The organism is Nocardia sp. NPDC019323 (assembly GCF_044389845.1).
GTDB lineage: Bacteria > Actinomycetota > Actinomycetes > Mycobacteriales > Mycobacteriaceae > Nocardia > Nocardia implantans.
On the sequence record NZ_JBIRYN010000008.1, the window covers coordinates 230,687 to 288,357 of the forward strand.

At 68.7% G+C, this 57,671-nt stretch carries 52 protein-coding genes and 3 tRNA genes (2 of these 55 running past the window's edge); 25 read left to right on the plus strand and 30 right to left on the minus strand.

All coding sequences use genetic code 11. From position 1 onward, the window contains the following. The 3 genes from ACH49X_RS26680 to ACH49X_RS26690 form a co-directional block, all read right to left on the minus strand. Positions 1–27, minus strand: a tRNA-Asp gene (locus tag ACH49X_RS26680); it reaches 47 nt to the left of the window's first position. Positions 28–56: 29 nt separating this feature from the next. Next, positions 57–129: transfer RNA gene (locus ACH49X_RS26685), tRNA-Glu, on the minus strand. Positions 130–223: 94 nt separating this feature from the next. Further along, positions 224–889, minus strand: coding sequence for a TetR family transcriptional regulator (locus ACH49X_RS26690; RefSeq protein ID WP_195078206.1), 666 nt, complete (start codon positions 887–889; stop codon positions 224–226). A gap of 844 nt (positions 890–1,733) precedes the next feature. Here ACH49X_RS26690 and ACH49X_RS26695 point away from each other — a divergent pair. The 7 genes from ACH49X_RS26695 (at position 1,734) to ACH49X_RS26725 (ending at position 10,393) form a co-directional block, all read left to right on the plus strand. After that, a tRNA-Lys gene (locus ACH49X_RS26695) sits at positions 1,734–1,806 on the plus strand. Positions 1,807–2,894: 1,088 nt separating this feature from the next. Then, positions 2,895–3,863, plus strand: coding sequence for an acyl-ACP desaturase (locus ACH49X_RS26700; protein ID WP_357113011.1), 969 nt, complete (start codon positions 2,895–2,897; stop codon positions 3,861–3,863). A 129-nt stretch (positions 3,864–3,992) separates the two neighbouring features. Then, positions 3,993–5,120, plus strand: coding sequence for a tRNA dihydrouridine synthase DusB (dusB, locus tag ACH49X_RS26705; RefSeq protein ID WP_323124163.1), 1,128 nt, complete (start codon positions 3,993–3,995; stop codon positions 5,118–5,120). 694 nt (positions 5,121–5,814) lie between these two features. Continuing rightward, entirely contained in the window at positions 5,815–7,587 is a 1,773-nt protein-coding gene (locus ACH49X_RS26710) for an LCP family protein (RefSeq protein WP_357206572.1), read from the plus strand. A gap of 189 nt (positions 7,588–7,776) precedes the next feature. Beyond that, positions 7,777–8,439, plus strand: a complete 663-nt coding sequence (phoU, locus tag ACH49X_RS26715) for a phosphate signaling complex protein PhoU (protein ID WP_067795247.1) — start codon at positions 7,777–7,779, stop codon at positions 8,437–8,439. A gap of 119 nt (positions 8,440–8,558) precedes the next feature. Beyond that, entirely contained in the window at positions 8,559–8,852 is a 294-nt protein-coding gene (locus tag ACH49X_RS26720) for a hypothetical protein (RefSeq protein WP_357206574.1), read from the plus strand. Positions 8,853–8,878: 26 nt separating this feature from the next. Further along, positions 8,879–10,393: a hypothetical protein gene (locus tag ACH49X_RS26725; protein ID WP_357206576.1), complete on the plus strand. Its 1,515-nt coding sequence runs from the start codon at positions 8,879–8,881 to the stop codon at positions 10,391–10,393. 169 nt (positions 10,394–10,562) lie between these two features. On the opposite strand, the gene pstB is transcribed toward ACH49X_RS26725, so the two are convergent. The 6 genes from pstB to ACH49X_RS26755 all read right to left on the minus strand — a co-directional run bounded on the left by pstB (position 10,563) and on the right by ACH49X_RS26755 (position 16,493). Beyond that, positions 10,563–11,339, minus strand: coding sequence for a phosphate ABC transporter ATP-binding protein PstB (pstB, locus tag ACH49X_RS26730; protein ID WP_195078185.1), 777 nt, complete (start codon positions 11,337–11,339; stop codon positions 10,563–10,565). Between the two features lie 21 nt (positions 11,340–11,360). Beyond that, positions 11,361–12,263, minus strand: a complete 903-nt coding sequence (gene pstA / locus ACH49X_RS26735; RefSeq protein ID WP_067795241.1) for a phosphate ABC transporter permease PstA — start codon at positions 12,261–12,263, stop codon at positions 11,361–11,363. Next, positions 12,263–13,234, minus strand: coding sequence for a phosphate ABC transporter permease subunit PstC (gene pstC, locus ACH49X_RS26740; protein WP_195078184.1), 972 nt, complete (start codon positions 13,232–13,234; stop codon positions 12,263–12,265). The genes pstA and pstC overlap by 1 nt, the downstream gene beginning before the upstream one ends. Before the next feature lie 90 nt (positions 13,235–13,324). Next, entirely contained in the window at positions 13,325–14,437 is a 1,113-nt protein-coding gene (gene pstS / locus ACH49X_RS26745) for a phosphate ABC transporter substrate-binding protein PstS (protein ID WP_195078183.1), read from the minus strand. A gap of 241 nt (positions 14,438–14,678) precedes the next feature. Further along, positions 14,679–15,599: a mycothiol synthase gene (mshD, locus tag ACH49X_RS26750; protein WP_195078182.1), complete on the minus strand. Its 921-nt coding sequence runs from the start codon at positions 15,597–15,599 to the stop codon at positions 14,679–14,681. Positions 15,600–15,728: 129 nt separating this feature from the next. Continuing rightward, the gene (locus ACH49X_RS26755; protein ID WP_195078181.1) at positions 15,729–16,493 is read right to left on the minus strand and encodes a winged-helix domain-containing protein; all 765 of its coding nucleotides are present in this window, start codon (positions 16,491–16,493) and stop codon (positions 15,729–15,731) included. Positions 16,494–16,787: 294 nt separating this feature from the next. Here ACH49X_RS26755 and ACH49X_RS26760 point away from each other — a divergent pair, with 294 nt between their 5' ends. The 8 genes from ACH49X_RS26760 (at position 16,788) to ACH49X_RS26795 (ending at position 21,575) form a co-directional block, all read left to right on the plus strand. Continuing rightward, positions 16,788–17,588, plus strand: a complete 801-nt coding sequence (locus ACH49X_RS26760; RefSeq protein ID WP_195078180.1) for an LmeA family phospholipid-binding protein — start codon at positions 16,788–16,790, stop codon at positions 17,586–17,588. Beyond that, positions 17,585–18,028, plus strand: coding sequence for a thioredoxin family protein (locus tag ACH49X_RS26765; RefSeq protein ID WP_195078179.1), 444 nt, complete (start codon positions 17,585–17,587; stop codon positions 18,026–18,028). Before ACH49X_RS26760 ends, ACH49X_RS26765 begins: the two co-directional genes overlap by 4 nt. Before the next feature lie 287 nt (positions 18,029–18,315). Beyond that, the gene (locus ACH49X_RS26770) at positions 18,316–18,810 is read left to right on the plus strand and encodes a DUF4395 domain-containing protein (protein WP_195078178.1); all 495 of its coding nucleotides are present in this window, start codon (positions 18,316–18,318) and stop codon (positions 18,808–18,810) included. A gap of 29 nt (positions 18,811–18,839) precedes the next feature. After that, positions 18,840–19,673, plus strand: coding sequence for a sulfurtransferase (locus ACH49X_RS26775; protein WP_195078177.1), 834 nt, complete (start codon positions 18,840–18,842; stop codon positions 19,671–19,673). Positions 19,674–19,678: 5 nt separating this feature from the next. Further along, positions 19,679–19,984, plus strand: coding sequence for a DUF1416 domain-containing protein (locus tag ACH49X_RS26780; protein WP_043686601.1), 306 nt, complete (start codon positions 19,679–19,681; stop codon positions 19,982–19,984). Positions 19,985–20,171: 187 nt separating this feature from the next. Beyond that, complete coding sequence (locus tag ACH49X_RS26785) at positions 20,172–20,879, plus strand: FABP family protein (RefSeq protein WP_195078176.1); 708 nt, start codon at positions 20,172–20,174, stop codon at positions 20,877–20,879. 187 nt (positions 20,880–21,066) lie between these two features. Continuing rightward, a complete protein-coding gene (locus tag ACH49X_RS26790; protein ID WP_323124126.1) occupies positions 21,067–21,201 on the plus strand; it encodes a hypothetical protein in 135 nt (44 codons plus the stop codon). A gap of 80 nt (positions 21,202–21,281) precedes the next feature. After that, the gene (locus ACH49X_RS26795; RefSeq protein WP_195078175.1) at positions 21,282–21,575 is read left to right on the plus strand and encodes a DUF1330 domain-containing protein; all 294 of its coding nucleotides are present in this window, start codon (positions 21,282–21,284) and stop codon (positions 21,573–21,575) included. 375 nt (positions 21,576–21,950) lie between these two features. On the opposite strand, the gene ACH49X_RS26800 is transcribed toward ACH49X_RS26795, so the two are convergent. The 5 genes from ACH49X_RS26800 to ACH49X_RS26820 all read right to left on the minus strand — a co-directional run bounded on the left by ACH49X_RS26800 (position 21,951) and on the right by ACH49X_RS26820 (position 30,240). Further along, positions 21,951–24,032, minus strand: a complete 2,082-nt coding sequence (locus tag ACH49X_RS26800; RefSeq protein ID WP_357206578.1) for an ATP-binding cassette domain-containing protein — start codon at positions 24,030–24,032, stop codon at positions 21,951–21,953. Further along, on the minus strand, positions 24,022–26,277 hold the full coding sequence (locus tag ACH49X_RS26805; RefSeq protein WP_357206580.1) for an ATP-binding cassette domain-containing protein: 2,256 nt from the start codon (positions 26,275–26,277) through the stop codon (positions 24,022–24,024). Before ACH49X_RS26805 ends, ACH49X_RS26800 begins: the two co-directional genes overlap by 11 nt. Positions 26,278–26,281: 4 nt before the next feature. Then, a complete protein-coding gene (cydB, locus tag ACH49X_RS26810; RefSeq protein WP_195078173.1) occupies positions 26,282–27,313 on the minus strand; it encodes a cytochrome d ubiquinol oxidase subunit II in 1,032 nt (343 codons plus the stop codon). 9 nt (positions 27,314–27,322) lie between these two features. Beyond that, positions 27,323–28,816 (minus strand): cytochrome ubiquinol oxidase subunit I, encoded by a 1,494-nt coding sequence (locus tag ACH49X_RS26815; protein ID WP_357110126.1) that lies wholly within the window; start codon positions 28,814–28,816, stop codon positions 27,323–27,325. Positions 28,817–29,376: 560 nt separating this feature from the next. Next, complete coding sequence (locus ACH49X_RS26820) at positions 29,377–30,240, minus strand: aminodeoxychorismate lyase (RefSeq protein ID WP_324722429.1); 864 nt, start codon at positions 30,238–30,240, stop codon at positions 29,377–29,379. On the opposite strand from ACH49X_RS26820, the gene ACH49X_RS26825 reads away from it, so the two are divergent. The 5 genes from ACH49X_RS26825 (at position 30,145) to ACH49X_RS26845 (ending at position 33,742) form a co-directional block, all read left to right on the plus strand. Further along, positions 30,145–30,378, plus strand: a complete 234-nt coding sequence (locus ACH49X_RS26825) for a hypothetical protein (protein ID WP_323124170.1) — start codon at positions 30,145–30,147, stop codon at positions 30,376–30,378. The two genes, ACH49X_RS26820 and ACH49X_RS26825, sit on opposite strands and share 96 nt — an antisense overlap. A gap of 101 nt (positions 30,379–30,479) precedes the next feature. Continuing rightward, positions 30,480–31,592 (plus strand): folate-binding protein, encoded by a 1,113-nt coding sequence (locus tag ACH49X_RS26830; RefSeq protein WP_357206582.1) that lies wholly within the window; start codon positions 30,480–30,482, stop codon positions 31,590–31,592. Positions 31,593–31,693: 101 nt separating this feature from the next. Next, a complete protein-coding gene (locus tag ACH49X_RS26835; protein ID WP_195078169.1) occupies positions 31,694–32,410 on the plus strand; it encodes an MOSC domain-containing protein in 717 nt (238 codons plus the stop codon). Next, positions 32,407–33,360, plus strand: coding sequence for an asparaginase (locus ACH49X_RS26840; RefSeq protein WP_195078168.1), 954 nt, complete (start codon positions 32,407–32,409; stop codon positions 33,358–33,360). Before ACH49X_RS26835 ends, ACH49X_RS26840 begins: the two co-directional genes overlap by 4 nt. Before the next feature lie 175 nt (positions 33,361–33,535). Beyond that, a complete protein-coding gene (locus ACH49X_RS26845; protein WP_067795154.1) occupies positions 33,536–33,742 on the plus strand; it encodes a DUF3073 domain-containing protein in 207 nt (68 codons plus the stop codon). Positions 33,743–33,890: 148 nt separating this feature from the next. Here ACH49X_RS26845 and purM read toward each other — a convergent pair whose 3' ends face one another. The 7 genes from purM to purF form a co-directional block, all read right to left on the minus strand. Next, entirely contained in the window at positions 33,891–34,967 is a 1,077-nt protein-coding gene (gene purM, locus ACH49X_RS26850) for a phosphoribosylformylglycinamidine cyclo-ligase (RefSeq protein ID WP_195044398.1), read from the minus strand. 130 nt (positions 34,968–35,097) lie between these two features. Beyond that, a complete protein-coding gene (locus ACH49X_RS26855) occupies positions 35,098–36,786 on the minus strand; it encodes an ABC transporter ATP-binding protein (RefSeq protein ID WP_357206584.1) in 1,689 nt (562 codons plus the stop codon). After that, positions 36,779–37,777 carry an ABC transporter permease gene (locus ACH49X_RS26860; RefSeq protein WP_195078166.1) on the minus strand — a complete coding sequence of 333 codons (999 nt, stop codon included), beginning with the start codon at positions 37,775–37,777 and terminating at the stop codon, positions 36,779–36,781. Before ACH49X_RS26860 ends, ACH49X_RS26855 begins: the two co-directional genes overlap by 8 nt. Then, complete coding sequence (locus ACH49X_RS26865; protein ID WP_195078416.1) at positions 37,777–38,832, minus strand: ABC transporter permease; 1,056 nt, start codon at positions 38,830–38,832, stop codon at positions 37,777–37,779. The genes ACH49X_RS26860 and ACH49X_RS26865 overlap by 1 nt, the downstream gene beginning before the upstream one ends. Positions 38,833–38,900: 68 nt before the next feature. Continuing rightward, a complete protein-coding gene (locus tag ACH49X_RS26870) occupies positions 38,901–40,466 on the minus strand; it encodes an ABC transporter substrate-binding protein (protein ID WP_397071208.1) in 1,566 nt (521 codons plus the stop codon). Positions 40,467–40,772: 306 nt separating this feature from the next. Continuing rightward, positions 40,773–41,159 (minus strand): hypothetical protein, encoded by a 387-nt coding sequence (locus tag ACH49X_RS26875; RefSeq protein ID WP_357110135.1) that lies wholly within the window; start codon positions 41,157–41,159, stop codon positions 40,773–40,775. A 64-nt stretch (positions 41,160–41,223) separates the two neighbouring features. Beyond that, the gene (purF, locus tag ACH49X_RS26880) at positions 41,224–42,813 is read right to left on the minus strand and encodes an amidophosphoribosyltransferase (RefSeq protein ID WP_357206586.1); all 1,590 of its coding nucleotides are present in this window, start codon (positions 42,811–42,813) and stop codon (positions 41,224–41,226) included. A 215-nt stretch (positions 42,814–43,028) separates the two neighbouring features. Between purF and ACH49X_RS26885 the strand changes: the two genes are divergently transcribed. Continuing rightward, on the plus strand, positions 43,029–44,297 hold the full coding sequence (locus ACH49X_RS26885; RefSeq protein WP_195078415.1) for a YhgE/Pip domain-containing protein: 1,269 nt from the start codon (positions 43,029–43,031) through the stop codon (positions 44,295–44,297). A gap of 312 nt (positions 44,298–44,609) precedes the next feature. Here ACH49X_RS26885 and ACH49X_RS26890 read toward each other — a convergent pair whose 3' ends face one another. The 3 genes from ACH49X_RS26890 to ACH49X_RS26900 all read right to left on the minus strand — a co-directional run bounded on the left by ACH49X_RS26890 (position 44,610) and on the right by ACH49X_RS26900 (position 47,521). After that, on the minus strand, positions 44,610–44,999 hold the full coding sequence (locus tag ACH49X_RS26890) for a sterol carrier family protein (RefSeq protein WP_195078162.1): 390 nt from the start codon (positions 44,997–44,999) through the stop codon (positions 44,610–44,612). A 78-nt stretch (positions 45,000–45,077) separates the two neighbouring features. After that, positions 45,078–45,611 (minus strand): CPBP family intramembrane glutamic endopeptidase, encoded by a 534-nt coding sequence (locus tag ACH49X_RS26895; RefSeq protein WP_357206588.1) that lies wholly within the window; start codon positions 45,609–45,611, stop codon positions 45,078–45,080. 176 nt (positions 45,612–45,787) lie between these two features. Continuing rightward, on the minus strand, positions 45,788–47,521 hold the full coding sequence (locus ACH49X_RS26900) for an alpha/beta hydrolase (protein ID WP_357110144.1): 1,734 nt from the start codon (positions 47,519–47,521) through the stop codon (positions 45,788–45,790). Between the two features lie 185 nt (positions 47,522–47,706). Here ACH49X_RS26900 and ACH49X_RS26905 point away from each other — a divergent pair, with 185 nt between their 5' ends. Then, positions 47,707–47,997, plus strand: a complete 291-nt coding sequence (locus tag ACH49X_RS26905; RefSeq protein ID WP_195078159.1) for a YiaA/YiaB family inner membrane protein — start codon at positions 47,707–47,709, stop codon at positions 47,995–47,997. Between the two features lie 61 nt (positions 47,998–48,058). Here the strand turns inward: ACH49X_RS26905 and purL are convergent, their stop codons facing one another. Next, positions 48,059–50,353 carry a phosphoribosylformylglycinamidine synthase subunit PurL gene (gene purL, locus ACH49X_RS26910; RefSeq protein WP_195078158.1) on the minus strand — a complete coding sequence of 765 codons (2,295 nt, stop codon included), beginning with the start codon at positions 50,351–50,353 and terminating at the stop codon, positions 48,059–48,061. A gap of 170 nt (positions 50,354–50,523) precedes the next feature. Between purL and ACH49X_RS26915 the strand changes: the two genes are divergently transcribed. Beyond that, positions 50,524–51,837, plus strand: coding sequence for a glycosyltransferase 87 family protein (locus ACH49X_RS26915; protein ID WP_357206590.1), 1,314 nt, complete (start codon positions 50,524–50,526; stop codon positions 51,835–51,837). Here ACH49X_RS26915 and ACH49X_RS26920 read toward each other — a convergent pair. After that, on the minus strand, positions 51,786–53,084 hold the full coding sequence (locus ACH49X_RS26920; protein ID WP_357110151.1) for a M18 family aminopeptidase: 1,299 nt from the start codon (positions 53,082–53,084) through the stop codon (positions 51,786–51,788). The genes ACH49X_RS26915 and ACH49X_RS26920 overlap by 52 nt on opposite strands. Before the next feature lie 227 nt (positions 53,085–53,311). After that, positions 53,312–53,836 carry a MarR family transcriptional regulator gene (locus ACH49X_RS26925; RefSeq protein WP_323124121.1) on the minus strand — a complete coding sequence of 175 codons (525 nt, stop codon included), beginning with the start codon at positions 53,834–53,836 and terminating at the stop codon, positions 53,312–53,314. On the opposite strand from ACH49X_RS26925, the gene ACH49X_RS26930 reads away from it, so the two are divergent. Next, on the plus strand, positions 53,835–54,869 hold the full coding sequence (locus ACH49X_RS26930) for a substrate-binding domain-containing protein (RefSeq protein WP_357206592.1): 1,035 nt from the start codon (positions 53,835–53,837) through the stop codon (positions 54,867–54,869). The two genes, ACH49X_RS26925 and ACH49X_RS26930, sit on opposite strands and share 2 nt — an antisense overlap. A 16-nt stretch (positions 54,870–54,885) precedes the next feature. On the opposite strand, the gene purQ is transcribed toward ACH49X_RS26930, so the two are convergent. After that, complete coding sequence (gene purQ, locus ACH49X_RS26935; protein ID WP_067795109.1) at positions 54,886–55,563, minus strand: phosphoribosylformylglycinamidine synthase subunit PurQ; 678 nt, start codon at positions 55,561–55,563, stop codon at positions 54,886–54,888. Further along, on the minus strand, positions 55,560–55,796 hold the full coding sequence (purS, locus tag ACH49X_RS26940; protein ID WP_195078153.1) for a phosphoribosylformylglycinamidine synthase subunit PurS: 237 nt from the start codon (positions 55,794–55,796) through the stop codon (positions 55,560–55,562). Before purS ends, purQ begins: the two co-directional genes overlap by 4 nt. A 130-nt stretch (positions 55,797–55,926) precedes the next feature. Between purS and ACH49X_RS26945 the strand changes: the two genes are divergently transcribed. Further along, positions 55,927–56,571 carry an MBL fold metallo-hydrolase gene (locus ACH49X_RS26945; RefSeq protein ID WP_195078152.1) on the plus strand — a complete coding sequence of 215 codons (645 nt, stop codon included), beginning with the start codon at positions 55,927–55,929 and terminating at the stop codon, positions 56,569–56,571. Between the two features lie 2 nt (positions 56,572–56,573). On the opposite strand, the gene ACH49X_RS26950 is transcribed toward ACH49X_RS26945, so the two are convergent. Then, positions 56,574–57,671, minus strand: the 3' portion of a protein-coding gene (locus ACH49X_RS26950; RefSeq protein ID WP_357110162.1) for a dipeptidase. The gene runs 258 nt beyond the window's last position; 1,098 of the gene's 1,356 nt are visible here — the last part of the coding sequence; the start codon falls outside the window, past its right edge; it ends in the stop codon at positions 56,574–56,576.

A 57,671-nucleotide genomic window follows, 5' to 3' on the forward strand; every position in this document is an offset into this window, starting at 1 on the left:
CGCGCTAACCAACTGCGCCACAGGGCCATGCTCTGCTACCAACGATCCGTGGATCGTACCCCCTACGGGATTCGAACCCGCGCTACCGCCTTGAAAGGGCGGCGTCCTAGGCCGCTAGACGAAGGGGGCTCGTCCCGGATTTCTCCGGACCGGCTTTCAACGGCTGTCCGTTGGGAGCTGGGATAGCTTATGACAGACCGGACTCGAATCCCAAACCGGCTGGTCAGAGGCTCAAACCGAGCTCATCCAGGCGCGCTTGGGCACGCCAGCCGTCGCTGCGGAACTTCTCCAGCCATTCCGGGGTGGCCATCGCCTCGATCACGACCTCGAGCGCCTCCTCGAACCGCGACCGCAGATCGACCTGCCCGCCGATCAGGTCCACCATGTACCGCTGGCCGGCCAGCGCGGCGGCGAGCGTGCGGGTGAACCGGTCGGGATCGGCGTCCGCGCGCAGCTGCCCTTGGTCGATGGCACGGACAGTGAGCACCCTGGTGGTGCGGCCCAGGATCCGGTTGCCGCCCGCTTGCACGTCACGGTAGAAGTCCGGTTCGATGATCAGGCGGTACTCGGCCTGCACGATGATGTCGTGCTCGAGTCGCAGCGCGATCTCGTCGACCACCCCGTGCAGGATGTCCAGCGGGCTGAGATCGGTTCGCGCCAGCCAGCGCTCGGCGGACGCGCGATAGCGCTCCACCGCGGTCTCCAGCACCGCGCGTGCCAGATCTTCCTTCGAATCGAAGTGGAAGTACATGGCGCCCTTGGTGGCGCGCGATCCTTCCAATATGCGGTTGAGCGATGCAGCGGCATAGCCGCTCTTCCCGAACTCAACGGCGGCGGACCTGATAATCGCCGCCCGTGTCCGGCGCGCCCGCTCTTGCTGCCGTGCCATGCTCGAAACGCCTCCGAAGCCTTACTCGCCGCCAATCAGCCACCCCCGAAGGAACGGACCCTCGGCGCGAATTCATGAGTTTTATCAATACGTTGAACCCGGTTTTCGACCGATTACAAACTCTCGGTACGAAAACTCCTCAAAAACCTGGAACACACCAGCTGGTATAGTTTCCCTGCCCGGGTGCGCCGCAGGGGGTGCGCATCCGGGCATTTCTTCGTCTCGAACGTGCCTCCTCCTGCGGCATCGAGTTCCGTCGCGCCGTGGCCGGCCGGACCGACCGCGGCACCTTCGGACACAGCAACGACAATCCGAATTCCGCTGCGCCGACCGAGCCGGCGATTCTTTCGGAATTCATCAAGGCGTCACCGTACCCGGAATCCCGATGCGACACGCGGCAAACCGAAGAGTCGAGTAGCCATCCGATTCCGTTTTCTGTTACGGCAAATTTTCGGCAACCCGGCCCGGCCTTCCGAGGGGTGCGTGAATTCGCCAGCGGCCCAAGTTTGTTCACGCGCGCCGACCGGCGGCCCGGACGGCCGACCGCCGCCCACGTTTCGCCCGCCAACCCACTCCACGCGCCCGCACCGGCCAGAGCCGTTCACCCCCTGCAAATCCAAAGACATTGCCAGCCAACATGATTCAATGATATCCAGATCCAGCTAAGATGAACAAAGCTGGGTGCCAAGTGTTTACCGCCCGCACCGCCCGCCGCGTTACCCCCATCCCGGCACCACTCCACCCACCGGGCCGCCCCGCCGACCCCGCCCATCCATCCCGCCCACCGACACGAACTCCCCCGATTGGGGTATCGGCCCCCATCCGCACTACACTGTTCCTCCGCGCCCCTATAGCTCAGTTGGTAGAGCTACGGACTTTTAATCCGCAGGTCGTAGGTTCGAGCCCTACTGGGGGCACCGAGGCCGGGCGTCCGGGTTTACTCCGGGCGCCCGGCCTGTTCAGCGGAGTTCTCCGCCATCATGCCTTGGCTGTACCGATCAGACGCCTACGCCGGACGCGCACTCTCCGGCGTAGCGGCCGCAATGCGCGGAGCGGCGCCCGGTTCGACGATTACTTCCGCGCGATCACGCCCAGCGCAGACGGGGTCATCGCCGATCTCGGCGACGTGAGTAGAAGGACACAACGCGTGGGGCCGCGGTGAAGCGGTAGTGGCCACGACTGGACGGGCGAGGGCATCCGTGCCTTTCTTCGGCGTCACCACGATCCCGCCAGCCTGATGAACACATCCGCGCCCGCCACAGAGGCCGGATCACAGCGGGTGGCGCGCACTCCCCGCCGAGCTCGGGCGGCTCACGCCCAACATGCCTTCCACAGGGCGTATTACTCATCGACAGCCGCACAGAACAGATATGAGCGGCCATGGGTCATCCCCGGTGTGTCCCCCACAACGCCGTCGAGGTCTCTCTCGCCCCCCACTCACACGCCGGAAAGGAGCCGCCGAACTTCTGCCGGTGTCCGATCTGGACGACAAGTCATGTGCGGGGCACTCTCGGCATGGCTTCACTGCCTCGCGACAGCGCCGCGGGCGCGTCGTCGCGACCGACGTCGAAGGCGCCTGCCCCACCCCGGAGGCCCCCCGCATCGACTGAATCCTGATTCGGTTCGCCGATTGCGTTCCGGTAGCCCTTCCTCGGCGCCAATTCACAGGAACATCGCAGCTGGACTCGCCGCGATTCGCCGACACGCGCAGAACCAGGGCGTTTCGCGTCCATATCCGCCCGCTGGCCGGGATTGTGCGGTCGACCACGGACCGCTAACGCTCGGAGCACCGCGTCGATAGACCCATTGCCGCGGGAACAGCCCATACACTCGTGTGGATCACTGAACGGCGAAGACGTCGTATGAGGTGGATCACCAGGGCATCGATCGTCTAACGGATGCGTTTCGCATCACACCTACGGTGCCGTAAGGTATGGCCGCATCGGCATCGGTCTACCTTGGGATTGACCTGCACGACCGGAAGCACACACTGAAGGGTTCATACATGGCAAGGGATCTGACTCAACTCGAACTGCTGACGGAGTTGGAGCCGGTTGCCGAAGAAAACGTCAACCGGCACCTCTCCATGGCTAAGGAATGGCATCCGCACGACTACGTCCCGTGGGACGAAGGCCGCAATTTCGCGGCACTCGGTGGCGTGGATTGGGATCCGGAGCAGTCCCGGCTCAGCGAGGTCGCGAAGGCGGCCATGATCACGAACCTGCTCACCGAGGACAATCTGCCCTCCTATCACCGCGAGATCGCCGAGAACTTCTCGCAGGACGGCGCATGGGGCACCTGGGTGGGTCGCTGGACCGCCGAGGAGAACCGCCACGGCATCGTCATGCGGGATTACCTGGTCGTGACCCGCGGCGTCGATCCGGTCGCCCTCGAAGAAGCCCGGATGGTCCACATGACCAACGGCTTCGCATCGCCCGCGGAAGCCGACGCGGGCTTCCTGCATTCCGTCGCGTACGTCACCTTCCAGGAACTCGCCACCCGGGTCAGTCACCGCAACACCGGCAAGGTCTGCGACGACCCGATCGCCGACCGCATGCTGCAGCGCGTCGCCGCCGACGAGAACCTCCACATGATCTTCTACCGCAACATGTGCGGCGCCGCCCTCGACCTGGCCCCCGACCAGGCCATCGAGGCGATCACCCTGATCCTGGAGAACTTCCAGATGCCGGGTGCGGGCATGCCGAACTTCCGCCGCAACGGCGTGTTGATGGCCAAGCACGGCATCTACGATCTGCGTCAGCACCTGGAGGAAGTGGTCCAGCCGGTGCTGAAGAAGTGGAACATCTTCGATCGCACCGACTTCACCGCCCGCGGTGAGGCGGTCCGTGAGCGCCTCGGGCTGTTCCTGGAGAAGCTGAGCAAGGACGTCGTCAAGTTCGAGGAACAGCGCGACCGGATGCTCGCCCGCGAGGCCGCCAAGCGCGACCGCGCGATGGCAGGCAGCTCCGCGTAGGACTTCAGAACCACAACAGGCGCCGCCCTCCTGGAAGACCGAGGGCGGCGCCGCCGTGCGCACACCCGCTCCGGCCGACTCACGTGCGCAAATGAGACACTGGTCGGCGTGACGATGACTACCGAGGCGATGGCCAAGCTGCGGATCGGGCCGTATCCGGTCGATCCGCCGGTCGTGCTCGCGCCGATGGCGGGCATCACCAATCTGGCGTTCCGCAAGTTGTGCCGGGAATTCGGCAGCCCGACCTCCATCTACGTGTGCGAGATGATCACCGCACGGGCGGTGGTCGAGCGTAACGAAAAGACGCTGCACATGATGTCCTTCGACGCCGACGAGCATCCCCGCTCGATGCAGCTCTACGGCGTGGACCCGGCCACGCTCGGCGAAGCGGTGCGGATTATCGTCGGCGAGGGCTGGGCCGACCACATCGACCTGAACCTCGGCTGCCCCGTGCCCAAGGTCACCCGCCTCGGCGGCGGCGCCGCCCTGCCGTACAAGCGGACGCTGTTCCGGAGCATCGTGCGCGCCATGGTGAGCGCGGCGGAGCCGGCGGGGGTCCCGGTGACGGTGAAGTTCCGCATCGGCATCGATGACGACCATCTCACCTACCTGGACGCGGGCCGCATCGCGGAAGCCGAAGGCGCGCGAGCGGTCGCGTTGCACGCCCGTACGGCCGCGCAGCGCTACTCCGGCGAAGCCGACTGGACCGCGATCGCGCGGCTCAAGGAAGCGGTCACCTCGATCCCGGTGCTCGGCAACGGCGACATCTTCTCCGCCGCCGACGCCGTGCGCATGATGGACGAGACCGGATGCGACGGCGTGGTCGTCGGCCGTGGCTGCCTCGGCAGGCCGTGGCTGTTCGCCGAGCTGCAGGCCGCATTGCGCGGTGAACCGTTGCCAGCGCCGCCCGACCTGGGCCGGGTGGGCACGGTGCTGTACCGGCACGGCGCGCTGCTGTCCGAGCATCTCGGCGAGGAGAAGGCCATGCGCGATCTGCGCAAGCACATGGCCTGGTATCTGATGGGCTTCCCGGTCGGCTCCGATCTGCGTCGCGCGTTCGCCACGGTGGGCAGCCTCGCGGAGTTGGAAGATCTCGTCGGCCGGCTCGACCCGGCCGTTCCCTTCCCGAAGGACGCGGAGGGCCCGCGCGGCAGGCAGGGTTCGCCGGGCAAGGTCGCGCTGCCGCACGGCTGGCTCGACGATCCGGACGATCCCGCGGTCCCGAGCGCGGCGGATGTGATGCACAGCGGAGGGTAACCGGCAACCGCACAGCGAATCCCAAGCGCAACACCACTGTGACCTCTTCGATTTCGCACTGGGGTGGCTCGCCGTGGCGGAATCGTTATCATTGCGGAATCGGTGCCGCCGGTCGCGTGTGACCTGAGCGGGAAAGCAGGACGAAAAGCGAGGTTCGTTGGTGGGTGACGATCGGCACGGGCGTTCGCCACGGCCCGGAGGTCGCGCCCCGTGGGAGCGGTATCCCGCGGCGGACTCCCCCGACCGGGACGCCGCGCATTCGTCTCGCCGTTCCCGCCATACCGACGCCGTTCCCGACCAGAGTTCCGCGCCCCTGACGGTGCAGGACCTCGTCCAGCGGGTCGACAACGAACGCACCGGCCGTCGCGGCCGTCGCGCGGAGCCGACTCCGCCGGACTCGGCCGCCGCGCCGAGCCGAGGCCGCCGCACGGAACCCGACCCGGCCGCCGCCAACGGCCGTGGGCGGCGCGCCGAACCCACGCCACCGGTTCCCGGACCCCCGGCGAACCGAGGCCGACGCCCTGAGCCACTACCGCCGCAGGCCGGCCCTCCATCGGCACGAATCAACCGCGCCGAGGCTCGGCAGGAAGCTCCGCGCAGGCCCGCCGACCCGGCCGCCGCCAATGGCCGCGGCGCCGCGGCCGGCCCCCGGCGCGCGCCGGACTCGCCGCCGCGCCAGACGGGTAGCTCCCCGGTGGTCCAGGACATCACCGGCGCCACACCGGCCGCCCGCGCGGCGAGCCGACGCCCCGCCGAGCGCCAGGCGCCCGACGCGCCGGATGCGCCGGTGGCGCGTCCGGAGCCGGAGCAGGCCGAAGAGGTCACCGACGTAATCCCTCCCGTCGATGAACCGACGCGCGCGCTACGCAAGGGCGTTGGCTGGCCTACCAAGGACGGCAAGAGCACCAAGCCGAAGCCTGTCGGCACCGCCCAGACCCGCCTGCAGGCCTCCCGGGAGCGCCGCAACAAGCGGCTACGGGCCACGGGACGAACCGGACTCGCTTTGAGCGCCGCGCTCGCGCTGCTGGTCACCGGCGGCGGCTGGAGCTACTTGCGCTCGACCACGGACAGTTTCACCCAGGTCTCCTCCCTCGACGAGAACTCAGAGGACATCGTCGACTCCAATGCCCAGCTCGGCGACGAGAACTACCTGCTGGTCGGCACCGACACCCGCGCAGGGGCCAACGGCCAGCTCGGCGCCGGCACGTTGGACGACGCCGAAGGCGCCCGCGCGGACACCACCATGCTGGTCCACATCCCGAAGGACCGGAGCCGCGTCGTCGTGGTCTCCTTCCCGCGCGACCTGGACGTGACCAGGCCACAGTGCAACGGGTGGGACAACGAGAAAGGCAAATACACCGACGAGAAGTACCCGTCCGCCATAGGCGACAAGCTCAACGCCGTCTACAACCTCGGCGGCCCGATGTGCCTCGTCTCCACGATTCAGCGCCTCACCGGCGCGTCGATCAACCACTTCATCGGCATCGACTTCGCCGGTTTCGAGTCCATGGTCAACACCATCGACGGCGTCGAGGTGTGCGCGTCCAAGCCGCTCGTCGACGACGTGCTCGGCACCATCCTCGAGCACCCGGGCAAGCAGCGCATCGACGGCCAGACCGCGTTGAACTACGTGCGTGCCAGGCACGTCTACGGCGAGGAGCGCAGCGACTACGACCGCATCAACCGGCAGCAGCGCTTCCTCGCTTCGCTGCTGCGCAGCACCCTGTCCAGCAGGGTGCTGTTCAATCCGGGCAAGCTGAACAGCTTCATCAGTGCGCTTCAAGATCACACCTGGGTCACCAAGGTCGAAACAACCGACCTGCTGATGCTCGGACGTTCGCTGCAGAAGATCGATGCCGGCGCGGTCACCTTCATCACCGTCCCGACCGCTGGCACCAACTCCTACGGCAACGAGATTCCCCGGGAATCCGACATCAAGGCGATCTTCAAGGCGATCCGCGACGATCAGCCTCTGCCAGGCGAGAAGCCGACCGTTCAGGCGAACGCACCCGCTCCGGCACCGGCCGCTCCGGCACCGGCCAAGTACAAGGCGGTGGATCCTTCGGCTGTCTCGCTGCTGGTGTCCAACGGGTCCAAGATCGAAGGCCTGGCGCGTACGGCCGCCACCAAGCTCGGGAACCAGGGCTTCACGATCTACAACACCGGCAATTACGCCAACGGCACCTCCCCGACGACGAAGATCCGCTACGCCGCGGGGCTGGAAGCCGAGGCCGCCACCGTGGCCTCCGCGATTCCCGGCGCGACCATCGAGGCCGCCGACGATCTCGGCGGCATCGTGGAGGTCGTCATCGGAGCGGACGCGGCGACCGGCGTCACCGTCAAGGCGCCGACGCCGGTGGGTGACGACATCACCAACGTCGCGACGAGCACCGCGACGGATTCGACGCCCGCCGTGCTGCCGTCGGACTTGGAACACGTCAACGCCGCCGAGGACATCTGCAAATAGCCTCCCGCGCCCACAGCACGTGGAGCTGCGACGCAGATCACAAACCGTCGTGATGTCGTCGTTTCGACGACGGCGGTTGCGGATCGCGATCATTGACGCATCAACGGCAACCTCCGCGCTAATGATGCACACCGGTCATTCACTCCCTGTTCGTGACTTGGTCAGCGGGGCGAACTAGTCTCAGGTTCCATGCGTGTCATCTACAACGAGCAAATGGCCGAGCTCGCGCACCTGCTGGGCGAGATGGCGGGCCTGGCGGGCTCGGCCATGGAGCGGGCTACCCAGGCTCTGCTCCAGGCGGACCTCGCGTTGGCGGAGCAGGTGATCAGCGAGTCCGACCGGATCGCCGAACTGATCCAGGACGCCGAGGAGAAGGCCTTCGCTCTGCTCGCGCTGCAGGCGCCGGTCGCCGGCGATTTGCGGCAAGTGGTGAGCACGATCCAGATCGTCGCCGACGTGAACCGGATGGGGGCGCTCGCGCTGCACGTGGCCAAGGTCGCGCGCAGGCGTCATCCGAACCACGCCCTGCCCGAGTCCGTCAACGGCTATTTCGCCGAGATGGGCCGCATCGCGGTGAACATGGGAGCCGGTGCGCGTGAGGTGCTGGAAACCCGTGATCCGGAGCGCGCGGCGCAGTTGAACGAGGATGACGAGGCGATGGACGATCTGCACCGCCACCTCTTCACACTGCTCATGGACCGGGACTGGAAATACGGCGTCGCGGCCGCCGTCGATGTCACGCTGCTCGGCCGCTACTACGAACGCTTCGCCGATCACGCGGTCGAGATCGGCCGCCGCGTGATCTTCTTGGTCACCGGCGTGCTCCCGCCGGACCCCGACGCGGAGGGGTAAGCGAAGAACTTGCTGCGCTTGACGTTTCGTGGGCGACGAATGATAGATTCAGCCGCACGGGGCGGGAGTGCTCTGGTATAGCGTTACGCCGGAGGGGATCCGGTATGAAGGGGGGCGTTATGAACGTCGATCCAGCGGAGCTGCGCGCGTTGGCCGCGTCGATGGACAAGATCGGCGGTGATATCGGCGCTTTGACCGTGCGTGCCACCACCGATGCGCTCGGCGGTGTCCTGCCCGGTTCGACGCTGAGCGAAGTGTGTTCCACCGCGGGTTCCCATGTCGAAGACGCTTGGCGGCGAATGGCCATGCGCTGCAAGCGCGTTTCGAACATCGCGAAGGGCGGCGCCGCGAACTACGAGGTGTCCGACCAAGAGTTTCGTGCCGGTCTCGACGCGATGGGCGCGCAGCTGTGAGGACTACGACGCCAACCCTCACCCAGGTGCGGTCGGAATGGCAGCCGTGGAAATTGAGCGAAGCCGGGACGGAAATACGCACGCGCAATAGTGAATTCGTCGCACTGATCGATCAGACGGTGACGCAGATCCGGGCAGCGGGCGCGCACTGGAGCGGTGATGCCTATTACGCCGCGTACGACCGGATCGCCGGCGACCGCGACACGGCGAACAAGGTGGCGTTGGATACCGAGGCACTCGCCCAGACCTTGATCGACAGCGGCACCAGCCTCGCCGGATTCCGCCAAGCATTGCTGGACAAGGTCGACGAGGCCGTCGCGGCCGGATTCACCGTCTCGGAGGACTGGCAGGTCGCTGCCGGGCCGGGCGCCTCCGACGAGGACGGCGAGTCGCAGTACACCTACCAGACCGCCATCACCACCGCCTTGAACGAACTGCTCGGCACCCAAACAGACCTCGCGGCGAAGATCGAGCAGGCCGGCGGCGACGTCCGCACCCGGTCCGATCAGCTCGGCGACGGTGACCCGCTCGACAGCGACAAGTCCGGCGACGGGGACGACCCGGCCCTCGCGGTGTACGGCAAACAGTCCGACGCCTCGACCACCGAGCAGGATCCTGCCGCGGGCACACCAGTGAACACCAGTCAGAAGTCCGACGAGACGACAACGGCGGGCACGCCGCAAGCGAGTCCGATCGCCGCCCAGCAATCCACCGATCAGACCGGCGCCGAGGATTCGACCAAGCAGGACAGCGGCGAGTCCGGCGACGGCAAAGATAAGAGCGAAACGGGCGAGGACAAGAAAACCGAAGACACCGGGGACGGCAAAGACAAAGGCGCCGGGTCCGAGGACAAGTCCACTTCCAGTGGCCCGGCCAGCGACCCGAATTCGTGGAAGCCTTCGGACGTGACGAGCTTGATCACCTCGGTCAGCCAGATCACCGGCAATGTGCCCACGCTGATCGAATCCATCGGCAAACTCGACGATGATCTCGACGACATCATCAAAGCCGGTGGGGAGGCAGGAAAGGGGCTGATCGAGGCCGCCGGTACCACCGCGGAGAAATTCGCGAACGCCGCCGACACGATCGCCGGGACGCACCAGTCCGACGGCACGCCCACGGAATCGCCGTCCTCGGGTGACCCTGCCGGAACCGGGACGCCGAAGCAAGATTCGGCGGCCACCGATCCGAATGCGAAAACCGACGATCCGAACGCGAAATCCACCGATTCGAAGACCGACAACCCGGCGGGCACCGACAACAAGACCGACAACAGCAAGACCGATAAACCGCATTCGTCGCAGCAAGCGGAAACCAAGCAGGACCAACCGGCGTCCGTCCGGCAGGCGAGCTACCCCGATACCGGCTCCGGCAGTCCGAGCGCTGCGCCCGCGCCCACGTCCAGTTCTCCGTCGACCGCTCCGGCGAGCACCGGCCTGCTGGGAGGGATGTCGGCGGCGAACAGGCAATCGGACTCGGAACATACCCGCCGAGTGCAGGCCACCCCGACGCCGCTCTTCGAGACCTCGCCCGAGGAATAGCCGACGAGCTATCCGGCCGAATACGAAGGCCCTGGGCAGCAGCCAGGGCCTTCGTTTCCCGCATGCGGCTGCTGCGACAGGTCTTCGGACCGTAGCAACCGACAATGGCGAAATCGTTGGACTGTTGAGTTATGCGCCGACAGCCTGCACAGCCGCTCGGCAACCGGAATCAGCCGAAGCGACCGGAGATGTAGTCCTCCGTGGCCTTCTGCGACGGGTTGGAGAAGATCTTCTCGGTGTCGTCGATCTCGATCAGCTTGCCCGGCTTGCCCTGGGCCTCCAGGTTGAAGAAACCGGTCTGGTCACTCACGCGCGCGGCCTGCTGCATGTTGTGGGTGACGATGACGATGGTGAATTCCTTCTTCAGTTCGGTGATCAGATCCTCGATCGCCAGGGTGGAGATCGGGTCGAGTGCCGAACAGGGCTCGTCCATCAGCAGCACGTCGGGCGACACGGCGATGGCGCGCGCGATGCACAGTCGCTGCTGCTGACCGCCGGAGAGGCCGCCGCCCGGCTTGTCCAGACGGTCCTTCACCTCGTTCCACAGGTTGGCTCCGCGCAGCGAGCGCTCGGCGACCTCGTCCAGTTCCTTCTTGCTGCGCACGCCCTGCAGCTTCAGGCCCGCGACGACGTTGTCCTTGATGGACATGGTGGGGAACGGATTGGGCCGCTGGAAGACCATGCCGATCGTGCGGCGCACGCCGACCGGGTCGACCTGGGTGCCGTAGATGTCCTCGCCGTCCAGCAGCACCGCGCCCTCGACCCTGGCGTTCGGGGTTACCTCGTGCATGCGGTTGAGCGAACGCAGCACGGTGGACTTGCCACAGCCGGAGGGACCGATGAAGGCGGTCACACTGCGCGGCAGCACGGTCAGCGAGACATCGGACACGGCGTGGAACTTGCCGTAGTAGATGTTCAGATCTTTGACGTCGATCCGCTTGGCCATTTTCGGTAATCCGTTCCGCTTCTATCGGTTCCGGGTGAGCAGGCGGTTGAGGACCGCAGCCGCCAGGTACAGGAGGGCGATGATGATGATGAGGGTCAAAGCCGCGCCCCACACCCGCTCGCGCCCGGCAGCTTCGGGGTTGGCCAGCTCCTGGTAGATCAACAGCGGCAGCGACGCCATATTGCCGTCGAAGATGTTCATGTTGATCGACTTGCTGTAGCCGACCAGCACCAGCACGGGGGCGGTCTCGCCCATCACCCTGGCGATGGCCAGCAGGATGCCGCTGATCATGCCGGGCAGCGCGGTGGGTACCACGATCCGCACGATGGTCTTCCACTTCGGGATGCCCAGGGCGTAGGACGCCTCGCGCAGTTCGTCCGGCACCAGTTTGAGCATTTCTTCGGTGCTGCGGACGACGACGGGCAACATCAGCAGCACCAGCGCCAGCGACACCGCGAGCGAACTCTGCGGGAAGCCGAGCGTCGCGATCCACAGCGCGAAGATGAACAGCGCCGCGACGATCGACGGCACGCCTGCCAGGATGTCGACCATGAAGGTCGTGACCTTGGCCAGCAGGCCGCGGCCGTACTCGACCAGATACACCGCGGCCATGATGCCGAGCGGCACGGCGATCACGGTGGCGACCAGCGACTGCACGATGGTGCCGTAGATGGCGTGATAGACGCCGCCCGCCACCTGATTGGGCAGCACGCCCTTCAGCGAGTTCTGCCACCAGTCCGCCCGGAGCACGGCGCTGAACCCCTTGCTGATCACCATGATCAGCACCCAGGCCAGCGGCACCAGCGCGATCGCGAACGCCAGCCACACCAAGCCGGTAGCGATGTTGTTGCGCACCCGGCGCGACAGGCTCACATCCCGGAAGGTGGGCGGCTTGATCGGCCGGTCCAGAGTCGATGAGGTCATCACCCGTTCACCCTTCCGCCGGCGGCCAGCCGAGCGAGCGCGTTCACGACGAAGGTCAGCGCGAACAGCACGAAGCCTGCCGCGATGTACGCGCCGGTCGGCAGCGGGGCGCTGAACTCCGCTGCGGCCGAGGCGATTTTGGAAGCGAAGGTGTAGCCGCCGTCGAACACCGACCAGTGCCCGGGCTGCGCGGCCGTCTTCAGCACGATCAGCACGGCGATCGTCTCACCGAGGGCGCGGCCGAGGCCGAGCATGGCGCCCGCGATCATGCCGCTGCGCCCGTAGGGCAGCACCGTCATCCGCACGACTTCCCATTTCGTCGCGCCGAGCGCCTGTGCCGCCTCGATGTGCGCGCGGGGGGTGAGGTTGAACACCTCACGGCTGACCGAGGTGATGATCGGCAGGATCATCACCGCGAGCACGACGCCCGCGGTGAAGATCGTGCCGCCGCTGGCCAGCGGGATGTTGCCGTCGTCGAACAGGAACAGCCAGCCCAGGTTGTCGTTCAAGAAGGTCTGGATCGGCTCCAGTTGCGGAGCGAGCACCAGGATTCCCCACAGACCGAACACGATCGATGGCACCGCCGCGAGCAGATCGACGACCACCGAGAACGGCCGCGCGAGCGTCTTCGGCGCGTAGTGCGTCAGAAACAGCGCGATGCCGATGCCGATCGGAACGGCGAGCACCAGGGCGAAGATCGAACTCAGCACCGTGACCATGAACAGATCCCGGATGCCGAACCGTAGGTGGTTGGCGTCCGAGGTGTTGAACTCGGTACTGGTGAAGAAGTTCGCCTCGTTCGCCAGCACCGACGGCACCGCCCGGATGAGCAGGAACAGCGCGATCAACGCGATGGAGGCGACGATGATCGCACCGGCCGTCGTCGCCAGCGAGCGGAAGATGATCTCCGCTCGCGGGCTGTGCGGGCGACCGCTCTTCGCGGCCGGTTCGGTGCTCGGCTTGCTCGGCATGAGCGCAGTATCTCCGCCTGCTCGCCGGCCGGTCGACTCGGATCGGTCAGCGGCGGCGACTTCGTCGTGCACGGTCATGTGGGGCTGCTATCAGGAGATGGCGTTGATGGCGGTGGTCAGCTTGGTCTTGAACTGCTCCGGGATCGGGATGTACCCGGCCTCGTCCAAGCCCTGCTGGCCGTTGGTGACCGCCGAGGTGAGGAAGGCCTTGACCGCCTTCGACGTGTCGGCGTCGGAGTACTTCGAGCACACGATCTCGTAGGTCGGCATCACGATCGGGTACGCGCCCGCCACCGACGGCTTGTAGAACGAGGAGGTGTCGATGACCAGGTCGTTGCCCTGGCCGGAGATCTTCGCGGACTCGATCGCCTTGCCCGCCGAGGCGACGCTCAGCGTCACCGGGTCCTTGCTCGCCGAGGTGATGACGCGCGCGATCGACAGGTTCTGCGCCTTCGCGAACGACCACTCGTTGTAGGTGATCGAGTTCTTGGTGCTCTTCACCGCGGCCGAGGTGCCCTCATTGCCCTTCGAGCCAGCGCCGACGCCGCCGTTGAAGGCCTTGCCTGCGCCCTTGCCCCAGGCGCCGTCGGAGGCGGAGTCCAGGTAGAGCTGGAAGTTGTCCGTGGTGCCCGACTCGTCGCTGCGGAAGATCACGGCGATCGGCTCGGACGGCAGCTTGGCGTTCGGGTTCAGCGCCTTGATCTCGGGCGCGTCCCAGGTGGTCAGGGTGCCGTTGAAGATCTTGGCGGCGGTCGGGCCGTCCAGCGCGAGATCGGTCACGCCGTCGATGTTGTAGGTGATGGCGACCGGGCCGAAGACGGTCGGCAGGTTCCACGCGGGCGAGGCGCAGCGGTCGGCGGCCTTCTTCGGCTCGTCCTTCTTCGCGCTCAGGGGGGAGTCCGAGCCGCCGAAATCGGTCTGGCCACCGAGGAATTCGCTCACACCGGCGCCGGAGCCGCTCGAGGTGTAGTTGAGCGTCGAGCCGTCGCAGTTCTTCTCGTACGCGGCGATGAAGCGCTCCATCGCGTTCTTCTGCGCCGAAGAACCGCTGGCCTTGAGGGCCTTCTTTCCGCCGCACGCGACGTCGACCTTGGCCACGTTGCCGGTGTCCGTCGCGGTGTTGTCGTCGCTGCCACAGGCGGCCAGCGTCATGGCGCCGACGGCCAGCACACCGACGAGGGCGCTGCTGCGCTTGAGATTCACTATTCCTCCGGAATGGCGTCCTACTCGTCCGGTCCCTCACCGGCCCGGACGGGTGTCGTGGTGCTGTTCGCGGGGAACTTGCGCACCAGGCAGCAGTGTGCTGCCCTCACTCAACCTAAGGTCACGTGGTTGACAGTTGGACCGACCTGAGTGAACGGAGAGTGAACAGCCCGGCGCGATTGCGCCTGGTAGATGTGACGTTTGCCGCAGTTTTACTCGCGCACACCCGTTCTGCCGCCTGCTATTCAAACTCCGCCGCCGCGTAGGCGACGTCGACATGCGCGGGAGCGAATCCGAGACGGGTATAAGTGCGCACCGCGGCGACGTTGTCGGCCTCGGTGTAGAGCAGAACCTCGGCCAACCCGCGGTCCCGCAGGTGGTGCAACCCGGCCGAGGTGAGCAGCCGGCCGAGTCCGCGCCCCTGCGCCGCCGGATCGATGCCGACCACGTAGACCTCGCCGAGCGGAGAACGCTCCGCCTGATGCACCTTGGTCCAATGGAATCCGAGCAGATGTTCGGGGTCCGCGGTATCGAAGGCGAGGAACAGGCCGGCGGGGTCGAACCAGGACTCGCCACGGCGGATCTCGATGTCGCGGCGGGTCCACGCACCTTGTTCCGGATGCCAGGCGAACGCGGCGCCGTTCACCCGCAGCAGTTCCGCGTCGTCGGCGGGACCGGCGTAGGTGCGTAACTCGATGTCGTCCGGCACGGCCAATTCTGGTAGCTCAGGAGTTGCCAGCGACCGCCGCATCTGCCACAACTCACGCGCCGTCCGCAGCCCGAGCCGCGCTGCGACGGCCTTGGCCGCAGGCCGGTCGCCGTGCGCCCAGACCCGCGCGCCGGGACCGCCCGCGGCCAGTGCGGCTGTGACCAGATCGGTGCCGACGCCGTGGCCGCGCCGGGCCGGGTCGACCGCGACCTCGGCCATAGCGGGATGTTCGCCATGGGCCGGAACGAGATTCGCGTACCCCACGACGACGTCCTCCTGCCACGCGAGCAGATGGCGTGCTCCGGTGTCCGCGCCCGCCGTCAGCGACAGCACGGCCTGCTCCGAGACCGGGGCGACTCCGTCGGCCTCGGTCGCACGCGCGAGCAGATCGCTGACCGCCCGCGCGGCACTCGCATCGGGGTGGTCGGTCCAGTGTGTCGTCGCGCCGCTCATCGGCCTCCGTTCATCGAGCCGGCGGACCCGGTATGGAGTCCGTTCCTGGCAACGTCATGGCGGCAGCCGGCATTTCGGCCCCGCCGATTCGACGTGGGCGCGTTCGAACTCCAGGCGACCCGCCGACGATCACTGCACGGAGCCGTTGACCGGAGTCAGCGAGGAATCGTCGGTGCCCTCGTTGTCGTCGTCCGGGAAGTTCACCGGCTCCCCCTTGACCGCCGCGCGCGACGGGCGCACGGCCTTGTAACCGACGTTGCGCACCGTGCCGATCAGCGACTCGTACTCACTGCCGAGTTTGGCGCGCAGCCGCCGCACGTGCACGTCCACGGTGCGGGTGCCGCCGAAGAAGTCGTAGCCCCACACCTCTTGCAGCAGTTGCGCGCGGGTGAACACCCGGCCCGCGTGCTGCGCGAGATACTTCAGCAGCTCGAACTCCTTGTAGGTGAGATCGAGCGGGCGGCCGCGCAGCCGCGCGGTGTAGGTCCCCTCGTCGATCACCAGCTCACCCAGGGTGATCTTGCCGGTGTTCTCCGGGCTGGCCACGCCGCCGTTGCGGCCGACCAGCAGTCGCAGCCTGGCGTCGAGTTCGGCGGGGCCGGTGCCGGGCAGCAGAATGTCGTCGAGGCCCCAATCCGCGTTGACCGCGACCAGGCCGCCCTCCGTGAGCACCGCGACGACCGGCACCGACGACCCGGTGCTGCCGAGCAAGCGGCACAGTCCGCGGGCCGCGGCCAGGTCGGTTCTCGCGTCCACCAGCGCGACGTCCGCGGTGCCTGCCTCGAGCAGCGAAGCCACCTCCGTCGGCGCGGGCCGCACGTTGTGCGCGAGCAGCGCGAGCGAGGGCAACACCGACTCGGGGTTGGGGTCGGAGGTAAGCAGGAGCAGCTCCACGGGCCCTCCTCCCATCTCGTAGCCACGCGGCTGCGGCAGCACCGCCGCGGCCACGTCGCTAATCACAGGTAATCGGATGCAAGATTAGCGCGTAACAAGGCATGACCACGCATTCCGGGTGCGACGGGCGCACCGGAGGACACCCGGTAGCCGGGCTCGGGCCAACCGATATGGTGCGTACATGGGTTACGTATCGGGCATGCCCCCTGTCACCGGGGCGCCCGAGGCGGTAGCCGAACGCGCGCCGTGCGGCTTCCGGCCGCCGCGGCCCGAGACCCGGAGAGACGGGGGAGCATGCGCAAGCTGATCATCGGCCTGCTGTGTCTGGCTGGGTTCGCCATCGTCGTCGACTTCAGCACCGCGGCCTACTCGGAATATCGCGTGTCCAGGGCGCTGCGCGACGGCGCCGATCTCACCGCGGACCCCGAGGTGACGATCCACGGCTTCCCCTTCCTCGGGCAGGCCTGGGACAGCCGCTACGACCACGTCGAGATCCGGGCGCGCGCGAAGCGAGAGGACATCCCCGGCGAGATAGCGCTGGAGGCCACGCTGACCGGGGTGCGGCTGCCGGTCGGCGAACTGGTCGACGGCAGCCTGCGCGGCGTCCCGGTGGAGCGGGTGGACAGCCGGTTGCGGGTGGAGCCGACCGAACTCGGCAGGCTGTTCGGCATCCCCGATCTGCAGGTGCATTCCCGGCCAGCGGACAAGTCCGACGGGACCGGCGGGTCCGGCGGTTCCGGCATGACCACCACGGGCGCGCTGGTGCTCACCGGGACCATGCCGGAGACGCCCGGCGCGCAGTACGGCGGTGAGAAGGTCAGCGTGCAGGCCGATCTGCTGCTCGACGGCGATCAGGTGAAGATCGTGGCGACCGGCTTCTACCGCGGCCCGCCCGGCACCGAGACGATGCCTGTGGCGGTGATCACCGAGGCCGACCGCCCAGCGGTGCTCGCCCGGTTCACCCGTACCATCGACACCAAGGAATTGCCGTTCGGTGTCCGGCCGACCAAGGTCTCCGCCCAGGGCGGTCAGATCGTGGTGGAGGGCAAGGGCGTGAACGTCACGATCGACCTCGACCGATTGCAAAGACCATGATCCAAGTCACCATCCTCGCAGTAGTTCTGCTCGCCGCTCTGGCGGTCGGCGTCCTGCTGCGCCGGCGCGAGGGCAAGATCCGCGCGGCCGACGGTATCGACCTGTCCCACTCCGCCCGCGCGGACCTGCTGGCGGCCGTCGGGGTGACCGGAGCCGGTCCCGCGGTGCTGCATTTCTCCGCCGAGTGGTGCGGACCGTGCTCCGCTGTTCGCCGGGTGGTTGCCAATGTGACGGACCAGCTCGCGGGATCACCGCAGCCGCCGCAGGACATCGAGGTGGACATCGACGCAGAGCCCGCTCTCGCCAGAGAGCTCAATGTGCTCTCGCTGCCCACCACGTTCGTCTTCGACACCGAGGGCAGGGAACGGTTCCGCATCTCCGGCGTGCCGAAGGCCACGGATCTGCACTCCGCGCTGGAGCCGCTGACCGCAGCGGCCTGACCTGCGACGACAAGTCCCCTCGACGGCCGAGATCCACCCCCGCTCCATATTCCCCCGCCGAATTGGGTAAACTGCTCTCGTGCTTGCCAACCACGAGCTGATGCTCACCCGACGCCGCACAGTGGATCTGTGTCGGCTCGGTGGTTGTTGCTGCCTGTGCCGCTGATCGGTCGGCTTCCCCGAATTTCCTGACGCCGACCTCTGCCCGCCGCGCGAGTGATCTCACGATCCCCCGGCGATTGGCAAATTTGCAGTCATCGGACTTTTTCAGCGCAGGAGTACGCACAATGTCCACCGAGATCCGTAACACTTTCGAAGCCACCCCCGTTTCCTCCGATCAGGTCGATGTGCGCGGACCGCGTTTCGCCGCCTGGGTGACCACCGGCGTCCTCGTCGCGGTCCTGCTCGCCGCCGCGGTCTCGGCGGTCGCCGCGGGGGTGCTGATCGCCCTGCAAGCGGTGGTCTTCGCGGTCGGCGCCGCCCTCGGCCCGCGCCGACACCCCTACGGCCGGATCTACGCGGCGTTCGTCGCGCCGCGTCTCGCGCCGGCCACCGAGACCGAGCCGACGGCTCCGCTGCGGTTCGCGCAGCTGCTCGGTTTCGTGTTCGCGGCCGTCAGCCTGCTGGGCTTCGCGCTCGGCTCCACAGTCGTCGGCGCGGTGTTCGCCGGCTTCGCCCTGTTCGCGGCGTTCCTGAACGCGGCGTTCGGGCTCTGCCTGGGTTGCCGGATCTATCCACTGGTAGCCCGACTCCGCCGGACCCCGTCACCGGCATCGAACTGACCCTGCACGTCATCTCTGAAAGGAAAACAATGGCTCGCTCCGATGTCCTGGTCTCCGTTGACTGGGCCGAAGAGAACCTCAACGCCCCCGGCGTCGTGTTCGTCGAGGTCGACGAGGACACCTCCGCCTACGACGGTGGTCACATCGAGGGTGCCGTCCGGCTCGACTGGAAGAAGGACCTGCAGGACCAGGTTCGTCGCGACTTCGTGAACCAGGAGCAGTTCTCCGACCTGCTCTCGGCGCGCGGCATCTCGAACGACGACGAGGTCATCCTGTACGGCGGCAACAACAACTGGTTCGCCGCGTACGCCTACTGGTACTTCAAGCTGTACGGCCACAACAACGTCAAGCTGCTCGACGGCGGTCGCAAGAAGTGGGAGCTCGACGGCCGCCCGCTGTCGACCGAGCCGGTGAACCGGCCCGCCACCCAGTACAAGGCGTCGGCGCCCGATCTGAACATCCGCGCCTTCCGTGACGAGGTCATCGCGGCCATCGGCACCAAGAACCTGGTCGACGTGCGTTCGCCCGACGAGTTCAGCGGCAAGATCCTGGCTCCCGCGCACCTGCCGCAGGAGCAGAGCCAGCGTCCCGGCCACATCCCCGGCGCCATCAACGTGCCGTGGAGCAAGGCCGCGAACGAGGACGGCACCTTCAAGTCCGACGCCGAGCTGGCCGAGATCTACAAGGAAGCCGGACTGGACGGCGAGAAGGAGACCATCGCCTACTGCCGGATCGGCGAGCGTTCCTCGCACACCTGGTTCGTGCTGCAGGAACTGCTCGGCCACCAGAACGTCAAGAACTACGACGGCAGCTGGACCGAATACGGCTCGCTCGTCGGCGCTCCGATCGAGTTGGGAGAGTAATCGACATGTGTGCAGCACCTACCCAGGGTCAGGCCATCCCGGCCGGCGTCGACGTGGAGAAGGAGACGGTCATCACCGGCCGTGTCCTGAGCACCGACGGCCAGCCGGTGGGCGGGGCGTTCGTGCGCCTGCTCGACGGCAACGGTGATTTCACCGCCGAGGTCGTCGCGTCGGGCACCGGTGACTTCCGGTTCTTCGCGGCTCCCGGCTCGTGGACCGTCCGCGCGCTCTCCTCCGCCGGCAACGGTTCCGCCGAGGTGCGCCCCGAAGGCGCCGGCATCCACTCGGTCGACGTCGCGGTCGCCAAGTAGGACCCACACGGTCGAACGGCCCCGGTCGCTTTCCGCTCCGCGGAAGCACCGGGGCCGTTTGCGTGCCGCCGCGAGGGGGTCGTTAGACTCGGATCGTGGTCCTCTTCTTCGAGATTCTGCTGGTGGCCGTGGCCGTCCTGATCGGCTGGTTCGGCCTCTACGTCTTCTACCGGCTGTTCACCGAATCATGAGCGAACTCGCGAGCGAAGGTTCCAACCCGGCCGAGCGAGCGAGTGAACAACTGAACGGCAACGCTCCGGCCGATTCCGCCGGTCGCCGCAGCGGTGACCAGGCCGTAGCCGAGGCTGCCGAACGGGCGAAATCGACCGGCGTCCGCAACATCCCGGTCCTACCGGATCTTCCGCTGCCCGAGGACACGGCCAACCTGCGCCTCGGCCCGGACCTGAGCGCCTCCATGCTCGCGCTGCTCCCGATGGTTGGCGTGTGGCGCGGCGAGGGTGAGGGCAACGATCCCGAGCGCGGGGACTACCGCTTCGGCCAGCAGATCGTCGTCTCCCACGACGGCGGCGACTATCTCTCTTGGGAATCCCGGTCCTGGGTCATCGAGGCCGACGGCAACTACGGCGGCCCCGACCTGCGCGAGAGCGGCTTCTGGCGGGTCGGCATCGACGGCAACGACGAGGTCATCGAATTGCTGCTGTCGCACAGCAGCGGCATCGTGGAGTTGTTCTACGGGCAAGCGCTGACCCAGTCGTCCTGGGAACTGGCCACCGACGTGGTGATCCGCAGCCAGTCCGGCGTAGTCGTCGGCGGAGCCAAACGCCTCTACGGCATCGTCGAGGGCGGCGACCTCGCCTACGTCGAGGAACGCGTGGTAGCCGACGGCCCGCTCGAACCTCGCCTCTCGGCCCGCCTGCAGCGCTACATCGGCTGACGGTTTCCGGTTCACCGAGCCCTGCCGTGGTCCGCGTCTCCCAACGCGATACCGGCTGGCTTCCGGCGCGCGCGATACCGGTGGGTGCAGCACACGGCTGCCTGCCTCACGGCGCCGCCGGTGGTTGTGGCCCAGCTCGCTGAGCAGATCCGGATGGATCCGGTGGAGATCGGCTCGTACGGCAAGCATGCCAAGACCTACCGAGCAGCTGCGGTTGGCCCACGGCCTGATCCTGGCCGCGGGCACCGGCCCCGGCCGCCTCTTCCCCGGCGACAGCGCCGACACCACTGCGGCGCTGGTCGGCATCGCGCCATGGCGCTGACAAGCCTCGCTCTCGCCCGCCGGCTCTCCTCCGAGACCAACCCGTAAGTCACATGTACTCATCCCCACACTGGAGGTTCCATGCCCAAGGGCTACTGGGTCAGCGTCTATCGCACCATTTCCGACCCGGAGAAGCTGGCTGCTTACGACAAGCTGGCCGGTCCGGCCGTCAGGGCCGGCGGCGGTCGAGTCCTCAGCCGTGGCGGTCGGGTCGTGGCGTATGACGCCGGAATCGCCGGGCGCACCATCCTGATCGAGTTCGACAGCTTCGAGCAGGCCGTCGCGGCGCGCGAGAGCGCGGCCTACCAGGAGGCGCTTGCCGCCCTCTCCGACGGCGTCGAGCGCGACTTCCGAATTGTCGAAGGCACCGACTGACCGAGGTCCAGGCGGATCTCGGCTGGAGGACTCACCTGATCTCGCGAGCAACTCACCGGGTACGGCCAGAACCCACACACATCCCCAACACAGGACCTGTGATCAACCCAGGCCCACCCCACTAGTACGGCATGAATGCTCGGAGAGGCGGAACAGAACAGCCCCCGAGCCATACCGGTGCGATTGTGGTCGCACGGGTCCGGTCGGACGGACCGGGGCTCGGGGGCCGGGTGACTGCCTGGAATTCGCTCAGCGCTCGCGCGGGCGAAATCCACCTGCAGCGGTGGCGCTAGCGGACAGCCACCTCACGTGTCCTATGAATAACCATTCTTCGAACCACCTCCTTCCTCGTGTACGAACGAATCTAGCGATACGTCAGTAGCTCGGCAACGGAATTTCTCGGTGGGCGGAATCGGCGCTTCCTCGCCCCGTGAAGTCGGTCGTGACCTGCCCCGATGCGGAGATTCGCAGTACCGCGTCGGCCCGATGCCCCTCCGGTAGCTGATGTGTGACGACGACCACGGTGCGGTCCGATTCGACGAGGCCGCTGTCGGCGTCGAGCAGATCGCGCAGCAACTTCGCTCCCGCCTCGCCCTCCATGTGTTCCGTCGGTTCGTCCAGCAGCAGCACCCGCGCCGGCGCGGCCAGTGCGCGGGCGAGCAGGATGCGGCGGCGCTGGCCGCCCGACACGGCTGCCGCTCCCCCGACGAGATCGGTGTGCACGCCCTGCGGCAGCCCGTTCAGCCAGTCGCCGAGACCCGCCTTCCGCAATGCCGCTTCGGCTTCCTCCTCGGTCAGGTCACCGCGGGCTACCCGCAGATTCTCGAGTACGGATGTGCCGAACAGGTGCGCGTCCTCGGCGAAGAAGGTGACGCCGGGGCGGGGCGTGTCGAACAATCCGGCCCAGTGCATCAGCAGGGTGGTCTTGCCCGCGCCGCTGGGGCCGACCACGGCGATCCGGCGGCCACCGGGGAGGTCCGGCACGCGCGCGTCGACGGGGCGGCCCGGGTTGGAGACGCTTGCCCACGGTCGTCCAGGTTCCGGTTCCCCTCCCGGCTCCGGTTCCGCTCCGAGCCGGGCGGCGGATGGGTCGGCCGCGCCCGCAGATCCCTTCCAGCCGACGTCGCCCGTGGGCTGCGAAGGAGCCGCGTCGATGCCGCCGGAATGCGGGCGGGAGTCGGTTCCGGCGGAAGCACTGTCACCGCCGGTCCAGGAGGTCAGCTGGCGGGATGGCGAGATGACCGCTGGGTCAGCGGCGTTCGCCGCGCCGCCGGCCGGCAGCGAACGCGCGGCAAGCGGCGGGAGGACGGCGGAAGTACCGTCACCGCCGGCCCAGGAAGTCAGCTGGCGGGATACCGGGGTGACGGCGGGGTCGGCGGCGTTCGCCGCGCCTCCGGTGGACAGCGGACGCACGGCACGCGGTGCGGGGTTCGTCGACGCTGTGGGCGAATCGGGTTCGAACTGATCCAGGCGATGCAGCGCCGCACGGGCCGTGGTCAGGGCTTGCGCTGCCGCGGGCAATGGGCCGACCGCTTCGAAAGCCGACAGCGGTAGCAGGACGAGGACGACGAGCGCCATCGGCGTCATAGCGCCCGGAGTGCCGCCGTCCGGGCCGTAGAGGGTGATGCCGATGAGCAGGGCGCCGAGTGCCGCGGCGCCGATGGACAACGGCGTGGCGGCAGCCGACCAGGCGCTGCGCGCGGCGGCCCGGTCTTCCGCGGCGACCGCGCGGCGCGACGCTTCCCCCGCCGCGACGAGGGCGGCGTCGAGGCGGCCCGCGACGCGCAGTTCGGCGGCATGGTCGAGCACCGTGAGGGCCTGGGCCGTGAACTCCGCCCGGTCGGCGCGCACAGCCCGTTCCGCCTCGGACGCCGCCTCTGCCGACAACCACGGCGCGACGATGCCCGACAGGGCCAGCGCACCTGCCAGGATCGCGGCGGCCGCGAGCGAAATTGTCGCCAAGAGCCCGACGGCCGCGAGCGACAGCACGAGGGCCACCGCGACCGGCACGAACACGCGGACCACCACTGCGCCCAGATCATCGATATCGCTGCCGATACGGACCAAGAGGTCCCCGCGGCGCGGCGGCCTCACCCCCGTCCGGTCGCCTCCGTCCTCCGCGACCCGGGGACGGCGCAGCCAGAAATCCGAGCGAGCCAGCGTCCGGTAGACCGTGGTTCGCGCGGTCGTCATGGCGCGCAGCGCGACATCATGTGTGGCGAGCCGTTCCAGGTACCGGCACAGGCCGCGGGAGATGCCGAGCGCGCGCACCGCGACCACGGCGACGCTCAGGTCCAGCACCGGCGGCATCTGCCAGGCGCGCGCGATCAACCAGGCCGCCAGCGCCGCGAGTCCGAGCCCGCTACCCAGCGCCAGCACGCCCCACCCGATCGCCACCGCGACCCGCCAGCGGGACAATTCCAGCAGCGCCCACATGCGGCGCAGATCAGCGAACACGTCGGGGGACCTCCGCTCGGTCCGAGTGCACCTCTACGACATGGTCGGCGGCGGCCAGCACGGTTGGGCGATGACCGATGACGATCACCGTCGCGCCCGCACGGGCGCGGGCCCGAAGTGCGGCCAGCACGGTGGCTTCGGCGGCGGCGTCGAGGTGTGCGGTGGGCTCGTCCAGCAGCAGGATCGGGCGCTCCGTGGCCAGCACCCTGGTAAGCGCGAGGCGTTGCCGCTGGCCGAGGGAAAGGCCGATGCCGCCGGGGCCGACCACGGTGTCCCAGCGCTCGGGCAGATCGTCGAGCACGGCGTCGAACCCGGTTGCCAGGCAAGCGGCTTCGAGATCGTCTACGACCCGCACCGGACCGCGTGCGGCGTGGTCCGCCGTGCGCGCGCCGAGCAATTCGAGGTTGTCCCGCAGCGTGCCCGGCACCAGAACCGGACGCTGCGGCAGCCAGGCCACGCGTGCCCACCATCGCTCCGGGTCCAGTTCCCGCACGTCGACACCGTCGACCGTCACAGCGCCCTGGTCGGGCGTGATCAGGCCCAGAATAGCCTGCACCGCGGTCGATTTCCCGCTTCCATTGGCACCGGCGAGCACCGTGACCGCAGCCGGCCGCAAGATCGCCGACAGCCCCGCGGGGGCGAACCCGTCGCGTGCTCGGACCCAGAGGTCGCGAAGTTCGACCGTGCCAGGGCCGACAAGGCCGCGGCGACCGGCCGTCGCCTCGACTGCCTCGGGCGCGGTGCGGCGGTCGGGTGTACCGACGCGCGCCGACTCACCGACGACCGCCACCTCACCATGCACACCCTCGCCGGGTAGCCCCTCGACCAACTCGCCCCGAGTCGCCACCGCGCCGGAACCCACGGCGCTGCTGTAGTAAGCCGTCGCCGACACTCCCCCCGGCTCGGTGCGGCCGTCGTAAGTACCGGCGGGCGCCGACTCGCCCGGCTCACCACCGGTACGCGCCGCTGCGCCTTTCACGCCGTGTCCGGACAACCCCTCAGCCAGTTCGCCCCGAGTCGTCGTTGCCGCCGCGTCGGGGCCCACGGCGCCGCTGAGGTGAGCCGTCGTCGAGGCTCCCTCCAACGCGGTGCGGCGGCCGTTGCCGGTGTCGACGCGGGCCGATCCGTCGGGCGCGGCCGCACACGGGCCGACCAGGCTCGGCACCGCGTTGTCGGCGGCATCGGGGACGAGCGGCGCGCCCGGCATGGCATGGCCGAGTTGGCTGGCGACCCGCTCGGCAGGGGTGGACTCGAGGATCGCGAACGCTCGGTCCGCGGCCGCCATGCCGTCCTGGGCGGCGTGGAATCGTTCGCCCACCATGCGTAGCGGCAGGTACACCTCCGGGGCGAGCACCAGCGCCACCAGGCCCGCGTAGAGGCTCATCTCGCCGAACACCAGCCGCAGGCCGATGGAGACCGCGATCAGCGCGACGCTCAGGGTCGCGAGCAGTTCCAGCACCATCGAGGACAAGAAGGCCATGCGCAGCGCGCGCATGGTGCGTTCGCGCAAGGCGTCACCGAGAGCGCGGACGCGGTGCTGCATGGTGCGTCCGGGCTCGCCCCGCTGGTCCGGTGCCGCCTCGCCGCTCTCCCGCCCCAGCGCACGCAGCGTCGGCATGCCCGCGAACAGATCGAGCAGTTGGTCCGACAACCGGGTGGTGGCCGCGAGCGTGGCTTCGGCACGCCCTTGGGTGAGCAGCCCGATGAGGATCATGAAGATCGGGATGAGCGGCAAGGTGATCACCACGATCACGCCGGAAGCCGGATCGTGTGCCGCGATGACCGCGAGCACGATCGGCGGGACCAGCACCGCCAGCAGCAGCGCGGGCAGGTAGCCGACCAGATACCCGCGCAGCCCGGACAAGCCCGTGCCGACGACGACGGCCAATTCGGTTCGGCGCGCGTCCAGTTCGCGAGGCGACAGCCGAGCCCCCGCGCCGAGCACCGCGCCTTCCAACTCCGCCACCACGCTCGCGCCCGCTCGGTGCGCGAGCCGGGATTGCCACCAGGTGGCGAGCACCCGGCAGGCGATCGCGACCGCGAGTCCGACCAGTTCGGCCGTCCACACGCCGAGCGTGCGCGCGGCCGGATCGGTGACCACGCCCGCGAGCACCCGTCCGATCAGCACCGCCGCGACCACGATCGCGCCGGTGACGACCAGCGACAGCGCCACGCTCAGCGCGAGGTAGCTACGCGCCGAGCGGGCATAGCGCCACAAACGGGGATCGACCGGCGGGCGGGCCATGACGTCAATCCCGCGCTGTCCGCAGGGGCAGGCCGACCGGGGGCGGGATCTGCTCGACGGTGATCCGCTTGCGGAACACCCAGTACGTCCAACCCTGGTACACCAGCACGACCGGCGTGACCAGCGCCGCGGCCCAGCTCATCACCTTCAGCGTGTACGGCGTCGAGGACGCGTTGTAGACCGTCAGGTCGAACGCCGCATCGATCGTCGAGGGAAGCACCGCGGGAAACAGCGAACCGAACAGCAGCGCGGTCGCCGCCGCGACGGTCACCGTGGTGCCGGTGAACGCCCACCCGTCGCGCTGAGCGACATCGGCCGCCGCCGCCACGACCAAGCCGAGCACCGCCAGCCCCAGCGGGATCCAGGTCCAGCCGGTCCCGTGGGCCAGCTGGGTCCACAACCCGAATCCGCCGACGACGACCACGGCCGGTACCAGCAGCAGCCGAGCGGTGCGCCGGGCGTCGTCGCGAACCTCGCCCGCGGTCTTGAGCACCAGGAACATCGCTCCGTGCAAGGCGAACAACAGTCCGGTCGCCAGCCCGCCGAGCAGGGCGTAGGGCCCGAACAGGTCCGCCACCGAGCCCGCGAACTGCTTCTTCTCGTTCAGCGGGACCCCGCGCACGACATTCGCGAACACCCAGCCCCAAGCCAGCGCGGGCACCCAGGAGCCGATGCCGATGCCGATGTCGCAGCGGGCGCGCCAGCGCGGGTCATCGATCTTGCCGCGGTACTCGATGGCGCAGATGCGCAGGATCAGCGCGACGAGCACCAGCAGCAACGCCAGATAGAACCCGGAGAACAGGCTGGCGTACCACTCCGGGAAGGCGGCGAACATCGCGGCGCCCGCGGTGATCAGCCAGACCTCGTTGGCGTCCCACACCGGCCCGATCGTGTTGAGCACCGCGCGCCTGCGCCGGTCGGAGCCCTTGCCGAGGATCGGCATGAGCATGCCGACGCCGAAATCGAAGCCCTCCAGCACGAAGTAGCCGGTGAACAACACACCGATCAGGACGAACCAGAACTCTTGCAAACTCATCGCCGGCTCCTAGTAGGCGAACGAAAGTTGTTCGACAGCGGGCTCTTCGGCGCGGCGGCCGCCCGACGCCGCGTCCGTGTCGTGCGGTTCGACCGCGGCGGGCGCGGCCGGATCGGGTCCGTGGACGACGTAGCGGCGCATCAGGAAGAACCACACGAGCGCCAGCGCGCCGTACAGCAGGGTGAAGACGATCAGCGAGAACAGCACGACGCCCGGCGCGTGATCCGAGACGCCCTGCTGCACGGTCAGGCGCAGGTTCGGATCGCCGGTGGGGTTGGGCGCCACCACCCAGGGCTGCCGCCCCATCTCGGTGAACACCCACCCGGCGCTGTTGCCCAGGAACGGGGTGGGGATGGCCAGCAGGCTCAGCCAGGAGAACCACCGCTGGTCCGGCACCCGTCCGCGGCGGGTCAGCCACAGTCCGGCCAGCGCGAGCAGCGCCGACCCCGCCGACAGCCCGATCATGGCGCGGAACGACCAGTAGGTGACGAACAGGTTGGGCCGGTAGTCACCGACGCCGAACTTCTCGTTGTAGGTCTTCTGCAGGTCGACGACGCCGTCCAGCGTCACGCCGGTGAACTCCCCTTTCGCCAGCCACGGCAGCACATAGGGCACTTCGAGCACATGCGTCACGCTGTCGCAGTTGTTGTGCGTGCCGACGGTGAGCACGGAGAAATCGGGATCCAAGGCGGTGTGGCACAGCGATTCCGCCGACGCCATCTTCATCGGCTGTTGCTCGAACATCAGCTTGCCCTGCACGTCGCCGGTGTAGACCAGAGCGCCCATCGCCGCGATCACCACGACGATGCTCGCCCGCGCCGCCGGCCGCCACATCTGGCGCGCCTCGGCCGTTTTCACCGGGTCGCCGCTGCGCGCGTTGCGCACCATCCACCAGCCAGCGATGCCCATGACGAAGGTGCCCGCCGTGAGGAAGGAACCGGCCACCACGTGCGGGAAAGCCGCCAGCAATGTGTTGTTGGTGAGCACCTGCACGATGCTCTCCAGTTCCGCGCGCCCGGTTTCCGGGTTGTAGCGGGCGCCGACCGGATGCTGCATGAACGAGTTGGCCGCGACGATGAAGTACGCCGAGGCGTTCACGCCGATCGCGACCATCCAGATCGCGCCGAGGTGCAGCACTTTCGGCAACCGGGTCCAGCCGAAGATCCACAGCCCGAGGAAGGTCGACTCCATGAAGAAAGCGATCAGGCCTTCCAGTGCGAGCGGAGCGCCGAACACGTCACCGACGAATCGGGAGTACTCGCTCCAGTTCATGCCGAACTGGAACTCCTGCACGATGCCGGTCGCGACGCCGAGGGCGAAGTTGATCAGGAACAGCTTGCCGAAGAACTTGGTCAGTCGCAGCCAGTGCTGCTTGCCGGTGACGACCCAGGCCGTCTGCATGGCCGCCACCAGCGGCGCGAGCCCGATGGTCAGCGGCACCAGGAGGAAGTGATAAACGGTGGTGATGCCGAACTGCCATCGGGAGATGTCCAAGGCGTTCAAGCCGGCCTCCTGCGTATCTACTACATGTCGTAGTAAGCCTACGCCGCAGCAGCGGGCCGACAATGCGTCCTAGGCCACGCTACCAGGGGTGATTCCCCCTGTCGCAGCCTGTTTTCCGTGCTCATCGCCGCCCCGCACCCGCCCGAGTAGGACGGAGATCACGCAGCGACGCCGATCACCACGACGCCGCTGCCATCCGCCCCGGCCCACGCGACCGATCACACCCGACCGACACACTTCGTCACACCGGCCCGAACACACCGACCGACACGACCGATCACCCAGCCGACACGACCGACCACGCCTTCACGCTGCGCCAAGCCGACCCGGCCAGGTGCCGTCCACCCCACAGAGCGCGGCTGGGCCGAACAGCCGACACGAGCGATCACGCCAGCCGACGCGAGAGGGCAACCCAGCCGACGCGACAACTGATCTCGCAAGCACGTGGGTAACTCACCGGGTACGCCCAGAACTCGCGCGGCACCCCACGCAGGACCTGTGACCAACCCACCCGTCTCCCCACCAGTACGGCCTGAATACGCGGAGAGACGGGGGGAGCGTCACCAGTCGCCGATGGCTCCCGCTCGCTCGATGCCGCGATCGACCAGCCCGATGATCTCTTCGGCGTTGTCCGGCGCGGACATCCGCAGCCCGTCCAGCGAATTGACCCGCGCCGCAAGCGAAATGCTCGACAGCATCCAGATGCTGTCGCAGGTGAGCAGATCGGCGGTGAACAGCGAGTCGTAGCGGCATTGCCAGCCCGCCTTCTCGGCTTCGGCGAACAGCGCGCGCTGGGTGACGCCGGGCAGCACCCCGTTCTTCGCGGGCGGGGTGATCAACTGCTTGTCGCGGGCGATCACCACGGTGGAGCGCGGTCCCTCCAGCACCCGGTTCTCCGTGCTGGTGAAGATCACGTCATCCGCGCCCATGCGCGCGGCGAACCGGAGGGCGGCCATATTGGTGGCATAGGACAGCGTCTTGGCCCCGAGCAGCTGCCACGGCGCGGCCTGGGCGAGGTCGATCGAGATGCCGCGCGACAAAGACACCACGGCGACGCCTTCGGTGCGAGCCTTCTCGACCCGCTCCGGCACCGGCACCACGAGCACGAAAGCGGTCGGCACCGGCACGGCGGCGGCGAGGTCGCCGGTCTTCACCTTGTCGGGCGTGCCGGCCAGCTCGCAGTCGCGGCCGCGGGTGAGCACCAGCCGCATCACGCCTTCGCGTTCGCTGCCCCACTCCTTGGCCGCGGTCTCCACCGCCTCGCGCCATTTGCCCAATTCGGGCTCGGGCAGATCGAGCGCTTGTGCGGAGCGACGCAATCTGCCTAGATGAAATTCGATCGCGCACGCGACTCCCGCGCGCACGAGCACCGTTTCGAAGACACCGTCGCCACGCAATACGCCAATATCGTCCGCAAACAACAACGGCGCATCCGCATCTCGGACCGCGCCATCGAGAGTTACCAGAACTCGATCCACCATGCGACGAGCGTAGGCGGTGTGAGCGGACAATGCCTATGTCACGGCCGCTTTTGCCAGACCTTTTGTGCGGCCTCCCCATGAGGTCCGCCGTAATGCTCGGACAATGCCGATCCGCTATGCCGTTCCGCGACGCCGTGGCCCGGTTCGCGCACGGCCGGGCGGGCCCGCCTAGAGTGGGAGAGGTGTCCGTGGTCGTTGCGCCCAGCCCCATCCTCAGTGTGTCGGGAGCCGTCGCGGGAGCGGCGGGTTCGCCCGACGCCGCCGTCGCCTGGCACTACGGCGATCCGTTCGGCGAGCAGCGCGCGGCGGTACAGCGCGCCGCGATCGTCGACCGGTCGCACCGATTCGTTCTGCGCATCACCGGCGGCGAGCGACTGACCTGGCTGCACACCATCTCCAGCCAGCATGTCGCCGCCCTCGGCGACGGGCAGTCCGCCGAGAACCTCGACCTCGATCTGAACGGCCGGGTCCAGCATCACTTCGTGCTCACCGAACTGGACGGGACCGTCTGGATCGATACCGAGGCCGAGCGCGGACCCGACCTGCTGGCGTTCCTGCAGAAGATGGTCTTCTGGGCCGATGCCAAGCCGGAAGCCGCCGACCACGCGGTGCTGAGCCTGCTCGGCCGAGGTGTGGCCGCGCTGACCGAGACGCTGGGCATCACCGCCCTTCCCGAGGTCTACGAGGCCACCCCGCTGCCCGGCGGCGGATTCCTGCGCCGGATGCCGTGGCCGACGGCCGAGTCCTTCGATCTGGTCGTCCCGCGTGACCAGCTGACCGGCCTGTGGGACCGGCTCACCGCGGCGGGCGCCGTCCCCGCCGGAATGTGGGCGTTCGAGGCGTTGCGAGTCGCGGCCGTGCGCCCGCGGATCGGGCTGGACACCGACGAGCGGACCATCCCGCACGAGGCTCGCTGGATCGGCGGCGTCGCCGAACACGGAGCGGTCCACCTGGACAAGGGTTGCTACCGCGGCCAGGAGACGGTGGCCAGGGTCCACAATCTCGGCAAGCCGCCGCGGCACCTGCTGCTGCTGCACCTGGACGGCTCGGCGGACGAACGCCCGGCCACCGGCGACGACGTCACCGCGGGCGGCCGCGCGGTCGGCAGGCTCGGCACGGTCGTCGACCACTACGAACTGGGTCCGATCGCCCTCGCGCTGATCAAGCGCGCGGTTCCGGCCGACACCGCGCTGGTCGCGGGCCCGGTCGCGGCGTCCATCGATCCCGACTCGGTGCCCGCCGACGACGAACCGCAGGCGGGCCGTCTCGCGGTCGACCGGCTGCGCGGGCGCTGACCTGTTGACCGACCACCGGCAGGCGAGGGCCTTCCCTCAGCCGTCATCCGCACCTTTGCTCGATGCCGAGCTCCCCATTCCAGACGAGAGGAGCGCCGTTCATGCGCGTCGGTGATTCCGGAGAGGTGCTCGCGGCGTGCGTGGTGCACGCCGATATCGAGGTGCCGGGTCGAGTCGGTCGCAGTGCCATCGACAAGCGGCCGGTGGCGGGACGGGTCGCGGTGCGCGCCTTGGGCTTGGATGGCGATCACGTCTGCAACACCAAGGACCACGGTGGCGTCCACCAAGCCGTCTACGCCTACGCCGACGAGGACGCCCGCCGCTGGGGCACGGAGCTGGGCCGGGAACTGCCCGCGGGCTGGTTCGGCGAAAACCTGCGCGTGCGCGGCCTCCCCGTCAGCGACTCGGTGATCGGCGCGCGCTGGTCGGTCGGCGACACCTTGCTGGAGGTGAGCGCTCCGCGCGTGCCGTGCGCCACGTTCCAGCACTGGAGCGGCGAGCAGCAGTGGGTCAAACGGTTCGCCCTGCGCAGCGACACCGGCGCCTACCTGCGGGTGCTCACCGAGGGCACGATCGGAGCGGGCGACCGGATCTCGGTGGTGCACGTCCCCGCGCACGGCGTCACGGTCCGCGACCTGTTCACCGGCGCCGATCCGGACCTGTTGGCGATCCTGCTCGCCGACGAGCCGACTATCTCCGACGACGTGCGTATGCAGGTGCGACGGCACGCGCGCAGGCATGGCAACGCCGGGCGCGCCGCCGCGCACCGCCACGTGACAGCAAGCACCGACGACATCGGCACGGGAGCGAAATCGTGAGTGTGGAACTGGTCGAGGTGGTCCGCTCGGGCTTCCGCGAATGCGTGCACCGCGGCTCGGTGGTGGTGCTCGACGCCGCGGGCGAGCCCACCCTCGAACTCGGCGAAGTGCATCTGCCGATCTTCCCGCGCTCGACGAACAAACCGATGCAGGCGATCACCTTGCTGCGCAATGGTTTTCAACCGGTCGACGACGCCGAGCTCGCCATCGCCACGGCCTCGCACTACGGCGAGCCCGACCATGTCGCGCTGGTCCGCAGGCTGCTGGACCGGTTCGGCCTGCCCGATTCGTCCTTGGCCTGTCCGGCCGATCTGCCGTACGACGAGGGCGCGCGCACCGCGCTGCTGTCCGGCGGAGGACAGCCGCACCCGATCTACATGAACTGCTCGGGCAAGCACGCGGCAATGCTCGCGACCTGTGCGATCAACGGCTGGCCGACCGAGGGCTACCAGGACAGGGCGCATCCGCTGCAGCGCGCGGTGATCGCGACCGTGGCCGAGCTGACCGGCGAGCCGGAAGCCGATCTCGGCATCGACGGCTGCGGATTGCCGATCATCCCGGTGTCCCTGGTCAACCTCGCGCGGGTGTTCTCGGCCATGGCCACGGCCGAGCCGGGGAGCCCGGAACGGCGGGTCGCCGACGCGGTGCGGGCGCACCCGCGAGTGATTTCCGGCACGAACGCGCCCGATCTACTGACCATGCGGGCCACTCCGGGGCTGGTGTGCAAGATCGGCGCGGACGGCGTGCACGCGGGGGCGCTGCCGGACGGATCGGCTTTCGCGTACAAGATCGAAGACGGGCACGATCGCGCGCGAATGCCGCTGACGCTGGCGATTCTGCATCGAATGGGGATCGAGTGGACCGACGCGCACGCGGAGCTGGCGGCCCCCGCGGTGCTCGGCGGAGGCGCACGAGTGGGTGTGATTCGCGCGATACCGGGGGTGGTCTAGGTATTCCACGGCAGGGCGACAAGCGGGCAAACGGCACCGGTTCCGGAGTTCTTCACCCACTCCTGGAAGCGAGACCGCCGGACACACGCTAAAGTGTCTGTCAGGAAGAGTATTAATTCGAACGGGGCCGCCACCAAACCCCAGGCCGCCCCGCTGTGACGCGAGGGGGTCAGCCATGGGCCGTGGCCGGGCTAAGGCAAAGCAGACCAAGGTCGCACGCGAGCTGAAGTACAGCTCGCCCACGACCGACTTCGCGAGCCTTCAGCGCGAGCTTTCGGGAAGCCCCAACTCCCAGCGGGGTGGTGTGCTGTCCGATGAGCACGACGCGGACGACTCCTTGTCCCGCTGGGACGAGGACGACTACGACGACTGGCGCCGCTGACTCGGAATTACGCCGAAGGGGGAGGCCGACGGGCCTCCCCCTTCGGGCGTTGTCGCGGGTTGACGTCCCTGGCGCCGAAAAGGCTTGCAAGACACCGGAGTCCCGCATCGAACGCGGATGCGGGACTCTGACGTGTCTTCGCCGTGGATCAGAACCGCGGATGCTCACCGACCAGGACGGCGCGCACCGCGTCGGCGTCCTTGGCCTTCTTGACCGTGCCCAGCGTCCAGCACTCGATGTGCCGCGCGGTCAGCACCGCCAGCGCCCGGTCCACGTCCTCCGGAGCGACGACGGCGACCATGCCGACGCCCATGTTGAACGTCTTCTCCATCTCGGGCCGCTCCACCCGGCCGCGCTGGGCGATCATCTTGAACACCGGCGCCGGATTCCAGGTGCCGCGGTCCAGCTCGGCCACCATGCCCGCGGGCAGCACCCGGGCTAGGTTCGCCGCCAGGCCACCGCCGGTGACATGGGCGAAGGTGCGCACATCGGTCTCGGCGATCAGCGCGAGGCAGTCCTTGGCGTAGATCCTGGTCGGCTCGAGCAGTTCCTCGCCCAGGGTGCGGCCGAATTCCTCGACGTGTCCGGTGAGCGACATGCGGTCGATCTCCAGCAACACCTTGCGGGCCAGGCTGTAGCCGTTGGAGTGCAGTCCGGAAGACCCCATGGCGATCACCACGTCGCCGGGACGGACCCGGTCCGGCCCGAGCACCGCGTCGGCCTCGACCACGCCGACGCCGGTGGCGGACAGGTCGTAGTCGTCCGGGTCCATCAGCCCCGGATGCTCGGCGGTCTCGCCGCCGAGCAGCGCGCACCCGGCGCGCACACAACCCTCGGCGATGCCGGAGACGAGTTCGGCGACCTTCTCCGGGACCACCTTGCCGATGGCGATGTAGTCCTGGAGGAACAGCGGCTCCGCGCCGCAGACCACGAGGTCGTCCACCACCATGGCGACCAGGTCGAGGCCGACGGTGTCGTGTTTGTCCATCGCCTGCGCCACCGCGATCTTGGTGCCGACGCCGTCGGTGGAGGCCGCCAGCAACGGTTCACGGTAGCCGCCCTTGAGCGCGAACAGCCCGGCGAAGCCGCCGAGGCCGCCTTGGACCTCGGGCCGGGTCGCCTTCTTCGCCAATGGTCCGAACAACTCGACTGCGCGGTCACCTGCCTCGATGTCCACGCCTGCCGCGGCGTACGAAGCACCACCACTGGGGGTCTGTTCAGTCATTTTCGGGGAAAGCTCCAAACCGAATCGGCGGATAGATGCCTGCTCACGCTACCGGAGCCGGATAACGACCCCGCACCGGTGTTGGCTCGCCCTCTTGACAATAGGGCAGAGCCAACCGTAAAGCGGGCGATCAGTCCGTCTCGTCGCCGTAGAGCCGCGCCGCTCGTGCCCGGCGGCGGCGTTGCCGCACCGGATCCGGTACCGGCACCGCGGCGACCAGGCGGCGGGTGTAGTCCTCTTGTGGGGCGCGCAGAATGCGATTCCGATCGCCCTCTTCGACCACAGCGCCGTCGCGCAGGACCGTGATCCGGTCGGCGAGCTGGTCCACCACCGCCAAGTCGTGGCTGATGAACAGGCAGGCCCAGCCGCATTCGCGTTGCAGCTCACCGAACAGTTCCAGCACCGCCGCCTGCACCGAGACGTCCAGGGCGCTGGTCGGTTCGTCGGCGACCAGCAGGTCGGGGTCGAGGATCAGGGCGCGGGCCAGGCTGGCGCGCTGACGCTGACCGCCGGACAACTCGTGCGGGTAGCGGCGTTCGGCGCCCGCGGGCAACCGCACGTCGTCGAGCAGCCTGCGCACCCGGGCGCGGATCTCCGCCGCGCTTCCCGCCTTGTGCACCAGCAGCGGTTCGGCCACGCACTCCCCCACGGTGAGCCGGGGGTTCAGCGAACTGGCCGGGTCCTGGAAGACGAACCCGAAACGTCGCCGGATCGGCCGCAGCCTGCGCGGGGACAGCCCCACGATGTCCTGCCCGCGCACCCGCACCGTCCCGGAGGTCGGCCGTTGCAGCGCCGCGACGCAGCGGCCGATGGTGGACTTGCCCGATCCGGACTCACCGACCAGGCCGAGCGTCTCGCCGGGACCGATGCGCAGGCTCACCCCGTCGACGGCGCGCAAACGCGGCCGGCCGAACGGCCCGGGGAATTCGACCACGAGATCACGGACCTCGAGCACCGGGGCGCCTTCCGACCCGGCGGATCCGGACGGTCCGTGCGCGATCTGCTCGCTGCCCAGGTGAGGTACCGCGGCCAGCAGGGTGCGGGTGTAATCGGCCGTGGGACGGGCGAACAGCTCGTCCACCGGCGCCTGTTCGACCACCGCGCCGTCGCGCATCACCACCACGCGGTCTGCGATGTCGGCGACCACGCCCATGTTGTGGGTGATCAGCACGATCGCGCTGCCTATCCGGTCGCGCAGGTCTCGTAGCAGCGCCAGGATCTCGGCCTGCACCGTGACGTCCAGCGCCGTGGTCGGTTCGTCGGCGATGATCACCTTCGGCTCGCAGGCGATGGCGATGGCGATCATCACGCGTTGTTTCTGCCCGCCGGACAGCTGATGCGGGTAGTAGTCCACCCGGTGCTCCGGATCGGGCAGCCCGACCAGCCGCAGCAACTCCACCGCCCGCGCCTTGGCGGCCTTCTTGGACAGATCGGTGTGGGCGCGCAGCGCCTCCCCGATCTGGAAACCGACGGTGAACAGCGGGTCGAGGGCCGAGCCGGGCTCCTGGAACACCATCGAGACCGCGCCGCCGCGCAATGCGGTGAGCTGCTGATCGTTCATCGCGGTGACCTGCTCGGCTCCCAGGGTGACCAGGCCGCGCACCGTGGCCGTCTCCGGCAGCAATCCCATCGCCGTGCGCGAGCTCACGGACTTGCCCGAACCGGACTCCCCGACAATGGCCAGCACTTCGCCGGGATAGACCTCGTAGGAGACGTCGGTGACGGCGTGCACCGGCCCCGCGTCGGTGGCGAAGGTGACCGACAACGACTCGACGGACAGGGCGGGACGGCCCCGGTCCACGGCGGATGACTCAGGCATCGGTCGCGTCCTTCCTGCCGTCCGGACCGGCCGCGACCGCCGCCGCACGACGGGTGCGCAGGACCGGATTCAGCACTTCGTTGAGACTCTCGCCGACCAAGGTCATGCCGAGCACGACGAGCACGATGGCGACACCGGGAAAGACGCCGGTCCACCAGATGCCGTTGGACACGTCCGGCAGCGCTTTGTTCAGGTCGAAACCCCACTCCGCGGCCTGGGTCGGCTCGATGCCGAAACCGAGGAAGCCCAGGCCGGCCAGGGTGAGGATGGCCTCTGACCCGTTGAGCGTGATGATCACCGGCAGCGATTGGGTGACATTGGCCAGGATGTGCCGGAACAGGATGCGCGTGGTCGACGCGCCGGTCACCCGCGCCGCGTCGACGTACGGCTCCTGCTTCACGGCCACGGTCGCGTTACGCACCACCCGGAAGTACTGCGGGACGAAGACCGCCGTGATCGCCACCGCCGCGGACAGCACACCGCCCAAGCTGGTCGAGCGACCGCCCGCGACCACGATGGACACCACGATCGCGAGCAGCAGCGTCGGGAAGGCGTACATCGCGTCCATGAACAGCACGAGCAATCGGTCCGGCCACCGGCCGACATAGCCGGACAGCAGGCCGAGCGGCACCCCGATCACCAGCGAGAGCACCAGCGAGATCGCGATCACCCACAAGGCGGTCCGCGCGCCGTAGACCACCCGGGAGAACACGTCTTCCCCGCGCACCGAGGTGCCGAACCAATGCTCGGCCGACGGCGCCTGCTGGCGCACGAAATCGACGCCGTCGGAGGCGCTCTGGGCGAATCCGTACGGCGCGATCAACGGAGCGAAGAGTGCGGCCACGACGAACAGACCGACCAGGGCGAGCCCGAGGACCAGCGTCGCACGCTGCAAACCGGCGGTCATCGCGAACAGCCGCAGGCCCGGCACACCCCGGCGCGCCGCGGGCGGGGGGACGAAAGGTTCGTTCAGCAATTCCGGAGCGGTCATCAGAACCTCACCCTCGGATCGATCAGCGCCACCAGCACGTCGACCAGGAAGCTCATCACCGCCACGATGAGCGCGATGAACGCGACGATGCCCTGCACGGCGATGAAGTCGCGCGCCGACAGGTACTGCGCGAACTGGTAGCCGAGGCCCTTCCACTCGAACGTGGTCTCGGTGAGCACCGAGGCGCCGAGCATCATGGCGATCTGCATGCCCATCACCGTGACGATCGGGATGAGCGCGTTGCGGAAGGCGTGCCGCCCGGTCACCACTCGGCGGGACAGCCCACGGGCCCGCGCCGCGTCCACGTAGTCGGCGCGGAGGGTCTGGATCAGGTTGATCCGCACCAGCCGCAGGAAGATGCCCGCGGTGAGCAAGCCGAGCGCGATGGCGGGCAGCACGGCGTGTTTCAGCACGTCGATCAGATATCCGGCGTCGCCGTAGAGCATCGCGTCGATCACCATGATGTTGGTCTTCGGCGAGACATGCTGCAGTCGCAGCTCCACATTGGTGCTGGCCCGGCCCGCCACCGGCAGCCAGCCCAAGCGCACCGCGAACACCAGCTTCAGCAGCAGGCCGACGAAGAACACCGGTGCGGCGTAGAACAAGATGGCCAGCAACCGCAGTGTCGTATCGGCGGGTGAATCCCGCCGGGTGGCGGCGTATCTGCCCAGCGGGACGCCGATCGCGAACGCGACGACCAGCGCCCAGCACACCAGCTCCAGCGAGGCGGCGCCGTAGGTGACCACCACCTCGCTGATTTCCCGGTTGTCCTGGGAGCGGCCGAGATCCCCGTGCAGGAGCCCGGACAGGTAGTCCCCGTACTGGGTCAGGATCGGCCGGTTCAGCCCGGCCGCCTCCTTGCGCGCCTCGATCTGTTCCTGGGTCATGCGTCCGCCCATCGCCGCGCTGATCGGATCGCCGACCACGCGCATCAGGAAGAACACGACCGTGACCAGGATCAACGCGGTCACCGGTATCAGCAGCAGGCGGACGCCGAGGTAGCGCAGCAACGCGCTGTGGCGAGAATCGCCGCCGCCCTTGCCGGTTCGCCGCAGGCCGGAGGACCGGGCCGGAACCGAGGCCGGTGCGGTGTCCGCCTCCGGTCCGGCCGTGTCGGCGGAACTCACTTGCTCAGCACCGTGTAGCGGAACTTGAACGACGCGTCGAGCGTCTGCTCCACGCCGTGCACGCCGGTGGCGGAGACCGCGATCTGCTTGCCGGACAGCAGCGGGACGATCGGCAGGAAGTTCTGCGCGAGGTCACGCTGCACCTGCTGGATCTGCGCGAGCCGCTTGTCCTTGTCGGGCTGGGTCGCCTGGGCGATCAGCTGGGCGGAGATGCCCGGGTCCTCGAAATGCGACTGCAGGAAGTTGTTCGGGCCGAAGAACGGGGAGAGGTAGTTGTCCGGGTCCGGGAAGTCGGGGAACCAGCCGAACTGGAACAGCGGGTAGCCGTCGCGGGCGCGTTCGCGCTGGTAGGTGACCCATTCGGTGGATTGCAAGTTGACCTTGAACAAACCCGTGGCGTCCAGCTGCGACTTGATCGCCGCGTATTCCTCGGAGCTGCTGGAACCGTAGTGGTCGGGGTTGTACTGGAGATTCAGTTCGACCGGCGTCGCGACTCCGGCATCGGCGAGGAACTTCGCCGCCTGGTCCTTGTTCGGCCCGGCGCCGTAGATGTCCTTGAACGGCTCGGCCGCGCCCGGCATGCCTTGCGGCACTGAGGAATACGCGGGCAGGTAGGTCTTCTTGTAGACGCCGTCCGCGAGCGCCGCGCGGTCGACGGTGGCCGCGACGGCCTTCCGAACGGCCAGTTTCTGCGCGGGCGTGCCACCCGGCATGGTGTTCAGATTGAACACGATGTAGCGCAGTTCACCGCCGGGGCCTTCGTGCACGGCGACTTTGCCGTCGTCGCGCAGCGACTCGATGTCGGTGGGCGTGAACGACCGGTATCCGACGTCGAGCGAGCCGTTCTGCAGGTCGAGTTTCATGTTGTCGGCGGTGGCGTAGTACTTCGTGGACACCGTCTCGGTCTTCGGCTTGCCGAGGATGCCGTTGTAGTCGGCGAAAGCCCGATACTCGACCAGCTTGTTCTTGTCGTAACTGGCGATGGTGTACGGGCCGGAGTAACCCTTGGCCTGCACCACGTCCTCGTCCGGCATCACCTTGTCCGGCGCGTACACCTTCTCGTCGACGATCGGCCCCGCCTGGGTGGGCAGGATCGCGGGGAAGGTCTGGTCGTTGGGCACCTTCAACGTGAACGCGACGGTGCGCGCGTCCACCACGTCGGTCTTCTCCAGGTTGCCCAGCAGCGACGCGGGACCGTTCGGGTCGTTGATCCGCACCATGCGATCGAAGGAGAATTTCACGCTGGTCGCGGTCAGCGGGTTGCCGTTGGCGAACTTCAAGCCGTCCTTCAACGTGCAGGTGTACACCGTGGGCGCGGTGAACTCGCATTTCTGGGCCGCGTCCGGTTTCGGCGTCGCGTCGCCGGGCGCGAAATTGAGCAGATACTGATAGATCTGCGTCTCGGCGACCAGCGACCCGTTGTCGTAGGCGGCCGCGGGATCGAGCGAGAAGATCTTGTCGGTGGTGCCCGCGACCAAGCCGTCACCGCCATCGCCGGTTCGCCCGGAACCGCAGCCCGCCAGTACCGACCCGGCCAATCCCAGCAAGCCGACGGCCGCGATGGCTCGCGTCCCGATCCGTCGCCCCAACCTCGAATTCCTCATCACGGCCCCACTTCTCGAGCGCCGCACCGCGTTGCAGGCCGGGTGCGGACACGGGTGAACTTCCGATCTGATCGGCACCGTACCTACGAAGCATTTTCGGCACGTTACGTTTCCGAAGAAAATTCGCGGCGCTCTCAGCAGGTGTTATGCGCAGCGACTACGACCAGCGCGGAAAATCGGTCGTACGTCCAGAATTGCCGGTCGCCGCATCGCGTGATGTCTCGAGCAGGCCACATCACTACGCGCGACAGCGAACGGGACGGGTCATGGGACGCCGACTCCCAACTGCCCTATCGGCGCCACCATCGCCCCTGTCCGCGGACACGACCACACCGCCACCCCGCCGCTCACGCCCGCCGCCAGCGGATGAGTGTTCGGATGCGTCGGGCACACCGGCCACACCGGCGACTCGCCCGCCGTCCACAATGCCTCCACCGCCCACTCGTGCGCCTTGTCGGCGAGGTACGCCACCTGCTCCGCGTAGTCGTCGCCGACCAGCGGTCCGATCCCGGCGCCGCTACCGTCCGGTTCGTAGAACATCACCCAGTCCACGCCCTGATGCGTCTCCTGGACCACGATGGGCTGGACAGCGCAGGTAGCGGCCAGATCCCGGCGCACAGGCTCCAGCGCGGCGGCGTACGTCGGGTCCATGCGCTCATTGTGCGGCACGCCGTGAGCGAGTTCGGCTACGCGGATGCCGAGCGGCGTCCCGCGATCACGGACGGCTCAGCGCGCTCGCATTCGCGTTCTCGCCGAGCAGCTCGGCCTCGGTCTGGCCGGTGAGCATGCCCTCGAGCACGTTCTTGCCGATCGCGGCCTCGGTGGGCAGCGGGATCGGGTAATTGCCGTCGAAGCACGCGGCGCACAGTCGCGAGCGCGGCTGCTCGGTCGCGGCGATCATGCCGTCGAGCGAGATGTAGCCGAGGGTGTCGGCGCCGATCGACCGGCGCACGCCCTCGACCATGTCCGCGACGTCGCCCTCGGTGCCGGCGCCGTTGGCGATCAGCTCCGCCCGCGAGGCGAAGTCGATGCCGTAGAAGCAGGGCCACTTCACCGGCGGCGAGGCGATCCGCACATGGATCTCCAGCGCGCCCGCCTCGCGCAGCATGCGGATCAGCGCGCGCTGGGTGTTGCCGCGCACGATCGAGTCGTCCACCACGATCAGGCGCTTGCCGCGGATGACCTCGCGCAGCGGATTGAGCTTGAGCCGGATGCCCAGCTGCCGGATGGTCTGGCTGGGCTGGATGAACGTGCGGCCGACGTAGGCGTTCTTCATCAGGCCCTGGCCGTAGGGCACGCCCGAGCCCTGCGCGTAGCCGACCGCGGCCGGGGTGCCGGATTCGGGGACCGGGATCACCAGGTCGGCGTCGACCGGGTGTTCCTTCGCCAGGCGACGGCCGATCTCCACGCGGGTGGCGTGCACCGACCGGCCCGCGATGGTGCTGTCCGGCCGGGCCAGGTACACGTACTCGAAGACGCAGCCCTTGGGCTCCGGGTTGGCGAAGCGCATCGAGCGCACGCCGTCGGCGTCGATCGCCAGCAATTCGCCGGGTTCGATCTCGCGGACGAAGGCGGCGCCGACGATGTCCAGCGCGGCGGTCTCACTGGCAACGACCCAGCCACGCTCCAGCCTGCCCAGGCACAGCGGGCGCACGCCGTGCGGGTCGCGCGCGGCGTACAGGGTGTGCTCGTCCATGAAGGTCAGGCAGAACGCCCCCTTCAGGGTGGGCAGCAATTCCATCGCGGCCTGCTCGATGCTGGAATCGGCGGCGGCGTGCGCGAGCAGCGCGGTGACCACGTCGGAGTCGGAGGTCGCCGCGGCCGGCTGCGGGCGCCCGCCCCGGACCGAGGCGAGCAGGCCGAGTTCGCGTGCGCGGCCGGCCAATTCGGCGGTGTTGACCAGATTGCCGTTGTGCCCCAAGGCGAGTCCGGAGCCCACCGCGGTGGTGCGGAAGATGGGCTGGGCGTTCTCCCAGGTCACCCCGCCCGTGGTGGAGTAACGACAGTGACCGACGGCGATGTGACCCGGCATGGCCGCCAGCGTCTGCTCGTCGAACACCTGGCTGACCAGACCGAGGTCTTTGAAGACGAGGATCTGCGAGCCGTCCGACACCGCGATGCCCGCTGCCTCCTGTCCACGGTGTTGCAGGGCATAGAGCCCGTAATACGTGAGTTTCGCCACTTCTTCGCTCGGCGCCCAGACGCCGAACACTCCGCACTCCTCGCGCGGCTCGTTCTCGTCGACGTCCGGGGCGGGACAGGAGGTGGCGGAAATGCTCTGGACCGGCAGTTCGGCGTTGGTCACCGTTTGCTCCCTGTTCGGGCGGGCTGGGGGCAGATTTCATTCTACGGACGCCGCCCGGGTGCCCGCGCACCGCCGCGCATCCGAACAGCAATCCGAGGTGCCCGGAAGCGGGCCGCCGCAGCGCCCCGGCTGTTACGGTGCGGACCGTGACGACCACGGACGACGCGAGCCCGACGGAGCCTGGCGCGGCGCCGGCGCGCAGGCCATGGCCCCGGATGGTGCTGTTTCCGCTCGCGGTGCTGAGCCTGCTCACCGCGCTGCTCGGGATCATGTACCTCGACTATGTCGTGGATCCGGAGCAGAACCTGCACGATTTCCCGATCGCCTTGGTGAATCAGGATGTGGGCGACATCATCGGTAGCGGGAGCGCCGAGCAGAAGGTCAACTTCGGCGACCAGATCACCCGGGCCCTGGCCGACGGGGTGCCGTCGGACAAGGTCGACCTGCGCGTACTCAGCATCAACGAGTCCGAGCGGCAGATGCAGTCGGGGCAGGTCTACGGCGCGATCATCATCCCGAGCGATTTCAGCAAGCAACTCGGCAACTTGGGTGTGGGCAGTGTCATACCCGGCGACATCCCGCGGCCGATCATCACGGTGCAGACCAACCCGCGCACCGGCGCGTTCGGCACGCAGATCGTGCTGCGGGTCGGCAACGAGGCGCTGACCGAGGTGAACAAGCAGGTCGGCAAGCAGTTGCTCGATCAGGTGAACGCCCAGCTCGCCCCGCGTCCGGGTGGTCCGCCCGCGCCCGAGCTGTCCGGCGCGACCAGGGTCGCGCTGGCGTCGCCGATCGAGGTGGTGCAGCAGCAGTACCACCCGTTGCCGCACGGCAGCGGCCAGGGCCTGACCGCGTTCTTCTACGCCCTGTTGCTGCTGCTGGCCGGTGTGGTCGGCGCGATGGTCATCCACACCATGATCGATGCGCAGCTCGGCTTCGTGCCCACCGAGTACGGCCCGTGGTACGTGCACTACCCGCCGACGCCGATCTCGCGGTTCAAGACGCTGCTGATCAAGTGGGGCGTGTTCGTGCTGGCGGCGAACATCGTCGCCGCGGTGTTCCTGATCGTCGGCAAGGTGCTGCACATGCCGATCGGCAATCCGCTGGCCCTGTACCTCTACAGCGCGCTGGCCATGATCGCCGTCGGCGTGACCGGGCTGTCCATGCTGGCGGCGATCGGCTCGGCGGGCCTGCTGGTGAACCTCATCCTGTTCGTCATCCTCGGCTTGCCGTCCTCCGGCGGCACCGTGCCGATCGAGGCGACGCCGCGGTACTTCGGCTGGCTCGCCTCCTTCGAACCCATGCACCAGGTGTTCCTCGGCGTGCGGTCGATCCTGTACTTCGACGCCGATTTCGAGGCCGGACTCACCCGCGGTGTGTGGATGGCGGTTCTCGGGCTGGCGATCGGGCTGATCTTCGGCGCGGCGGTCACCCGCTTCTACGACCGCAAGGGGCTGGAGCGCCGCAACATCGTCCGCGCGTGAACCGTCCGCGGCGGTGATCGAACGCGGCCGGGCGAGGACGTCCGCACGCGACCGTGACGCTGCCGCAACGGGTTACGAGCGGCATGTGACCGCTGCCGTGCCTGCCGCAACGGTTCAAGAGCGCTCGTGGCCGCTACCCTGCCGCAACGGACTGAGAGCGCACGTGGCCGCTGCCGTCAACGTGCCGCGACAAGTTCACGAGCGCTTATGTCCGCTGCCGTGACGCGATTGCCGACAGCGCGAGCGCGACCTGTCCTCGATCGTGGACACGTGGTGGGTCATCGGGCGGCCTGTGCGGTCGCGCGGCGCCGCTCAGCCGACTCGGACGATCGGCAGCCAGTGCGCGATCTCGGCCGCGCGCGTGCCGGACGCGGTGACCGCGCCGGAGGCGAGGGCGTCGTCGAACCCCAGCAGTCCCGTGGCCAGCAGCAGCCAGGTGCGCGGGTCGGTCTCCACGACGTTCGGTGGCGTACCCCTGGTGTGCCGAGGGCCCTCGACGCACTGCACCGCCACGAACGGCGGCACCCGGACCTCGACCGAGTGGCCGGGCGCGGAAGCCGCCAGCGAGCGCGCCGTGGTGCGTACCGCCGCCGCGAGTTCCGCCCGCGCGGGCGCGTCGACCGACTCGTCGCGCAACCACTCGCTCACCGCCGCCACCGCCGCCCGCGTCTGCGCGGGATCGACCGTCCCTCGTCCTGCCACGTGCCCGACCCTACTTTCCCCCTGGCGCGACCCACGCGCTGCAGGGTGACGGCATAGGCGAGCACGACGTCAGGGTGCTCAGCCGCGCCCGAAACCGGGGGTCACTCGATCATCCCCAGCCGTCCCCAGACGGACCCGAGCCATACGAGCGCCGCGCGCCGCGGTTTCGAAACGTCTGGCCAGGCGGGGAGCGATCGCTCCGCCCGCGTTCATGGCGAGGTGCAGTAGGGCCGGGGCAGCAGTACTCCCGGTACGGCGGCGCAGCCAACCGAACACCAGCCCCCCTGCCGTGGTGACGGCCACGGTGAGGGGAACGCTGTCGCCCACGGCTCGCGCGGGAGCGATGTGCCAGAGTCCGAAAGTCGCCGCACCCACCGATGCACCGGCCGGCGGACCGAGAACACGGTCCAGCAAAGGGTCGAGCGTGCCGCGGAAAACGAGTTCCTCGCTGTAGACGGTTCCGAACGGGATGTGCACCCCCACCCATTCCCTGGTCGACACTTCGGGCCCGCGGTCGGCGAGTTCGGCCATTTGCCATCGCAGCGACGGAACGGCAAGGGCGACACCGTAACCGGCCACGACGCCGGAGGCCGCCAGCAGCCCCCAGCCCACGCCACGCATCGAACAACGGCCCGGGTCGGCTCGCAGTGCGAGCGCGTACACCGTGGCGAAACCGGCATTGGTCGCCGACCGCCCGCGTATGCCGAGACCGAGGCGGGGCAGGACCGCGTTGTTCCAGACTAGCGGAACGGATACGGCCGCAACGACTTTCGCTAGTCGACCGGGACTCACTTCGTCTTCCGCTCGAATTCCTCCGCGGCCTCCACTTCGAGCCGGATCCGTTCGGAACGTTCCGCCGTCCAGTCCGGCGGCGCGGCGATGGCGGCCCAGCCGTCCAGCACCAGGCTCCCGTAGCGGTGCCCGTGCCCGTCGGTGACGCCCTGCGCGTTGGTCAGATCGGCGGCCACCTGCCAGAACGTGACGAACGGCCACCAGCGCATCTGGGAGGAGACATCCGAGCCGCGCGGCTCCGACAGCCAGTCCGGGCGCGAGAAGATCAGATCCGGCGACCACCAGACGATGGGGTCGGACGCGTGTTGCAGATACGCGATGCGCGGCGGCCGCCATTCCGACGAAGGCCGCGCCAGATCGGCGCTGTCGGAGGCGAACCGGACCACCAGCCCGTCGGCGTACAGCGGCTGGACCTCGCGGGAACCGGGATCGCGGCGGGCGACGAACTGCTGCCACAGCCGGTTGGAGTTGGGCGGGCCGACCCACAGCGCGCCGTCGACCTTGGCCCGCAGGTCGGCCAGACCGTCGAACGCCGCCTCGGAACCCTGTGAGCCCAGGCTCTCCCCGTACACCAGTAGTTTGGGCCGCACCTCCGGCGGCCGGGCGGTCCAGTGCCCGTACACCGCGTCGAACAAGTCCCTGCCCGCCGCGGTGGCCTTGTTGCGGTCGGCCAGGAACGACAGCACGCTCGGCAGATACGAGTACTGCGTGGCGACGATCGCCGTGTCGCCGTCGTACATGTACTCGATCGCCCCCGCCGCCAGTGAGTTCACCCAACCGGTCCCGGTGGTGGTGACCACCACGAGCGCCTTCCGGTCGAACGCTCCGGTGCGTTCCAGCTCGGACACCGCCAGCTCGGCCGGCTCCTGATCCCCTTCGACCGACTCCAAGCCGACGTAGGCGCGGATGGGTTCCTTGGCCGGACGGCCGGTGACCGAGGTGATGCGGCTCGCCGTCGGCCCGTGCGAGACGAACCAGCGCCCCTCGAAACCGAGGGTCTCCCATTTGGCCAGCGAGGCCGGGCTGCCGGAGCGCTCCGGCTGCTGCGGCTGCACCGCGTTCACCGAGGTGTGGTCGTTGCGCACGCTGAAGGCCGAGTTGGCGACCGCGAAGAACGCTTGGGTGGCGACACCGTTGAAGATCGTCACCGCCAGCACCACCAGCACCAGGAACCCGGCGGCCGGAGCGAGTTCGCGCGGCACCCGCACCCACCGGTTGAGCAGGCGGGCCAGGAACAGGATGATCTCCCGCACCGTCCGGTAGACCGCGACCGCCGCGGCGCCGACCGTCAAACTGAGCAGACCGGTGCGCAGATAGGCGGGCGTCGTGGTGCCCGCCATGCCCATCAGCGCCGTGATCTCACGCTGCCAGCGCGCCGACTGCACCAGCATCAGCGCGGCGCACAGGGCGGCGGTGAGCAGCACGGCGGACTTGATCGCGTAACGCGCCCACGTCGGCGGCGGTGAGATCTTCAGCCGCGGCCGCACCCACAGCCGGAACAGCCACTCCAGCAAACAGCCGGCACCGTATCCGATGGCGGCGTTGATCCCGCTGATCAACCCTTGGAACAGCCAGTCGCGCGGCAGCAGCGACGGCGTCACCGACAGTGCGAAGAACACTGTCGCCACCACCAAGCCGACGTAGTTCAGATCGATGACGTCCTCGGCGCGCCGGGTCGCCGCGACCGCGCGCGTGCGCAGCTTTCGCATGGTCCCGGCGGTCTCCAGCATTCGACCAGTATGGCGGTCACCACCGACGGTCCGGCGCGTCGCCCACCGCGACGCGGGCGGGTACGACGCGGATCACACCGCTCGCGGACCCGTGATCGAACCCTGTCGCGCGGATGGCAACTACCCATTCCGCTCGAGTAGTTGTACGCGGGTGCGCGGGTCGCGCCGTACGGAGACTTTTGGTCATGAGCACTACGACCGCGGGGCAGAAAGCCAGCGCCGCTTACGTCGCGCAGGCCGCGATCGCCTTCGGCATCAGCTTCGTCGGCGTCGGCATCGGGATCTACGCGCTGCCGCTGGACGTCTGGCAGCGCGGATTCCTCGGCATGTCCGTGCTCTTCCTGGTCACCAGCACGTTCACGCTGGCGAAAGTGGTGCGCGACCAGCACGAGGCGGCGACCATTCACGGTCGCATCGATCAGGCGCGGATGGAGAAGCTGCTCTCCGAGCACGATCCGTTCAATTCCGTCGCCTGAGTACGCGCACCTGGGCGGGCCCGGTAACGAGGGGTCCAGGCCCGCCCAGGTGGGCGTTTCGTCAGACGGTTCCCGCGCCGAACAGCCTCGGGAGCGTACCTTCGTGCGCGGCCCGCAACTCGTCCATGGTGATCGAGAACTGGCCCTGCACCTCGACCGAGTCGGAGCCCTGGTCGACCACGCCGATGCGCACCCACGGCAGTTCGCGAGCGGTGCACATGCGGGTGAACCTGGTCTCCTCCGAGCGGGGAACGGCGACGAGCACGCGGCCCGCCGACTCGGAGAACAGCGTGACGAACGGGTCGGCGTCCTCGGGAAGCAAGATGCGGCAACCGGTCTCACCGGCGAGCGCCGCTTCGACGACGGCCTGGGCCAGACCGCCCTCGGACAGGTCGTGCGCGGCGCTGATCATGCCGTCGCGCGAACCGGCGGTCAGCACTTCGGCGAGCAACTGCTCGCGGGCGAAATCGACCTTCGGCGGGACGCCGCCCAGGTGGTCGTGCGCCACCTGCGACCAGATCGACCCGCCGAACTCGTCACGGGTCTCGCCGAGCAGGATCAACGTCTCGCCCGGCTCCAGGCCGATGCCGGTCGGGATGCGACGGTGCACGTCATCGATCACGCCGAGCACGCCGACCACCGGGGTCGGCAGGATCGCGGTCTGGCCGGTCTGGTTGTAGAAGCTGACGTTTCCGCCGGTGACCGGGATGCCGAGCGCGACGCAGCCGTCGGCCAGGCCGCGCACGGCCTGCTGGAACTGCCACATCACGCCCGGGTCCTCCGGCGAACCGAAGTTCAGGCAGTTGGTGACCGCCTTCGGCGTAGCACCGGTGCTGGCCACGTTGCGGTAGGCCTCGGCCAGCGCCAGCTGCGCGCCCGCGTAGGGGTCGAGCTTGGTGTAGCGGCCGGAGGCGTCGGTGGCCAGCGCGATGCCGCGGCCGGTCTCCTCATCGATCCGGATGACGCCCGCGTCGGCCTGATCGGCGAGCACCGTGTTGCCGCGGACGTAGCGGTCGTACTGCTCGGTGATCCACTTGCGGCTGCACAACTGCGGGCTGGAGATCATCTGCAGCAGCGTGGCGCGCAGTTCGTCGGCGGTCTTCGGCCGGGCGAGCCGGTCGGGGGTGTCGGCGATCAGGGCGTCCTGCTCGTCGGGGCGCGCGACCGGGCGCTCGTAGACCGGGCCCTCGTGCGCGACGGTGCGCGGCGGCACGTCGACCACGGTCTCGCCGTGCCAGGTGACCACCAGCCGGTCACCGTCGGTGACCTCGCCGATCACCGTGGCCAGCACGTCCCACTTGCGGCACACGGCCATGAACGCGTCCACGTTCTCCGGGGTGACCACCGCGCACATGCGCTCCTGCGACTCGCTGGAGAGCACCTCGGCGGGCGTCATATTGGCCGCGCGCAGCGGCACCTTGTCCAGCTCGATGCGCATGCCGCCGTCCCCGGCCGCCGCGAGTTCGGAAGTGGCGCAGGACAATCCGGCGCCGCCGAGGTCCTGGATGCCGACCACCAGCTTCGCCGCGTACAGCTCGAGACAGCACTCGATGAGCACCTTCTCGGTGAACGGGTCGCCCACCTGCACCGAGGGCAGCTTCTTGCGGCCGGAGCCGGATTCATCGCCGGAGAAGGTGTCCGAGGCGAGCACCGAGACGCCGCCGATGCCGTCGAGGCCGGTACGCGCGCCGAACAGCACGATCTTGTTGCCGGTGCCGGAGGCGAAGGCCAGATGCAGGTCCTCGACCCGCATGACGCCGGCGCACAGCGCGTTCACCAGGGGGTTGCCCTGGTAGGAGGCGTCGAACACGGTCTCGCCGCCGATGTTCGGCAGGCCGAGCGAGTTGCCGTACCCGCCGACGCCGCGCACCACGCCGTCCACCACGCGCCGGGTGTCGGCCGCGTCCGCCGCGCCGAAGCGCAGCTGGTCCATCACCGCGATCGGGCGCGCGCCCATCGCCATGATGTCGCGCACGATGCCGCCGACGCCGGTGGCCGCGCCCTGGTACGGCTCCACGTAGGAGGGGTGGTTGTGGCTTTCCACCTTGAAGGTGACCGCCCAGCCGTCACCGACGTCGACGACGCCCGCGTTCTCGCCGATGCCGGCGAGCATGGACGCGCGCATCTCGTCGGTGGTGGTCTGGCCGAAGTAGCGCAGGTGCACCTTGGAGGACTTGTAGGAGCAGTGTTCGCTCCACATCACCGAGTACATCGCCAGCTCGGCGTCGGTCGGCCTGCGACCGAGGATTTCCTTGATGCGGGCGTACTCGTCGTCTTTGAGGCCGAGTTCTTTGTAGGGTTGCGGCACGTCGGGGTTTGCTGCGGCTGCGCTGACGGTGTCGACCTGCGGAGTCACGGAGTACCAGGGTCCTTTCGGCCGGGCATGGGGGTCGGCAAGCCGGCGGAGCCGGCGGGGTGGGCAAGCTCAGCGAAGCGACGAGCGTGTCACTGGGCGGCGGGCGGAATGCCTGGGTGCAAGTTTAGAGGCACTGGGTACCGGCCATGCGCACCGGCTACTCTGAGCCGGTGAACGAAGGATCGGGGGTCGCGAATCCGGGTGAGAGATCGGTCACCTCGACCGCAGCGCCGACCGGAGGCGGCGGATCGGGGACCACACCCGCTGACGCGTTGCCGAACCCGCGCGCGCCGCAAGTACGCTGGCTGATTGCTGCCATCGCGTTGTTCGCGGTGTCCGCGCTCGTCTCGCTGCTGGCGCACTGGTGGCACGGCTACATCGACCTCCAGGTCTATCGCAACGGCGCCCGGGTCTGGCTGGACGGCGGCGATCTGTACGGCCCGATGCCGCCGGTCGAAGGGATCGGGCTGCCTTTCACCTATCCGCCCCTGGCCGCGTTGTTCTTCGCGCCGCTCGCCCTGATGCCGCTGGTCGCCGCCGAGGTGCTGGTGGTCGTCACCAACGTGGCCAGCCTCGGCATCTCGCTGTGGCTGGTGCTGACTCGCCTGCGGCCCGGGCTGTCGCGTCCGATGCTGCTCACGCTGGTCATCGGCGCGGTCGCGGTGGCGCAGTTCTTCGAACCCGTCCGCCAGACCTTCGGCTTCGGCCAGATCAACCTGGTGCTGATGGCCGCGATCACGCTGGACTGCCTGGTGCGCAAGCCGTTCTGGCCGCGCGGCATGCTGATCGGCATCGCGGTGTCGGTGAAGCTGATCCCGGCCGGGTATCTGCTCTACTTCGTGCTGCGCAAAGACTGGAAAGCCGCGGGTACGCTGGTGCTCTCCGCGATCGCGGCGGTGGGCCTCGGATTCCTGCTGTTCCCCGGCGATTCCGTGGACTACTGGTTCCACACCCTCGCCGACACCGGCCGGATCGGACCTCCGTACTTCGCGGGCAACCAGTCCATCAAAGGCATGGCGTTCCGCCTCGGCGTCGACGACACAGCGGCCACCCTGCTGTGGATCACCCTGTCGGTCCTGGCCGTGGCGCTGGCCGCGGTGTGGATGCGCAGGCTGATCGACGCCGGCGCCACCGTGGCGGCGCTGCTGGTGAATGCCGCCACGGTGCTGCTGGTCTCGCCGGTGTCCTGGTCGCACCACTGGGTGTGGATCGCGCCGGCGCTGGTCGTCACCGCTGACCTCATGGTGCGCGGCACGCGCAGCCCTCGGATGATCGGCGTGGTGGCGGTGGCCGCCGTGCTGTTCCTGATCGGTCCGCACTGGCTGCTGCCGCACTCGCACGACCGCGAGCTGGGCTGGGCCTGGTGGCAGCAGATCATCGGAAGCAACTACGTCCTCGCCACTTTCGCCGTGTTCGTCGTGGCGGTGTTCACCTACCGGCCGGTGACTTCCGGCGTGAGGAAGGCCGCCAGCGCGGCGGCGTAGGCGGGAACGTCGAACGCCCCCATCAGTTCGCGCGCCGAATGCATCGCCAGCTGCGGCGCGCCGACGTCGACGGTCGGCATGCCGGTGCGCGCCGCGGTCATCGGCCCGATGGTGGAGCCGCAGGGCAGGTCGGCGCGATGTACATAGCGCTGCAACGGGACCGCGGCCTGCGCGCACGCCAGCGCGAACGCGCCCGCGCCGGTGGCGTCGGTGGCGTAGCGCAGATTCTGGTTGACCTTCAGCACCGGCCCGCCGTTGACCTCGATCCGGTGCGCGGGTTCGTGCCGCTCCGGATAGTTCGGGTGCGTCGCGTGCGCCATGTCGCCGGACGCGCACACCGAACCGGCCAGAGCGGCCAGGTAATCGGCGCGGCCGCCGCCGCGCGCGAGCACGATGCGTTCCAGCACCGCGGGCAGCAGATCGGATTGCGCGCCGCGATCGGACTGACTGCCGACCTCCTCGTGGTCGAACATGGCCAGCACCGGGACCGCCGCGCCCGGCTCATCGATCGCGGCGAGAAACGCCTGCAAGCCCGCGAAACAGGTGCCCTGGTTGTCCAGACGCGGCGCGCTGACCAGGTCCTGGTCCCGCCCGATCAGCCTGCTCGGCGTGAGGTCGTGGGTCATCAGCTCCCAGCCGAGCACATCGCCCGGATCGACCTCGGCCCAGTCGGCCACGAAATCGATGAAGGCAGCCGCCTCGTACCCCGCGCCCCACACCGCGTTGACATGCCGCTGCGGATCCAGCGTGACACCCTTGCGGTCCTCGGACAGATGGATGGCCAGTTGCGGCACCCGCAGGATCGGCTCATCGATGCGAACCAGGCGCTCGCGCACCGTGTTTCCGTCCCGCACGCTCAGCCGCCCGGAAACACCCAGCTCCCGGTCGAGCCACGAGTTCAGCCACGCGCCGCCGTAGGGCTCGAGCCCGACCAGCTGCCAGCCCGCCGACGTCAGGTCGGGATGCTGTTTGACCCGCAGGTTGGGACTGTCGGTGTGCGCTCCGACCACGCGGAACGGGGTCGCGCCCTCGGTGTCCCCCGCCGCCCAGGCGACCAGCGAGCCACCACGAACCACGTAATGCCTGCCCGTGCTCTGCGCAGGCCAGGTCTGCGACTCGGCGAGCCGGGTGAACCCCCGCGCGTCCAATTCCGCGGCGACCGTGCGGCAGACGTGGAACGGCGACGGGGACGCATCGATGAACGCGCACAGCCCGGCGGCCGTGGCTGCGGTGGTGGAGACGGGCATGCCTGCGATCCTAGGCAAGCGTGACGTGGCCGGCGTGTCCCGGTCGCCGGGACCGCGCGGCGAATACCGGCCGAAACGGTGTGACTATGCCGTCGCAGCCGCACGAAGATCAACACGAGGCGCCTGCCGATTCGACCCGCGACATAAGGGCAAGAATGGTCTGGCATCCGATCACGAATCGGATGTTCGCGGCATTCATCGGACGAATGTCCGGTACGCGAGAGTATTTACTCCGAGGCGATGGAAACCAGGTCGAGCAATCGCATGAGTTCGGTATATCGGCGCGCGCCGATTCGCCCGCGCAACTCCTGCTCGGCGCGCGCTTCCTCCGCGCGCACCTCGGCGACCAGATCGGCGCCGAGCCTGCTGAGACCGATCAGGATGCGGCGCCGATCGTCCTGGGCGGCGAGCCGGAAGATCAGGCCGCGCTCGGCCAGATAGTCGGCATGCCTGGTGGCCGAGGAGGGCGCGAGCTGCGATTTGGCCGCCAGTTCTGTCATCGTGATGCCCGCGTCGCCACACAGGTTCGACAGCATCGACCACTGATCCGGCGACAGCTGCCTGGCGCACAGCGCCGCGTCCAGGTGCCGTACCCAACCGCGCTCCGCGGCACGCAGCGCGCCATGCAGCGTCGAATTTCCGCTTACAATGGACGTCATTATTTCCCGCCTGCCGTGAATTCCGCTCGAACGAGAAGAAGAGTACCGAATGTCGACGTCGATCGAGAGCCCCGACGGCACGATCGAGGTCATGAACATAGTTCCGCGGCAGGGACCCGGCGGTATCGTCGCACCGTCCTGCGATGCGGCCATATCGCTCGCGGTCGAGGAAATCAACCAGGGCCTGGGAATTCTGGGGCGGGAAATTCGTACTACGAATATCGACGGAGGGCGACCGCCGCACCAGGTGGCCGCTGAGGTCTCCGCCCTGCTGGCCACCGGCATGGTGCACGCGATCACCGGCTGGCACACCTCCGCGGTGCGCCGAGCGGTGGCGCGAGCCGGTGCGGGACGGGTGCCGTACCTGTACGCCACCAGCCACGAGGGCATGACCGACGAACTGCCCGGCGTGCTGATGGTCGGCGAGCACCCGGCCGGGCAGACCGTGGCCGCCGTGCACTGGCTCGAACGCGAGTACGGCGTGCGGCGCTGGGCCGTCATCGGCAACGACTACATCTGGCCGCGCCGGTCCGCCCGGGCGATTCGGGCGAGCCTGGCCGATCCGGCCGCGATCGTGCTGGAACGGTATGTCCCGCTGGGGTACGCGGACTTTTCGGACTTTCTCGCTCACCCTGCCCTGGACCTGGCCGACGCGGTGGTGATCCTGATGGTCGGCGCCGACGTCGCCCGCTTCAACCGGCAGTACGCGGCCGGTGGCCGCGACACGGGGCAACTGCGGCTGAGCCCGGCCGCCGACGAGAACGTGTTGCTGGCGGCGGGCGCGGAGGCCAACCACGACTTCTTCGTGGCGTCCAGCTTCTTCCTGGACGAGCGCGTACCCGACGCGCGCGACCGGATGACCCGCTACCGCGCGCGGCACGGCGCGTTCGCCCCCGCGCTGACCAGCTTCAGCAACGCCACCTACGAAGCCATCCACACCCTCGGCGCGCTCGCGCGGACGGTCGGGTCACTGCAAGTGCCGGAGATCCTCGGCGCGCTCGATCACGGCCTGTACCTGGAAACCCCGTCCGGAATCCGGGGTTTCCGAGGCAACCAGGCGATTCAGCACGGCTACGTGGCCCGGGCGAACGGCGTGGACTTCGAGATCATCGACCGCATCAGCTGAATCGGCGCCGGGACGATCAGACCCCTACGAGCGTGTCCAGCACCGAGAGGAACAGGCCGAGCCCGTCGTCGCTGGGGCCGGTCAGCGGCTCGGTGGCGTGTTCGGGGTGCGGCATCAGACCGACGACGCGACCGTTGGCCGACGCGATGCCCGCGATGCGACGCTGCGAGCCGTTCGGGTTGTCGCTCGCGTAGCGGAAGACCACCCGGCCCTCGCCCTCGAGCTGGTCGAGCACCGCCTCCGAGGCCTGATAGCGCCCCTCGCCGGACTTGAGCGGAACGAGGATCTGCGCGCCCGGCTCGAAGCGGGAGGTCCACGCGGTCGACACCGATTCCACGGTGAGCCACTCATCGCGGCAGATGAAGTGCAGCCCCTCGTTGCGGGTCAGCGCGCCGGGCAGCAACCCGGCCTCGCACAGCACCTGGAAACCGTTGCAGATGCCGAGCACCGGCAGCCCGGAACCCGCCGCGCGCACGACCTCGCCCATCACCGGGGCGAAGCGCGCGATGGCGCCCGCGCGCAGGTAGTCGCCGTAGGAGAAGCCGCCGGGCACGATCACCGCGTCGACGCCCTTCAGGTCGGCGTCGGCATGCCACAGGCTCACCGCCTCGGCGCCCGCCAAGCGCACCGCCCTGGCCGCGTCGATGTCGTCGAGCGTGCCGGGGAACGTGATGACCCCGATGCGCGCGGTCATGAGACGCGAACCACCTTCCACTCCTCGATCACCGTGTTGCACAACAGCGATTCGGCGATCTGCTCGAGCGCCGCGTCGTCGACGCTGTCATCGACGTCGAGTTCGAATCGCTTGCCCTGCCGCACGTCCGAGATGCCCTCGAATCCCAGGCGGGGGAGTGCGCCGACGATGGCCTGCCCCTGCGGATCCAGGATCTCGGCCTTCGGCATCACCTCGACCACGACTCGTGCCACGCGTTGCTCCTCATGTGGTTGGGGGGTTACCTCAGCAGCGTAGTTGTGCTGGTCGCCTGCGTCATCCGCGGGGTCGGCCGAGACCGCGCGCTGTCGCGGAGAACACACCCGGCGTGGCTAGCATGACGGCATGCGCATAGCCCACTTCGGTCATTCCTGCCTTCTCGTCGAGCTGCACGGCAAGAAGATCCTGTTCGATCCGGGCACCTTCTCGCACGGCTTCGAGGGCCTCACCGGCCTGGACGCGATCGCGGTCACCCATCAGCATCCCGATCACATCGACCCGAACCGGATCGAGGCGCTGATCGACGCGAACCCCGGCGCGCGCTTGCTGTCGGACCCACAGACCGCCGAGCAGCGCGGCGAGCGGTGGGAAGCGGTGCACGCGGGCAACGTGCTCACTCTCGGCGATCTCCGCATCACCGGCGGCGGTGGCAGGCACGCCGTCATCCATCCGGAGATCCCCGTGATCGACAACACCGTCTTCCAGTTGGGCACCGCCGAGGACCCGGCACAGCTCGTGCACCCCGGCGACTCGCTGTGGGTGCCGCCGGTGCCGGTGGGCGTGCTCGCCGCTCCGGCCGCCGCGCCCTGGATGCGGGTCAGCGAAGCCGTCGATTACCTGCGCGCGGTGGCTCCGCGTGTCGCGCTGCCCATCCACTACGGCATCATCCGGGATGAGGCGCAGGGCATCTATTTCGGCAGGCTGTCGGAGATGGCCCCGGCCGGAACCGAATTCCGCGTGCTCGGGCCGGAGAGCGACACCGATCTGTAGCGCTACCCGGCGTAGGTGGCGAGGAAGATCGCCTCGGCCAGCGCCATGTGTTCGATCTCCTTCGGATCCACGCTCTCGTTGGGCGCGTGGATCAAGGACTTCGGCTCCTCGACACCCATCAGCATGATCTCCGCGTCCGGGTAGGTGGTGGCGAAGACGTTGCACAGCGGGATCGACCCGCCCTGCCCCTGGGTCGTCGCCGGGCGTCCATAGGACGCGGCGAGCGCCGCTTCCATCGCGGCGCGCGCCGGGCCGCCCGTCGAGGACCGGAAAGGCGCTCCGGCGCCTTCCAGTTCGACGGTCAGCTCGGCACGCCACGGGGTGTGCGCCTCCAGATGCGCGACGAGCGCCCGGTACGCGGCATCCGGGTCGGTGCCCGGCGGGATGCGCAGATTGAGGCGGGCGCGCGCGGTCGCGGGGATCGCGGCGGCCGATCCCACCACCGGAGGGGCATCGATGCCGAGCACCGTCAGCGCAGGCCGGGCCCACAGCATGTCGGCGACGGTGCCGTCGCCGACGAGTTCCACTCCGCGCAGAACGCGCGCGTCGGCATGGAACTGCTCGCTCGGATACTGGACGCCGGGCCAGACCTGATCGTTCGGCAGCCCATCGATGGTGGTGTTGCCCCGCTCGTCGCGCAGCGAGGCCAGCAGGCGGATCAGCGCGGCCAGCGCGTCGGGCGCCGGACCGCCGAACATGCCGGAATGCAGAGGGCTGGCGAGGGTTTCGACAGTGACCACCACGTTCACGCCGCCGCGCAACGTCTGGGTCAAGGTCGGCACGCCCGCGGCGAAGTTGCCGCAATCGCCGACCACGATCGCGTCCGCGCGCAGCAGGTCCGGATGGGCCTCGACGAAACGCTCGAGTCCACCGGTGCTCTGCTCCTCGGAGCCCTCCGCGACGACGGTGACGCCAAGCGGCAGATCCGGGCCCAGCGCCCGCAACGCCGTCAGGTGCATGACGATGTTGCCCTTGCAGTCGGCGCTGCCGCGTCCGTACCAGCGCCCGTCGCGCTCGGTCAGTTCCCACGGCGGGGTGCGCCACGCCGCCTCGTCCATCGGAGGCTGCACGTCATAGTGACAGTAGAGCAACACCGTGGG

Coding starts and splice junctions, on each gene's coding strand:
- ACH49X_RS26690 (WP_195078206.1), bottom strand. CDS start 889: ATGGCACGGCAGCAAGAGCGGGCGCGCCGGACACGGGCGGCGATTATC.
- ACH49X_RS26700 (WP_357113011.1), top strand. CDS start 2,895: ATGGCAAGGGATCTGACTCAACTCGAACTGCTGACGGAGTTGGAGCCG.
- dusB (WP_323124163.1), top strand. CDS start 3,993: ATGGCCAAGCTGCGGATCGGGCCGTATCCGGTCGATCCGCCGGTCGTG.
- phoU (WP_067795247.1), top strand. CDS start 7,777: ATGCGTGTCATCTACAACGAGCAAATGGCCGAGCTCGCGCACCTGCTG.
- ACH49X_RS26720 (WP_357206574.1), top strand. CDS start 8,559: ATGAACGTCGATCCAGCGGAGCTGCGCGCGTTGGCCGCGTCGATGGAC.
- pstB (WP_195078185.1), bottom strand. CDS start 11,339: ATGGCCAAGCGGATCGACGTCAAAGATCTGAACATCTACTACGGCAAG.
- pstA (WP_067795241.1), bottom strand. CDS start 12,263: ATGACCTCATCGACTCTGGACCGGCCGATCAAGCCGCCCACCTTCCGG.
- pstC (WP_195078184.1), bottom strand. CDS start 13,234: ATGCCGAGCAAGCCGAGCACCGAACCGGCCGCGAAGAGCGGTCGCCCG.
- mshD (WP_195078182.1), bottom strand. CDS start 15,599: ATGAGCGGCGCGACGACACACTGGACCGACCACCCCGATGCGAGTGCC.
- ACH49X_RS26760 (WP_195078180.1), top strand. CDS start 16,788: ATGCGCAAGCTGATCATCGGCCTGCTGTGTCTGGCTGGGTTCGCCATC.
- ACH49X_RS26765 (WP_195078179.1), top strand. CDS start 17,585: ATGATCCAAGTCACCATCCTCGCAGTAGTTCTGCTCGCCGCTCTGGCG.
- ACH49X_RS26770 (WP_195078178.1), top strand. CDS start 18,316: ATGTCCACCGAGATCCGTAACACTTTCGAAGCCACCCCCGTTTCCTCC.
- ACH49X_RS26775 (WP_195078177.1), top strand. CDS start 18,840: ATGGCTCGCTCCGATGTCCTGGTCTCCGTTGACTGGGCCGAAGAGAAC.
- ACH49X_RS26780 (WP_043686601.1), top strand. CDS start 19,679: ATGTGTGCAGCACCTACCCAGGGTCAGGCCATCCCGGCCGGCGTCGAC.
- ACH49X_RS26785 (WP_195078176.1), top strand. CDS start 20,172: ATGAGCGAACTCGCGAGCGAAGGTTCCAACCCGGCCGAGCGAGCGAGT.
- ACH49X_RS26790 (WP_323124126.1), top strand. CDS start 21,067: ATGCCAAGACCTACCGAGCAGCTGCGGTTGGCCCACGGCCTGATCCTG.
- ACH49X_RS26795 (WP_195078175.1), top strand. CDS start 21,282: ATGCCCAAGGGCTACTGGGTCAGCGTCTATCGCACCATTTCCGACCCG.
- ACH49X_RS26805 (WP_357206580.1), bottom strand. CDS start 26,277: ATGGCCCGCCCGCCGGTCGATCCCCGTTTGTGGCGCTATGCCCGCTCG.
- cydB (WP_195078173.1), bottom strand. CDS start 27,313: ATGAGTTTGCAAGAGTTCTGGTTCGTCCTGATCGGTGTGTTGTTCACC.
- ACH49X_RS26825 (WP_323124170.1), top strand. CDS start 30,145: ATGAAATTCGATCGCGCACGCGACTCCCGCGCGCACGAGCACCGTTTC.
- ACH49X_RS26835 (WP_195078169.1), top strand. CDS start 31,694: ATGCGCGTCGGTGATTCCGGAGAGGTGCTCGCGGCGTGCGTGGTGCAC.
- ACH49X_RS26845 (WP_067795154.1), top strand. CDS start 33,536: ATGGGCCGTGGCCGGGCTAAGGCAAAGCAGACCAAGGTCGCACGCGAG.
- purM (WP_195044398.1), bottom strand. CDS start 34,967: ATGACTGAACAGACCCCCAGTGGTGGTGCTTCGTACGCCGCGGCAGGC.
- ACH49X_RS26855 (WP_357206584.1), bottom strand. CDS start 36,786: ATGCCTGAGTCATCCGCCGTGGACCGGGGCCGTCCCGCCCTGTCCGTC.
- ACH49X_RS26860 (WP_195078166.1), bottom strand. CDS start 37,777: ATGACCGCTCCGGAATTGCTGAACGAACCTTTCGTCCCCCCGCCCGCG.
- ACH49X_RS26875 (WP_357110135.1), bottom strand. CDS start 41,159: ATGGACCCGACGTACGCCGCCGCGCTGGAGCCTGTGCGCCGGGATCTG.
- ACH49X_RS26885 (WP_195078415.1), top strand. CDS start 43,029: ATGGTGCTGTTTCCGCTCGCGGTGCTGAGCCTGCTCACCGCGCTGCTC.
- ACH49X_RS26900 (WP_357110144.1), bottom strand. CDS start 47,521: ATGCTGGAGACCGCCGGGACCATGCGAAAGCTGCGCACGCGCGCGGTC.
- ACH49X_RS26905 (WP_195078159.1), top strand. CDS start 47,707: ATGAGCACTACGACCGCGGGGCAGAAAGCCAGCGCCGCTTACGTCGCG.
- ACH49X_RS26920 (WP_357110151.1), bottom strand. CDS start 53,084: ATGCCCGTCTCCACCACCGCAGCCACGGCCGCCGGGCTGTGCGCGTTC.
- ACH49X_RS26930 (WP_357206592.1), top strand. CDS start 53,835: ATGAACATAGTTCCGCGGCAGGGACCCGGCGGTATCGTCGCACCGTCC.
- ACH49X_RS26925 (WP_323124121.1), bottom strand. CDS start 53,836: ATGACCTCGATCGTGCCGTCGGGGCTCTCGATCGACGTCGACATTCGG.
- purQ (WP_067795109.1), bottom strand. CDS start 55,563: ATGACCGCGCGCATCGGGGTCATCACGTTCCCCGGCACGCTCGACGAC.
- ACH49X_RS26945 (WP_195078152.1), top strand. CDS start 55,927: ATGCGCATAGCCCACTTCGGTCATTCCTGCCTTCTCGTCGAGCTGCAC.